51 protein-coding genes and 1 tRNA gene (2 of these 52 cut by a window edge) are annotated in these 56,894 nt (G+C 66.1%); 29 read left to right on the top strand and 23 right to left on the bottom strand.

The window, feature by feature from the left end:
• From B0920_RS18725 to B0920_RS18710, 4 genes are all read right to left on the bottom strand, one after another.
• A protein-coding gene (locus B0920_RS18725; protein ID WP_078034157.1) for a S49 family peptidase crosses the window boundary here: on the bottom strand, window positions 1-654 show its 5' portion. The gene continues 345 nt to the left of window position 1, outside the view; only the first 654 of its 999 coding nucleotides appear in the window; its start codon is at window positions 652-654; its stop codon lies off the left edge, out of view.
• A gap of 36 nt (window positions 655-690) precedes the next feature.
• Window positions 691-1,062 (bottom strand): Rieske 2Fe-2S domain-containing protein, encoded by a 372-nt coding sequence (locus tag B0920_RS18720; protein ID WP_078034156.1) that lies wholly within the window; start codon window positions 1,060-1,062, stop codon window positions 691-693.
• Between the two features lie 2 nt (window positions 1,063-1,064).
• Entirely contained in the window at window positions 1,065-1,724 is a 660-nt protein-coding gene (locus tag B0920_RS18715; protein ID WP_078034155.1) for an HAD-IIIA family hydrolase, read from the bottom strand.
• Between the two features lie 63 nt (window positions 1,725-1,787).
• A complete protein-coding gene (locus tag B0920_RS18710; protein WP_143745833.1) occupies window positions 1,788-2,771 on the bottom strand; it encodes an RluA family pseudouridine synthase in 984 nt (327 codons plus the stop codon).
• A 795-nt stretch (window positions 2,772-3,566) separates the two neighbouring features.
• Here B0920_RS18710 and B0920_RS18705 point away from each other — a divergent pair.
• From B0920_RS18705 to glp, 4 genes are all read left to right on the top strand, one after another.
• On the top strand, window positions 3,567-6,641 hold the full coding sequence (locus B0920_RS18705; protein WP_078034153.1) for an Rne/Rng family ribonuclease: 3,075 nt from the start codon (window positions 3,567-3,569) through the stop codon (window positions 6,639-6,641).
• Window positions 6,642-6,747: 106 nt separating this feature from the next.
• Window positions 6,748-8,073 (top strand): chromate efflux transporter, encoded by a 1,326-nt coding sequence (gene chrA / locus B0920_RS18700; protein ID WP_078034152.1) that lies wholly within the window; start codon window positions 6,748-6,750, stop codon window positions 8,071-8,073.
• Window positions 8,066-9,175: a GTP 3',8-cyclase MoaA gene (moaA, locus tag B0920_RS18695; protein WP_078034151.1), complete on the top strand. Its 1,110-nt coding sequence runs from the start codon at window positions 8,066-8,068 to the stop codon at window positions 9,173-9,175. Before chrA ends, moaA begins: the two co-directional genes overlap by 8 nt.
• A 2-nt stretch (window positions 9,176-9,177) precedes the next feature.
• Complete coding sequence (gene glp, locus B0920_RS18690) at window positions 9,178-11,052, top strand: gephyrin-like molybdotransferase Glp (RefSeq protein WP_078034150.1); 1,875 nt, start codon at window positions 9,178-9,180, stop codon at window positions 11,050-11,052.
• Window positions 11,053-11,094: 42 nt separating this feature from the next.
• Here glp and B0920_RS18685 read toward each other — a convergent pair whose 3' ends face one another.
• The 5 genes from B0920_RS18685 to B0920_RS18665 all read right to left on the bottom strand — a co-directional run bounded on the left by B0920_RS18685 (window position 11,095) and on the right by B0920_RS18665 (window position 17,309).
• Window positions 11,095-11,754: a PEP-CTERM sorting domain-containing protein gene (locus B0920_RS18685; RefSeq protein ID WP_078034149.1), complete on the bottom strand. Its 660-nt coding sequence runs from the start codon at window positions 11,752-11,754 to the stop codon at window positions 11,095-11,097.
• 224 nt (window positions 11,755-11,978) lie between these two features.
• Window positions 11,979-13,295 (bottom strand): DNA recombination protein RmuC, encoded by a 1,317-nt coding sequence (locus tag B0920_RS18680; protein ID WP_078034148.1) that lies wholly within the window; start codon window positions 13,293-13,295, stop codon window positions 11,979-11,981.
• A 4-nt stretch (window positions 13,296-13,299) separates the two neighbouring features.
• Window positions 13,300-13,689 (bottom strand): group II truncated hemoglobin, encoded by a 390-nt coding sequence (locus B0920_RS18675; RefSeq protein ID WP_078034472.1) that lies wholly within the window; start codon window positions 13,687-13,689, stop codon window positions 13,300-13,302.
• A 66-nt stretch (window positions 13,690-13,755) separates the two neighbouring features.
• Window positions 13,756-16,287: an ABC transporter permease gene (locus B0920_RS18670; RefSeq protein ID WP_078034147.1), complete on the bottom strand. Its 2,532-nt coding sequence runs from the start codon at window positions 16,285-16,287 to the stop codon at window positions 13,756-13,758.
• 14 nt (window positions 16,288-16,301) lie between these two features.
• On the bottom strand, window positions 16,302-17,309 hold the full coding sequence (locus B0920_RS18665) for an adenosine deaminase (RefSeq protein WP_078034146.1): 1,008 nt from the start codon (window positions 17,307-17,309) through the stop codon (window positions 16,302-16,304).
• Window positions 17,310-17,922: 613 nt separating this feature from the next.
• Between B0920_RS18665 and B0920_RS18660 the strand changes: the two genes are divergently transcribed.
• The 17 genes from B0920_RS18660 to B0920_RS18575 all read left to right on the top strand — a co-directional run bounded on the left by B0920_RS18660 (window position 17,923) and on the right by B0920_RS18575 (window position 38,931).
• Window positions 17,923-19,845, top strand: coding sequence for a PrkA family serine protein kinase (locus tag B0920_RS18660; protein ID WP_078034145.1), 1,923 nt, complete (start codon window positions 17,923-17,925; stop codon window positions 19,843-19,845).
• 223 nt (window positions 19,846-20,068) lie between these two features.
• A complete protein-coding gene (locus B0920_RS18655) occupies window positions 20,069-21,340 on the top strand; it encodes a YeaH/YhbH family protein (protein WP_078034144.1) in 1,272 nt (423 codons plus the stop codon).
• A 12-nt stretch (window positions 21,341-21,352) separates the two neighbouring features.
• Window positions 21,353-22,876, top strand: coding sequence for a SpoVR family protein (locus tag B0920_RS18650; RefSeq protein WP_078034143.1), 1,524 nt, complete (start codon window positions 21,353-21,355; stop codon window positions 22,874-22,876).
• A gap of 1,208 nt (window positions 22,877-24,084) precedes the next feature.
• On the top strand, window positions 24,085-24,744 hold the full coding sequence (locus B0920_RS18645; RefSeq protein WP_078034142.1) for an energy transducer TonB: 660 nt from the start codon (window positions 24,085-24,087) through the stop codon (window positions 24,742-24,744).
• Between the two features lie 84 nt (window positions 24,745-24,828).
• On the top strand, window positions 24,829-25,764 hold the full coding sequence (locus B0920_RS18635) for a MotA/TolQ/ExbB proton channel family protein (protein ID WP_218669392.1): 936 nt from the start codon (window positions 24,829-24,831) through the stop codon (window positions 25,762-25,764).
• Between the two features lie 2 nt (window positions 25,765-25,766).
• Window positions 25,767-26,195 carry a biopolymer transporter ExbD gene (locus tag B0920_RS18630; RefSeq protein ID WP_078034140.1) on the top strand — a complete coding sequence of 143 codons (429 nt, stop codon included), beginning with the start codon at window positions 25,767-25,769 and terminating at the stop codon, window positions 26,193-26,195.
• A gap of 77 nt (window positions 26,196-26,272) precedes the next feature.
• A complete protein-coding gene (locus B0920_RS18625) occupies window positions 26,273-26,707 on the top strand; it encodes a biopolymer transporter ExbD (protein WP_179119223.1) in 435 nt (144 codons plus the stop codon).
• Window positions 26,708-26,775: 68 nt separating this feature from the next.
• Complete coding sequence (locus tag B0920_RS18620; protein ID WP_078034138.1) at window positions 26,776-28,002, top strand: lipopolysaccharide assembly protein LapB; 1,227 nt, start codon at window positions 26,776-26,778, stop codon at window positions 28,000-28,002.
• Between the two features lie 392 nt (window positions 28,003-28,394).
• Window positions 28,395-29,366: a bifunctional riboflavin kinase/FAD synthetase gene (locus B0920_RS18615; RefSeq protein ID WP_078034137.1), complete on the top strand. Its 972-nt coding sequence runs from the start codon at window positions 28,395-28,397 to the stop codon at window positions 29,364-29,366.
• Window positions 29,367-29,438: 72 nt separating this feature from the next.
• A complete protein-coding gene (gene ileS / locus B0920_RS18610) occupies window positions 29,439-32,330 on the top strand; it encodes an isoleucine--tRNA ligase (RefSeq protein ID WP_078034136.1) in 2,892 nt (963 codons plus the stop codon).
• A gap of 87 nt (window positions 32,331-32,417) precedes the next feature.
• Window positions 32,418-32,948 (top strand): signal peptidase II, encoded by a 531-nt coding sequence (lspA, locus tag B0920_RS18605; protein ID WP_078034135.1) that lies wholly within the window; start codon window positions 32,418-32,420, stop codon window positions 32,946-32,948.
• A 16-nt stretch (window positions 32,949-32,964) separates the two neighbouring features.
• Window positions 32,965-34,185, top strand: a complete 1,221-nt coding sequence (gene coaBC, locus B0920_RS18600) for a bifunctional phosphopantothenoylcysteine decarboxylase/phosphopantothenate--cysteine ligase CoaBC (RefSeq protein ID WP_078034134.1) — start codon at window positions 32,965-32,967, stop codon at window positions 34,183-34,185.
• Window positions 34,186-34,196: 11 nt separating this feature from the next.
• A complete protein-coding gene (dut, locus tag B0920_RS18595) occupies window positions 34,197-34,646 on the top strand; it encodes a dUTP diphosphatase (protein WP_078034133.1) in 450 nt (149 codons plus the stop codon).
• A gap of 18 nt (window positions 34,647-34,664) precedes the next feature.
• Window positions 34,665-35,759 carry a M48 family metallopeptidase gene (locus tag B0920_RS18590; protein ID WP_078034132.1) on the top strand — a complete coding sequence of 365 codons (1,095 nt, stop codon included), beginning with the start codon at window positions 34,665-34,667 and terminating at the stop codon, window positions 35,757-35,759.
• A 275-nt stretch (window positions 35,760-36,034) separates the two neighbouring features.
• Window positions 36,035-37,048, top strand: a complete 1,014-nt coding sequence (locus tag B0920_RS18585; protein ID WP_078034131.1) for an XdhC family protein — start codon at window positions 36,035-36,037, stop codon at window positions 37,046-37,048.
• 84 nt (window positions 37,049-37,132) lie between these two features.
• Window positions 37,133-38,044 carry a DMT family transporter gene (locus tag B0920_RS18580; protein WP_229455747.1) on the top strand — a complete coding sequence of 304 codons (912 nt, stop codon included), beginning with the start codon at window positions 37,133-37,135 and terminating at the stop codon, window positions 38,042-38,044.
• Window positions 38,044-38,931 carry a DNA-3-methyladenine glycosylase gene (locus B0920_RS18575; protein WP_078034130.1) on the top strand — a complete coding sequence of 296 codons (888 nt, stop codon included), beginning with the start codon at window positions 38,044-38,046 and terminating at the stop codon, window positions 38,929-38,931. The genes B0920_RS18580 and B0920_RS18575 overlap by 1 nt, the downstream gene beginning before the upstream one ends.
• Before the next feature lies 1 nt (window position 38,932).
• Here B0920_RS18575 and B0920_RS25695 read toward each other — a convergent pair whose 3' ends face one another.
• The 3 genes from B0920_RS25695 to B0920_RS18565 all read right to left on the bottom strand — a co-directional run bounded on the left by B0920_RS25695 (window position 38,933) and on the right by B0920_RS18565 (window position 39,800).
• A complete protein-coding gene (locus tag B0920_RS25695; RefSeq protein WP_143745832.1) occupies window positions 38,933-39,151 on the bottom strand; it encodes a hypothetical protein in 219 nt (72 codons plus the stop codon).
• Window positions 39,142-39,555 carry a T6SS immunity protein Tdi1 domain-containing protein gene (locus B0920_RS18570; RefSeq protein ID WP_078034129.1) on the bottom strand — a complete coding sequence of 138 codons (414 nt, stop codon included), beginning with the start codon at window positions 39,553-39,555 and terminating at the stop codon, window positions 39,142-39,144. Before B0920_RS18570 ends, B0920_RS25695 begins: the two co-directional genes overlap by 10 nt.
• 168 nt (window positions 39,556-39,723) lie before the next feature.
• Window positions 39,724-39,800 (bottom strand) — tRNA-Met (locus tag B0920_RS18565).
• A gap of 183 nt (window positions 39,801-39,983) precedes the next feature.
• Between B0920_RS18565 and B0920_RS18560 the strand changes: the two genes are divergently transcribed.
• From B0920_RS18560 to B0920_RS18540, 5 genes are all read left to right on the top strand, one after another.
• Entirely contained in the window at window positions 39,984-40,565 is a 582-nt protein-coding gene (locus B0920_RS18560) for an NUDIX hydrolase (RefSeq protein ID WP_078034128.1), read from the top strand.
• 15 nt (window positions 40,566-40,580) lie between these two features.
• On the top strand, window positions 40,581-41,303 hold the full coding sequence (gene aat, locus B0920_RS18555) for a leucyl/phenylalanyl-tRNA--protein transferase (protein WP_078034127.1): 723 nt from the start codon (window positions 40,581-40,583) through the stop codon (window positions 41,301-41,303).
• Window positions 41,304-41,364: 61 nt separating this feature from the next.
• Window positions 41,365-42,093, top strand: a complete 729-nt coding sequence (locus B0920_RS18550; protein WP_078034126.1) for an arginyltransferase — start codon at window positions 41,365-41,367, stop codon at window positions 42,091-42,093.
• Between the two features lie 75 nt (window positions 42,094-42,168).
• Window positions 42,169-43,209, top strand: coding sequence for a quinone-dependent dihydroorotate dehydrogenase (locus B0920_RS18545; protein ID WP_078034125.1), 1,041 nt, complete (start codon window positions 42,169-42,171; stop codon window positions 43,207-43,209).
• A 10-nt stretch (window positions 43,210-43,219) separates the two neighbouring features.
• A complete protein-coding gene (locus B0920_RS18540; RefSeq protein WP_078034124.1) occupies window positions 43,220-44,266 on the top strand; it encodes an aldo/keto reductase in 1,047 nt (348 codons plus the stop codon).
• 191 nt (window positions 44,267-44,457) lie between these two features.
• Here the strand turns inward: B0920_RS18540 and B0920_RS18535 are convergent, their stop codons facing one another.
• The 7 genes from B0920_RS18535 to B0920_RS18505 form a co-directional block, all read right to left on the bottom strand.
• Window positions 44,458-45,387: a CysB family HTH-type transcriptional regulator gene (locus B0920_RS18535; RefSeq protein WP_078034123.1), complete on the bottom strand. Its 930-nt coding sequence runs from the start codon at window positions 45,385-45,387 to the stop codon at window positions 44,458-44,460.
• A complete protein-coding gene (locus B0920_RS18530) occupies window positions 45,384-46,457 on the bottom strand; it encodes a sulfate/molybdate ABC transporter ATP-binding protein (protein ID WP_078034122.1) in 1,074 nt (357 codons plus the stop codon). Before B0920_RS18530 ends, B0920_RS18535 begins: the two co-directional genes overlap by 4 nt.
• Complete coding sequence (gene cysW / locus B0920_RS18525; protein WP_078034121.1) at window positions 46,454-47,374, bottom strand: sulfate ABC transporter permease subunit CysW; 921 nt, start codon at window positions 47,372-47,374, stop codon at window positions 46,454-46,456. The genes B0920_RS18530 and cysW overlap by 4 nt, the downstream gene beginning before the upstream one ends.
• Window positions 47,371-48,240: a sulfate ABC transporter permease subunit CysT gene (gene cysT, locus B0920_RS18520; protein ID WP_179119222.1), complete on the bottom strand. Its 870-nt coding sequence runs from the start codon at window positions 48,238-48,240 to the stop codon at window positions 47,371-47,373. The genes cysW and cysT overlap by 4 nt, the downstream gene beginning before the upstream one ends.
• Before the next feature lie 111 nt (window positions 48,241-48,351).
• Window positions 48,352-49,125, bottom strand: coding sequence for a sulfite exporter TauE/SafE family protein (locus tag B0920_RS18515; RefSeq protein WP_078034119.1), 774 nt, complete (start codon window positions 49,123-49,125; stop codon window positions 48,352-48,354).
• A gap of 362 nt (window positions 49,126-49,487) precedes the next feature.
• The gene (locus B0920_RS18510) at window positions 49,488-50,126 is read right to left on the bottom strand and encodes a peroxiredoxin (RefSeq protein WP_078034118.1); all 639 of its coding nucleotides are present in this window, start codon (window positions 50,124-50,126) and stop codon (window positions 49,488-49,490) included.
• 53 nt (window positions 50,127-50,179) lie between these two features.
• Window positions 50,180-50,566 carry a diacylglycerol kinase gene (locus B0920_RS18505; protein ID WP_078034117.1) on the bottom strand — a complete coding sequence of 129 codons (387 nt, stop codon included), beginning with the start codon at window positions 50,564-50,566 and terminating at the stop codon, window positions 50,180-50,182.
• 155 nt (window positions 50,567-50,721) lie between these two features.
• Between B0920_RS18505 and B0920_RS18500 the strand changes: the two genes are divergently transcribed.
• Entirely contained in the window at window positions 50,722-51,507 is a 786-nt protein-coding gene (locus tag B0920_RS18500; protein ID WP_078034116.1) for an IclR family transcriptional regulator, read from the top strand.
• A gap of 45 nt (window positions 51,508-51,552) precedes the next feature.
• Here B0920_RS18500 and pbpG read toward each other — a convergent pair whose 3' ends face one another.
• The 3 genes from pbpG to B0920_RS18485 form a co-directional block, all read right to left on the bottom strand.
• A complete protein-coding gene (gene pbpG / locus B0920_RS18495; RefSeq protein WP_078034115.1) occupies window positions 51,553-52,695 on the bottom strand; it encodes a D-alanyl-D-alanine endopeptidase in 1,143 nt (380 codons plus the stop codon).
• A 166-nt stretch (window positions 52,696-52,861) separates the two neighbouring features.
• Entirely contained in the window at window positions 52,862-53,557 is a 696-nt protein-coding gene (locus tag B0920_RS18490) for a nitroreductase (protein ID WP_078034114.1), read from the bottom strand.
• 10 nt (window positions 53,558-53,567) lie between these two features.
• Window positions 53,568-54,461 carry a DMT family transporter gene (locus B0920_RS18485; RefSeq protein WP_078034113.1) on the bottom strand — a complete coding sequence of 298 codons (894 nt, stop codon included), beginning with the start codon at window positions 54,459-54,461 and terminating at the stop codon, window positions 53,568-53,570.
• Between the two features lie 324 nt (window positions 54,462-54,785).
• Between B0920_RS18485 and phaP the strand changes: the two genes are divergently transcribed.
• Window positions 54,786-55,370, top strand: coding sequence for a TIGR01841 family phasin (gene phaP, locus B0920_RS18480; RefSeq protein WP_078034112.1), 585 nt, complete (start codon window positions 54,786-54,788; stop codon window positions 55,368-55,370).
• A 107-nt stretch (window positions 55,371-55,477) separates the two neighbouring features.
• Window positions 55,478-56,335, top strand: a complete 858-nt coding sequence (locus B0920_RS18475) for an oxygenase MpaB family protein (protein WP_078034111.1) — start codon at window positions 55,478-55,480, stop codon at window positions 56,333-56,335.
• A gap of 226 nt (window positions 56,336-56,561) precedes the next feature.
• Here the strand turns inward: B0920_RS18475 and B0920_RS18470 are convergent, their stop codons facing one another.
• Window positions 56,562-56,894, bottom strand: the final stretch of a protein-coding gene (locus tag B0920_RS18470) for an ABC transporter ATP-binding protein (RefSeq protein WP_078034110.1). It continues 390 nt past the right edge of the window; only the last 333 of its 723 coding nucleotides appear in the window; its start codon lies off the right edge, out of view; the stop codon is at window positions 56,562-56,564.

Genomic DNA, 56,894 nt, shown 5'->3' with positions numbered 1-56,894 from the left:
GAAGGGATCGAGGAAACCCTTGTTCGCGCCGGCCGTCAGCAGGCGGCGCTCGACCCCCAGCTTGTCCATGGTGCCGGTGAAACCGAAGCTGTCCATCAGCACCCCGACCGAACCGACGATCGAGGCCTTGTTCACGTAGATGCGGTCGGCCGCCGAGGCGATGTAGTAGCCGCCCGAGGCGCAGATCTCGTCCACCACCACGTACAGGGGCTTGTCCGGATAGCCGCGCTTGAGGCGCTGGATCTCGTCCACGATGATGCCGGCCTGGACCGGGCTGCCGCCGGGGCTGTCGATGCGCATCACCACCGCCGCCGAACCCGGGTCGGAGAAGGCCTTGTTCAGCGAAGGAATGACGGTATCGGCCGCCCCGCTGCCTTCCGCTTCGATCTCGCCGTTGATTTCGATCAGCGCGGTATGGCGGCCCAGGTTCTCGTCGGTGGTCCCGAAGTTGAAGTCGTAATAGGCCCACAGCGCCAGCAGGGCCACGATGAGGAAGCTGAGCTTGAAGAAAATGCCCCAGCGCCGCGCCGCGCGCCGCTCCTGCACGGTGGCGAACACGAGTTTCTCGAGTGTCTCGCGTTCCCAGTTGCCGACCGTCGGATTGGCGGCGAACCGGCTCTCGCCCGGGAGGTCTTTGCTGGTCTGATCGGTCATAAAGTCTGTCGTTGTCTGAAATTGCAGCGTTTTATTCTACGCCGGCGCCTGGATGTGCTGATCCGGCTGCCAGAATATCTTACCTTCCCGCTCGACAATAGTGATAGGAAGCAAACGCCCACCACGGCAAGGGCCGCCGGCGCAACTGCCGCTCTCGGGTTCGTACAAGGCGCCATGCGTGGAACACATCAGATACAGGCCGCTCGACTCGAAGAACGCCCCCTCTCTCCAGTCGAGTTCGATCGGCACGTGGGCGCAGCGGTTCAGGTAGCCATAGGCCTTGCCGCCGAAGCGCACCACGAAGCCGGTGGCGGGCTGGCCATAGGCCAGCACGGGGAAGCGCATGCCCATGCCGCCGTCGAGCAAATCGCCGGCTTCGCCCACGAACACGACGTCTTCCGCGTCCATCGTCACGCGTTCTCGAGCAGCCAGGCGTGCAGTTCGGGCACCGAACGGGCCGAGAACAGGGGCTTGCAGGCTTGCAGCTGGGTCACGGGATGGGCGCCGAATTCGACCGCGACGCCGGCCGCGCCGGCGTTGTTGGCCATCATCAGGTCGTGGGTGGTGTCGCCGATCATCACGGTGCGCTTCAGGTCCTGGCCCAGCTCGCGGGTGAGTTCCTGCAGCATGGCCGGATGGGGCTTGGAGAATGTCTCATCCGCGCAACGGGTAGCGTCGAAGGTCGACAGCAGGCCGGCCGCGTTCAGGGCGCGGTTCAGGCCCACCCGGCTTTTCCCGGTCGCCACGGCCAGGAAATAGCCCTCGTTGGCAAGATCGCTCAACATCTCGCGTACGCCCTTGAACAGCACCAGTTCGTGGTCCTTGGTCAAGAAATGGTAGCGGTAGCGCTCGACCATCCGCGGATACAGGGCCGGCTCGATGTCGGGCATGACGGCCTGCATCGCCTCGGACAAGCCGAGGCCGATGACATGGGCGGCCGAGGCATCGCTGGGCACCGGCAGGCCGAGGTCGCGCGCGGCCGACTGGATGCACTTGACGATGGTCGCGGTGCTGTCCATCAGCGTGCCGTCCCAGTCGAACACGATCAGATCAAATTGTTTTCTTGGCATGTTGTTTGGCGGCGGCGGCCGCCTGTCCCCTAAGGTAATTGTATGAATGACGGGTCGGCCGTGCTAGGCGACGGGTTGCCCCAAGCTTAGCAAGAATCGGTCGCACTCCGCCGGGAGCGGCGCCTTCAGGGTCATCTGCTTGCCGCTGTCCGGGTGGGTGAAGGTGATCTGCCAGGCGTGCAGGAACATGCGGCGCAGGGGGCCGCGGTCTTCGCCGCCCTTCTGCAGACGCTTGTTGAGGGCGAAGTCGCCGTATTTCTCGTCGCCCAGGATGGGGAAGCCCGAGGAGGCCAGGTGCACGCGGATCTGGTGCGTGCGTCCGGTCTTGAGCTCGGCTTCAAGCAGGGCCACGTCCTGCCATTTGCGCAGCAGGTTGAACACCGTGTGGGCTTCCTGGCCGCCCGCCTGCACCACCACGCGGCGTTCGCCATCGGGCGTGGTGAACTTGTGCAGCGGCAGCTTGACGTGCTGGCGCTTGTTGGTCCAGTCGCCATGGACCGCGGTGAGATAGCGCTTGTCGGTATGGCCGTCGCGCATCTGCGCGTGCAGATTGGTCAGCGCCGTGCGCTTCTTGGCGATCAGCAACAAGCCCGAGGTCTCGCGGTCGAGGCGGTGCACCAGTTCCAGGAACTTGGCCTGGGGCCGCGCCGCGCGCAACTGCTCGATCACGCCATAGGACACGCCCGAGCCGCCATGCACGGCGACGCCGGCCGGCTTGTCGATCACGAGCAGGTGCGTGTCTTCGAACACCACGGCGAACTCGGCGCCGGGTGCGGTCTGGCTGCTGGCCTTCTCGGCCAGGCGGATCGGGGGAATGCGCACGATATCGCCTTCGGCCAGGCGGTAGACCTGGTCGATGCGGCCCTTGTTCACCCTCACCTCGCCCGAGCGCAGGATGCGGTAAATATGGCTCTTGGGTACGCCTTTGCAGACACGCAACAGGTAATTATCGATACGCTGACCGGCTTCTTCTTCGGTGATCGTGACGAACTGCGCTCCGAGTGCGGCCTGTGATGAAGGGGGAACAACATCGTTTTGCACTGCCATTCTCTCTGTCTTCCCAGAAATTCTCTCTAAGTCCTTCATTTTGAATATATAATCGACAGGCGGCGGTCAAACCTCTGCTGGTGTAAGAATTAAAACGATATTTTACACAGGGGCGCGCTCCATCGGCCCCGCCAATGTGCAAATTCGATGGAAAAAGGAATCGCGGACGAGCGTCGCGAGCGGCGGCAAGGCTGGCCGGCAAGCCCGGGCGTACTTCGGTACGGCGGGCAACGCAAGCCGGCAGTGCGGCGCGCAGCAGGCTTGGCGTGATTCCGATACGTGTACGCACACTCAGCGGCGGACCAGGGTTGCACCTGCAGTTGTAATCGGGTCGCGCGACTGAGTGCAGGATTGGATTGTTTGGATCGTTAAGGATAAATACCGGCAAGCCGCCCGATTGGCGGCTCGTCGGATGATGGCGCCGATAACGCTTGTCGTTTTCGCCCGACCCGATGTAAGCCTCATCCGAAGGCTTGAGAGTAAAGGCTGAGTTTGATCGCCTACGTATCGAAGTCTTGGTTTGTTCGCTGGCTACGGTTTGGCTGGTTGTTGCGCACCGCCCCTCCCGCCGTCGTGCCTGTTCCGAAGGAAAGGCAGACGGCCAGGTCGAGGTTGCGGCGTGCGAAGGCAATCACGTTCGGCTCCACCGCGCCCCGTTGCGCGCAGCAATGCCTGGCATTGCCGCCCGCACGCCCCGGGCATTCCCTCCAACGCTCCCTTCCCCGCGTATTCCCTGTACTTCGCCGTCCGCAAGGACGGCAATGACACGGCCTACGGGTCGCGGAGTTTATAAAAATGAAACGTATGTTGTTCAACGCTACGCAGCAAGAGGAGTTGCGCGTAGCGATCGTCGATGGCCAAAAACTGATTGACATCGACATCGAAACAGCCGGACGCGAACAGCGCAAGTCCAATATCTACAAGGGTGTCATCACCCGCATCGAACCCTCCCTCGAAGCTTGCTTCGTCAGCTACGGCGAAGACCGCCACGGTTTCCTCCCCTTCAAAGAAGTTGCCCGCTCTTATTTCCGCGATGGCGTCGACGTGCGTAACTGCACCATCAAGGAAGCGCTGCGCGAAGGCCAGGAAATCATGGTCCAGGTCGAGAAGGAAGAGCGCGGCAACAAGGGCGCCGCGCTGACCTCCTTCATCTCGCTGGCCGGCCGCTACCTGGTCCTGATGCCGAACAACCCGCGCGGCGGCGGCGTTTCGCGCCGCGTCGAGGGCGAGGAGCGCCAGGAACTGCGCGAAACCATGGACAAGCTCGACCTGCCGCAAGGCATGTCGGTCATCGCCCGGACCGCCGGCATCGGCCGCACCGTCGAAGAACTCCAGTGGGACCTGAACTACCTGATGCAGTTGTGGCGCGCGATCGAAGGCGCCGGCAAATCGGCGCCCGGCCCCTTCCTGATCTACCAGGAATCCTCGCTCGTCATCCGCGCCATCCGCGACTACTTCCAGCCCGACATCGGCGAAGTCCTGATCGACACCGACGAGATCTACGAACAGGCCCAGCAGTTCATGAGCCACGTGATGCCCGACATGGCGCACCGCGTGAAGCGCTACAGCGACGACGTGCCGCTGTTCTCGCGTTTCCAGATCGAACACCAGATCGAGACCGCCTACGCACGCACCGTGCCCCTGCCCTCGGGCGGCGCGATCGTGATCGACCACACCGAAGCCCTGGTCTCCATCGACGTCAACTCGGCCCGCGCCACCCGCGGCTCGGACATCGAGACCACCGCCTTCAACACCAACTGCGAAGCGGCCGACGAAGTGGCCCGCCAGCTGCGCCTGCGCGACCTGGGCGGCCTGATCGTGATCGACTTCATCGACATGGAAGTGGCCAAGAACCAGCGCGAAGTCGAGCAGCGCCTCAAGGACGCCCTGCACCATGACCGCGCCCGCGTGCAGATGGGCAAGATCTCGCGCTTCGGCCTGATGGAACTGTCGCGCCAGCGCCTGCGTCCTTCGCTGTCGGAAGGCTCGCACGTGACCTGCCCGCGCTGCTCGGGCACCGGCCACATCCGCGACACCGAATCATCGGCCCTGCAAGTCCTGCGCATCATCCAGGAAGAGGCGATGAAGGAAAACTCGGCCGCGATCCACGTGCAGGTGCCGGTCGACGTCGCCGCCTTCCTGCTGAACGAAAAGCGTGGCGAAGTGCTCAAGATCGAGAACCGCCACCGCATCACCGTGATCCTGATCCCGAACAAGCATCTGGACACCCCGCACTACAAGCTCGAGCGCATCAAGCACGACGATCCGCGTCTGGAAGACAGCGCCGCCAGCTACACCATGGCGGAGTCGGCCGACACCGACATGGCCTACGCCAAGCGCCAGAAGGAAGAGCAGAAGCCGCGCCAGGAAGCCGTGGTCAAGACCATCACCCCGGCCCAGCCGGCCCCGATGGTGGACCGCAGCGAAGCCGCCAAGCCGGCCAAGCCGGTCGAGGCCGCTGCCGCCCCGGCGCCGGCCCCGGCCGCCGCCGCACCGGCCGAGCAAGGCTTCTTCGCCCGCCTGCGCAACTTCTTCCTCGGCGCGCCCGCCGCGCCGACCCCGGCCCCGTCGCCGGTGGTGGCCGAGAAGCCGGCCGCACCCGCTGCGGGCGAGCGCAACGGCGAACGCAATGGCCGTGGCCAGCGTGCGCGCAACGGCGGCCGCAATGGCGGCAAGGGTGGCCGTGAGCGCGAGGAGCGCGAGACCGTCGCCAAGGGTGCCGTGAGCGAAGAGAACAAGGCGCCGGAGGCCGAAGGCCGTCCGCCACGCCAGCCGCGTCCGCCGCGCCAGCCGCGTGAAGCGCGCGAGCAGGTCGAGACCGCTGCTGCAGCGCCGCGCGCCGAAGGCGCGGAGCGCCCGGAACGCGCCGAACGCCCGGAACGCGGGGAGCGCAAGCCGCGCCAGCCGCGTGAGCGTGGCGAGCGCGCCCAGCAGCCGGTGGAAGCCAAGGCCGAGGAACTGAAGCAGGTCGCCGCCGTGGCGGCGCCGGCCCAGGAAGCCGAGCTGGCTACCACCACCCCGCATGGCGACGTGCTGGAACACGCCGTGAAGGTCGCCGCCAGCGGCCCGGCCGGCGAGGAACTCGATGGCGAAGGCGGCGACGAGCCGCGCCGCCGCCGCCGTCGTGGTGGCCGCAACCGTAACCGCCGCGACCGCGACCAGGTCGAGGGCGTCGAGGGCGCGGAAGGCGCCGAGGAAGCGCCGGCCTTCGCGCCGGTCGCGGACGAAGCCGCCGCCAAGTTCAAGGCGCAGGCCAGGTCCACCAAGGCCGAGCTCGGTCCGTGGCCCTTCCCGACCGCCGCCTCGGTAGCCGCCGCCCAGGCGAAGGCCGAGGCTGCCGCCAAGCCGGCTCCGGCTCCAATCGCGGCTCCGGCTGCGGTGCAGGCTGAGGCTCAGGCGCCGCAGCACATGTTCCCGACCTCGGCGTCGATCGCCGCGGCGCGCGCCGCTGCTGCCGCTGCCGAGCAGGCGGCCGCTGCGCCGGTGCAAGCCCTTGCGCCGGTCGAAGCTACCCTGGCCCTGGCCCCCGCTCCGGCTCCGGCCCCCGCGCCGGCCCCGGTGGCCGTGGAAAGCGCTCCGGTCGTCGCGCCGGTGGCTGAACCGGTCGCCGCGGTCGCCGTGGAACCGGCTCCGGCCGCCGCCCCGGCCGTCAGCACCGCGCCGGCCCCGGCTGCTCCTGAAGCACCGATGGACCTGAACGCGCTGCTGGAACGTGCCGGCCTGCAACTGGCCGCGACCGATCCGGAAAAGGTGCGCGCCGCGCAGGAAGCGGCCGCCCAGGCTGCGCCCGCGCCGCGTCCGCGCCGCACCCGCAAGCCGGCCCCGCCGCCGGTGGACGAGCCCCTGATCCAGGTGGACACCCGCCGTTGATGTGAAGGCGTGACAAGGAAAGGGAGCTTCGGCTCCCTTTTCTTTTGCGTACCCGCCGCCCTGCGCCGGTCACCGCTCGGACACACCCAGCGTTTACAATCATCGGATGTCCACGCCCGCGCCCGTCCCCTTCCGCACCGCCCTGCTCTTCTGGCTCAAGCTCGGCTTCATCAGCTTCGGCGGCCCGGCCGGCCAGATCGCCCTGATGCACGCCGAACTGGTCGAACGGCGGCGCTGGATCTCGGAGCGGCGTTTCCTGCACGCCCTCAACTACTGCATGCTGCTGCCCGGCCCCGAAGCCACCCAGCTCGCGGTCTACATCGGCTGGCTGCTGCACCGCGCGCCCGGCGGCATCGCGGCCGGCCTGCTGTTCATCCTGCCCTCGCTGCTGCTCCTGATGCTGCTGTCCTGGGTCTACCTCGCCTATGGCCACCTGGCCCTCATCGCGGGCCTGATGGCCGGCATCAAGCCCGCCGTGGTCGCCCTGGTGATCGCCGCCGCCTGGCGTATCGGCACGCGCACCCTGCGCAATGGCGCGCTGGCCGCGATCGCCCTCGCCGCCTTCCTCGCCATCGCCGTGGCCGACCTGCCCTTCCCCCTGATCGTGCTCGGCGCCGCCCTGGCCGGCGTGGTGGGCGCGCGCCTGTGGCCCGAGCGCTTCCAGCCCGGCGGCGCCCACCCGGCCGGGCCCGGGCGCCCTGCCCCGGCCCCGGCGCTGATCGACGACGACACCCCCACGCCCGAGCACGCTCGCTTCAGCTGGCCGCGCCTGCTGCGCGCCTGCCTGCTCGGCTGCGCCCTGGCCGGCGCCGCCTGGCTGCTGCTGGCCCTGGCCTTCGGGCGCGAGCACGCCCTGGCGCAGATGGGCTGGTTCTTCACCAAGGCCGCCGTGATGAGCTTCGGCGGGGCCTACGCGGTGCTGCCCTACGTGGTCCAGGGCGCGGTCGAGCACTACGGCTGGCTCGATGCGCACCAGATGATCGACGGCCTGGCGCTGGGCGAGACCACGCCCGGCCCCCTGATCATGATCGTCGCCTTCGTCGGCTTCGTCGGCGGCTGGACCCATGCCCTGTTCGGCCCCGGGCACCTGGCCATCGCCGGCGTGGCCGGCGCGCTGGTGGCGGCGCTGTTCACCTTCCTGCCCTCCTTCGTCTTCATCCTGGCCGGCGGCCCGCTGGTCGAGTCGGGACGCGGCCAGTTGCGCTGGAGCGCGCCCTTGAGCGCCATCTCGGCCGCCGTGGTGGGCGTGATCGCCAGCCTCGCGCTGTTCTTCGGCCAGCACGTGTTCTTCGCCGGCGGCGTGCTCCAGCCGGCCGCGCTCGCGATCGGCGCGGCGGCCGCCGTCGCCCTGCTGGCTTTTCGCGTCGGCCCCATCAAACTGATCGCCGCCTGTGGAATGGCGGGGCTCGTGCTATCGTATTGGCATGGCTGAAAAAATCATCCTGATCAACGACCTGCGCGCACCCTCGCTGACGGTGCCCGCAAGACCCGAAGCGCCTACCGGCCTCCTGATGGACGCGCTCGGGCGGCCCCTGCACGACCTGCGCATTTCCGTCACCGACCGCTGCAATTTCCGCTGCGTCTACTGCATGCCGAAGGAGGTGTTCGACAAGGACTACGCCTACCTCCCGCACAGCGCCCTGCTCTCCTTCGAGGAAATCGAGCGGGTGGCGCGCATCTTCGTGGCCCACGGGGTCGAGAAGCTGCGCCTGACCGGCGGCGAACCCCTGCTGCGCAAGGACCTCGAGCGCCTGATCGCGATGCTGCGCGCCATCCCGACGCCCTCCGGCCGCCCGCTCGACCTGACCCTGACCACCAACGGCTCGCTGCTGGCGCGCAAGGCGCGCGCGCTCAAGGACGCGGGCCTGGACCGCGTCACGGTCTCGCTCGACGCGCTCGACGACGCCATGTTCAAGCGCATGAACGACGTGGACTTCTCGGTGTCCGACGTACTGGACGGCATCGACGCCGCCCACGCCGCCGGCCTGGGACCGATCAAGATCAACATGGTGGTCAAGGGCGGCACCAACGACGGCGAGATCCTGCCGATGGCGCGCCACTTCAAGGACTCGCCCTACATCCTGCGCTTCATCGAATACATGGACGTGGGCGCCTCCAACGGCTGGAACATGGACGAGGTGCTGCCCTCCGCCGAGGTGGTGCGCCGCATCTCGGCCGAGATGCCCCTGGTCCCGATCGATCCCAACTACACGGGCGAGACCGCGGCGCGCTGGCGCTATGCGGACGGCGCCGGCGAGATCGGCGTGATCTCCAGCGTCACCCAGGCCTTCTGCCGCGACTGCACGCGCCTGCGCCTGTCGACCGAGGGCAAGCTCTACACCTGCCTGTTCGCCACCCGCGGCCATGACCTGCGCGCCCTGCTGCGCGAAGGCCGCTCCGACCTGGAGCTGTCCGGCGCCATCGCCCAGCTGTGGCGGGTGCGCGCCGACCGCTATTCCGAAACCCGCACCGCCGCGACCGCGCGCCCGGACGCGGGCGAGCGCAAGGTCGAGATGTCCTACATCGGCGGGTGAATATGGACAGGAATGCGATCAGCGGATTGATCCTAGCGGGTGGACGCGGCACGCGCATGGGCCACGTCGACAAGGGCCTGCAGCCCTTCCGCGGCAAGACCATGGCGGCCGAGGTGCTGGCGCGCCTGGCGCCCCAGGTCGGCAGCCTGGCCATCAACGCCAACCGCAACCGCGAGGCCTACGCCGCGCTCGGCGTGCCGGTATGGGCCGACGAGACCCCGGACTTCGCCGGCCCGCTGGCCGGCCTGGAAGCAGGCCTGCGCCACTGCGCCACGCCCTTCCTGCTGGCCGTGCCCTGCGATTCGCCCTTCCTGCCCGAGGACCTGGCCGCGCGCCTGGCCGCCGCACTCGAAGCGAACGACGCCGACGTCGCCTACGCCGCCACCCGCGAGCCCGGCATGCGCGCCCAGCCGCACCCGGTGTTCTGCCTGGTGCGCGCCAGCCGCCTGCCGGAACTGTCGCGCTACCTGGCCGAAGGCGGACGCCGGGTCGACGGCTGGTACAAGGACCTGGTGGCGGTCGAGGTGCTGTTCGAGGACGCCGACGCCTTCCGTAATATCAACACCCTGGACGAGCTGCGCGCGCTGGACGACTCCCAGCCGCCCACCCTGGCCCGGATCGCCAGCTGCGTCGACGGCTACGACCCGGACGCGCTGCCGGTGCGCAGCGCCCAGCGCATCATCCGCGAGTTCGTGGAGCCGGTGCGCGCGGTCGAGCAGGTGGCGCTGCGCGCCGCCCTCGGGCGCGTGCTGGCGCGCGACATCGTCTCGCCGATCAACGTGCCGGCCCACGACAACTCGGCCATGGACGGCTACGCCCTGCGCGGGGCCGACCTGCCGCGCGAAGGCGCGGCCACCCTGCGCGTGATCGGCGTGGCCTATGCGGGCAAGCCCTCCGGCCTGGTCCCGGCGCCCGGCGAGTGCGTGCGCATCATGACCGGCGGCGTCATGCCGGCCGGCTGCGACAGCGTGCTGCCCCAGGAATTCGTGGCCCAGGACCTGGGCGAGGCCATCGTGGTGCGGGCGGGAAGCATCCAGCCGGGCGACAACCGCCGCTTCGCCGGCGAAGACCTGAAGGCCGGCAGCGCCGCCCTGCCGGCCGGCAGGATCGTGCGCCCGGCAGACCTGGGCCTGATCGCCTCCCTCGGCATCGCCGAGGTGCCGGTGCGGCGCCGCCTGCGGGTGGCCTTCTTCTCCACCGGCGACGAGCTGCGCTCGATCGGCGAGGCGCTGGGCGAGGGCTGCGTCTACGACAGCAACCGCTACACCATCTATGGCATGCTGCAGCGCCTGGGCTGCGACATCGTCGACATGGGCGTGGTGCGCGACAGCCCCGAGGCGCTGGAAGAAGCGCTGCGCAGCGCCTGCGAGAACGCGGACGCCATCATCACCTCGGGCGGGGTGTCGGTGGGCGCGGCCGACTACACCAAACAGGTGATGGCGCGCCTGGGTGACGTGAGCTTCTGGAAGATCGGCATGCGCCCGGGCCGGCCGCTGGCCTTCGGGCGGGTGAATTCGAACGGCCGCTCGGCCTTCCTGTTCGGGCTGCCCGGCAATCCGGTGGCGGTGATGGTCTCGTTCTACTTCTTCGCCCGCGAAGCCCTGCTGCGCATGATGGGCGCCGAGGCCCCGCTGCCCCTGCTGCAGGCGCGCTCCGCGGGCGCGATCCGCAAGAAGCCGGGGCGCACCGAGTACCAGCGCGGCATCGTGACGCGCGGCGCCGACGGCCTGCCCGAAGTGCGGATCACCGGCTCCCAGGGCTCGGGCATCCTGCGCTCGATGTCGGAAGCGAACTGCATGGTGGTGCTGCACGACGAACAGGGCGATGTCGCGGCCGGCGACAGCGTCGACATCCTGCCCTTCGAGGGCCTGCTCTGAACGGGGGGCCGGCGCCGGCCACCCCGTCCTTCCCGCGCCGCGTCAGCGGCTGCCGCTCACCGCGATCGACACGTTGTCGACCGCCAGCTCGTAGTTCGTGAAGCCGTAGAACCAGCCCGGCACATAGGTCGTGAACGCGATCTCGTCGACGCCCGCCAGCACGTCGGCGAAGGTCCGGCCCGGCGGCAGCGAGAGCCCGCCCGAACCGGTGCCGCCCCAGCCGGCCGGCATGGTGGTGGCGCGGGTGTCGGGGATGGTCACCTGCAGGCGCTGCCAGCTGCCCTTGTGGCTGATGGTCCCGAGCTTGGCCCAGACCGCGGTGTAGGGCATGCCGTTGTAGGGATTGTCGTAGTCGCGCAGCTCGACCACCAGTTCGCGCTCGACCTCGCGGCCACGGAAGGTGATCGATTTCACGTTGATGTCGAGGCCGATCGTGACCGACTTTACCGCGCCGAAGTTGCCGATGAAGGCGGGGTTCTCGCGGTTCGACCATTCGAGGCCGAAGGTATCCGGGTTGGCCGTGTAGAGGGCCTCGCCGTGTTTGCTGCCGGGGGTGGAGCTGATGTAGGAACCGCCGGCGGTGCCGGTCGGCGGCACCCAGCCTTCATAGCCCTTCGAGAAAGTCACCGTGGTGCTTGAGGGACCGGCCAGGGCCATGCCGGACACGAGCGAGAACACTGCTGCCGCACATACTTTGTTCATGAAATCTCCTTGCTGTTAAGGGTCACATGTACATACATTTGCCTTGAAGGCAAGCTATGGTGCGAGTCCAGTCGAGCAAGTGTCAAACGTGCGGTGAAACAATTTTGTAATGATATGTATTTCGCAACGATTACAAAATTTAGAAAGAATGTTCTGGCGTTTAGCAGTATCGGGAAATAAACAAGGCGCCAGCCCTCCTCTGCGGGAGCGCCGGCGGCAGGTGCTCAGTCGTCCAGCGGCGCGCCGTCGCCCAACATCAGCTGCGCCGCCTCGCTCGGCAGCGCCTCCACCGACTTCAGCTTGCGCGCCATCTGGCGGCTGCGCACCTCCGCGCTCTCGATGTTGCGGGCGGCCTTCTCCAGGGTCGCCTTGGTGGTGGCCAGCACCTCGCCGAACTTGGTGAATTCGGTCTTCACCGCGCCCAGCACCTGCCATACCTCGGACGAGCGCTTTTCCAGCGCCAGGGTGCGGAAGCCCATCTGCAGGCTGTTGAGCAGGGCGCTCAGGGTCGAAGGGCCGGCGATGCTCACGCGCAGGCTGCGCTGCAGCTCGTCCGCCAGGCCCGGACGGCGCATCACCTCGGCGTACAGGCCCTCGGTCGGCAGGAACAGGATGGCGAAGTCGGTCGTGTGCGGCGGCGCCACGTATTTCTCGCAGATGGTTTTGGCCTCGCCGCGCACCGCGCGTTCGAGCTCGGCGCCGGCGCGCGCCACGCCCTCGGCGTCGGCCGCCTCGGCCGCATCCAGCAGGCGTTCGTACTGCTCCTTGGGGAACTTGGCGTCGACCGGCAGCCAGAGCGGCGGCCCGCCTTCGACCGTGCCCGGCAGCTTGATCGCGAACTCGACCCGCGCGCCCGAGCCGGCCACGGTTTCGACGTTCTTGGCGTACTGGTCGACCGTCAGCACCTGCTCCAGCAGCATCTCGAGCTGGACTTCGCCCCAGGTGCCGCGGGTCTTGACGTTGGTGAGCACGCGCTTCAGGTCGCCGACGCCGATGGCCAGCTGCTGCATCTCGCCCAGGCCCTGGTGCACCTTTTCCAGCCGCTCGGACACCTGGCGGAAGGATTCGGACAGGCGGGTCTCGAGGGTGGCGTGGAGCTTCTCGTCCACGGTCTGGCGCATCTCTTCCAGGCGCCTGGCGTTGTCCTGCTGCAGGTCGCGGATCTTGGTTTCGAGGGTGCCGCGCACTTCGAGCATGCGCTGGGCGTTCGATTCCGTCAGGTTCGCCAAGGTCTGCTGCATGGTGTCGGCGAAGCGCTTGAGCGCCCTTGCCTGCTCCTCGCGCCCGCTCGAGGAATGCAGCTGCATCTGCTGGCGCATGCTGTCGAGCTGCTGGACGGTGGCGCCGTGGTACTGGCCGAGATGGGCCGCCAGTTCCTGGCGCGTGCCCTGGGCGCTGGCCTGCATTTCCAGGCGCAGTTCGCGCTCCAGGCGTTCGAGATGGCGCTGGTCACCGTTGTTGCGGGCGCGCAGCAGGAGCAGCACCTGCAGGCCCGCCACGAGGGCGAGGCCCAGCAGGACCAGGAGATCGGCGGTGCTCATGGCGTCAGTCGGCCTTGTTCCGCATCCAGTCGGCGGTGTGGTAGAAGGATTGCATCAGGCGCAGGCGCAGCTCGTCGTCCCAGCCCAGGTCCTCCATTGCCCAGGCCATGGCGCGCAGCCACTGGTCGCGTTCCTTGGTGCCGATCGCGAACGGAAGGTGGCGCGCGCGCAGGCGCGGATGGCCGTAGCGTTCGATGAAGAGATCCGGTCCACCCATCCAGCCGGACAGGAACATGAAGAGTTTCTCGCGCGAGCTGTCGTTGGGAACGGGATGCATGGCGTGGATCTCGGCGAATTCCGGTTCCAGCTGCATCAGGTCGTAGAAGCGGTCCACCAGTTCGCGCAGGCGCTCGGCGCCGCCGATGATGTCGTACAGGGTTTGGGTTTCAGGCATTCCGCCATGATAGCGCACCGGCCGCGGCCCGTGGCCGCGGCGATGGTTTCATGTTGCTTACGGCCTTCAGGCTTCGCGCAGGGTCTGCAACGGCGGATGGCGCAGCACCCCGCGCAGGCCCAGCCAGCCGCCCACGATGGCGCACAGCGCGCCCACCACCAGGCCGGCCGCCCACACGCCGGGCGCGAACACCCAGGGGAACTTGAACTGGTAGGTGGCCAGGGCCCAGCCCAGGGCGGCGGCGCCGCTGGCCGCCAGCAGGCCGGCCAGGCCGCCCACCAGCAGGAACTCGATGCGCTGGGCCTGGGCCAGCTGCTGCCTGGTCGCGCCCAGCGCGCGCAGCAGGCCGGCCTCGCGGGTGCGCTCGGCCTGCGATCCCATCAGGGCCGCGTACAGCACCAGCACGCCCGAGGCGAGGGTGAACAGGAACAGGAACTCGACCGCCGTCACCACCTGGTCCAGCACTTCCTGCAGCTGGCGGATGATGCCGGAGACGTCGATCACCGTCAGGTTCGGATAGGCGCGCGTCAGGCTGTTGGCCAGCGCGGCGCCCTCCTGCGGCAGGTGGAAGGCGGTCATGTAGGTGGTGGGCGCGTTGGCCATCGCCGCCGGATTGATGATGACGAAGAAGTTGGCGCGCATCGAGCCCCATTCGAGCTTGCGCAGGCTGGTGATCTTCGCGTCCACGATCAGGCCCGCCATGTCGAAGCGCATGGTGTCGCCCAGCTTCAGGCCCAGGGTCTTGGCCAGGCCCTCCTCCACCGAGGCTTCCGAGACGCCGGGCGCGTCGCGGTACCAGCTGCCGGCCACGATCTCGTTGGCGGTCGGCACGTCCTTCGTGGTGGACAGGTTGAACTCGCGGTTGGCCAGGCCGCGCGCGCGGTCTTCCTGGTAGGTCTCGCGCGTGATCGGCTTGCCGTTCACCGCCGTCAGGCGGCCGCGGATCATCGGATAGAGCACGGGCTCGCGCACGCCCGCGCCGGCCAGCTGGCGCTCCACGCCCTGCTTCTGATCGGGCAGGATGTTGATGATGAAGCGGTTCGGCGCGTCCGGCGGCGTGGACAGGCGCCAGGCCGCCATCAGGTCGCCGCGCACCACGGTCAGCAGCAGCAGCGCCATCAGGCCCAGGGCGAGCGACACCACCTGCACCACGGTGGCGCCGGGGCGGCGCTGGAGCGAGGTGACGGCGAAGCGCCAGCCCTGGTGCCTGAAGCTGTTGCGCAGGCGGCGCAGCAGCAGCAGGCCGAGCCAGGCGACCAGGGCGAACAGGCCGAAGCCGGCCAGGAAACCGCCGGCGGTGGTGAGGGCCAGCTTGGCATCGCCCGCCTGCCACAGCAGCAGGCCGAGGAATACGCCGACGCCCAGGCCATAGGTGGCCAGCGCCGCCGGCTGGGGCGCGGACTGCTCGCGCCGGATCACGCGGTTGTGCGGCACGTTGCGCAACTGGAGCACCGGCGGCAGCGCGAAGCCGACCAGCAGCAGCAGGCCGGTGGCGATGCCCTGCAGGGCCGGCAGCAGCGAGACCGGCGGCAGCTCGGTCGGAATCAGGCTGCCGATCAGCTGCAGCAGCACGAAGTGGGCGCCGAAGCCGACCGCCACGCCGATCGCGCTCCCGGCCAGGCCGACCAGGGCGAATTCGGTGAGGTACATGGCGCCGACCTGGTTCTGGGTCATGCCCAGGCAGCGCAGCATGGCGCAGGCGTCCAGGTGGCGCTGCATGAAGCGGCGCGCCGCCATCGCCACCGCGACCGCCGCCAGCATCGCCGACAGCAGGCCCACCAAGGACAGGAAGCGGTCGGCGCGGTCGAGCGTGGCGTTCATCTCGGGCCGGCCGTTCTCCAGGGTCTCGATGCGCACGCCCTTGACGTTGCCCTCCTTGATTTGGGCGCGCAGCCAGGCCGCGTAGTCGCGCACCGGCGCCATGTCGTTGGCCGAAGGCGCGGCCACCTGCAGGCGGAAGGTCACGCGCGCGAAATCGTCCACCAGGCCGGTCGCCTTCAGGTCCTCGAGCGCCAGCATGACGCGCGGCGCGAAGTTGACGAAGGAGGCGCCCCTGTCCGGCTCGGCCGCGATCAGCTGGGCGATGCGGAACGTGCTGTCGCCGAGCTGGATGCGGTCGCCCACCTTGGCCTGCAGCGCAGGCAGCAGGTTGGCGTCCACCCACACCGTGCCCGGCTCGGGCGTGGCGCGGGTCTTCTCGCCCAGCGCGCTGCCGGCCTTGTCGGGGTCTTGCGTGATGCTGAGCTGGCCGCGCAGCGGGTAACCCGGCGATACCGCCTTCACCGAGGACAGCTGGGCGCGCGAGTCCTCGCCCTCGCCCGCCTGGGCCATGCTCGGGAAGGTCACGGTCTCGGCCAGCAGCAGGCCGCGCCGGCGCGCTTCCTGGCGCCACTCCTCGCGCACCGGATCGTCGGCGTTGATCAGGAGGTCGGCGCCGAGCAGCTGGTGGGCGTCGCGGTTCAGGCCCGCGCGCATGCGGTCGATGAAGAAGCCCACCGAGGACAGCGCGGACACGGCCACGATCAGGGCCACCAGCAGGAAGCGCAGCTCCCCGGCGCGCCAGTCGCGCGCGGTCATGCGAAGTGCCTGTTTGAACATGGATTGCTTTCCTTTCAGGCGGCGGCGAAGAAGGCGTCGACTTCCGCCAGCCAGGCGCGCTTGCGCTCCGGCTCGACGAAGGCGGCGGCGAAGCTGTTGCGCGCCAGCTGGCGCGCGTGGCCCTCGTCGAGCGGCAGGGCCTCGAAGGCGGCCAGGTAATTGGCGTTGAGGTAGCCGCCGAAATAGGCCGGGTCGTCCGAGTTAACGGTGGCGGCCAGGCCGGCGTCGAGCAGGCGGCGCAGGTTGTGGCTGCCCATCACGTCGAACACGCGCAGCTTGACGTTCGAGAGCGGGCACACGGTCAGCGCCATCTGCTCGCGCGCCAGGCGCTCGACCAGGTCCGGGCTCTCCAGGCAGCGCACGCCGTGGTCGATGCGCTCGACGTTGAGCACGTCCAGCGCGCTCTCGATGTAGGCCGGCGGCCCCTCCTCGCCCGCATGGGCCACCAGGTGCAGGCCGAGCTGGCGGGCGCGCTCGAACACGCGCGCGAATTTCTCGGGCGGGTGGCCGACTTCCGAGGAATCCAGGCCCACGCCGATGAACTTGTCGCGATGGGGCAGCGACTCCTCGAGCGTGGCGATGGCCTCGTCCTCGGACAGGTGGCGCAGGAAGCACATGATCAGGCTGGCGCTGATCGGGCCGTCCTGGCAGGCGCGCCAGATGCCCTGGATCACGGTCTCGAAGGGGACGCCGCGCGCGGTATGGGTCTGGGGGTCGAAGAAGATCTCGGCATGGCGGACCCCGTCGGCATGGGCGCGCGCCAGGTAGGCGGCGGTCATGTCATAGAAGTCCTGCTCGGTCAGCAGCACGCTGGCGCCCGCGTAATAAATGTCGAGGAAGGACTGCAGATCGCTGAAATCGTAGGCCTGGCGCAACGCCTCCACCGAGGGATAGGCTAGCTGCACGCCGTTTCTTTGCGCGAGCGCAAAGATCAGTTCGGGTTCCAGCGAGCCTTCGATATGGATGTGAAGCTCAGCCTTGGGCATTCCGGTCAGGAGGCGGCGCAGGCGATCGTCGAGCATGGTTTTCTCCGGCAATCTTTCAAGTGAACAAGGGTTTGGTAGGACCCGACTGACAAGTGTACCGCATGCCCGACTACCCTCCGCGACAGAGTGAAAAAGCGTCCGCGCCGGGGTGCGCACGATTGGAAAACGCGTGCGCCACAGGTTGAGCAGATCGTGCAATATCGACTCACACTAGCGAAAGAGAAAGCAGCTAGACGCGGTGGATTGTCCACCGTTTCGGACCACCCTCGCGCAGCGTTCCGGCACCCCTTCAGGCGCCGCCAAAGCGTCGTTCAAATTCTTCATTTTCTTAATTGTTTCAAGTACTTGGGTAGTAGCAAACTCAGCCACACCAGCACACGCGACACTGCTTTGACTTCGGGAACTAATAGGCACATAATAAATTTCATAAACGCAAAAAAGACGCTCTCCAACTGCGGGAGACTGCTCGGACCGACCAGGACCGGGCGGTACAACAACAATAATCGTGACCCATGACGGCGCGGCCAACCCGGCACCGCCTGCGGCACGACAGAACAAGGAGTACGCCACAAAAACCGGGGCCTGGGGCAGTCCTTGATGACGGGCTGCCATGACAGTGATCGTTGTTAGCACATTAGAGGACACACAAATGAGCATCTTTGACAACTACGCAGCCCGCTATGAGCGTACCCGGGAAGAGGAATACTCCATGTCGGAGTTCCTGCAACTGTGCAAGAAAGACCCGCTGAGCTATGCCAGCGCGCCGGAACGCATGCTCGCGGCGATCGGCGAGCCCACCCTGGTCGACACCCGCCTTGACCCGCGTCTGTCGCGCATTTTCGCCAACAAAGTCATCAAGATCTATCCGGCCTTCCGCGAGTTCTACGGCATGGAGGAAGTGATCGAGCAGGTCGTGTCCTACTTCCGCCACGCGGCCCAGGGCCTGGAAGAGCGCAAGCAGATCCTCTACCTGCTGGGGCCGGTCGGCGGCGGCAAGTCCTCGATCGCCGAAAAGCTCAAGAGCCTCATGGAACTGGTGCCCTTCTACGCGATCAAGGGTTCGCCCGTGAACGAATCGCCGCTGGGCCTGTTCAACGAAGAGGAAGACGGCACCATCCTCGAAGAGGACTACGGCATCCCGCGCCGCTACCTGCGCACCATTCCCAGCCCGTGGGCGGTCAAGCGCCTGCACGAATTCGGCGGCGACATCAACAAGTTCCGCGTGGTCAAGCGCTATCCGTCCATCCTCAAGCAGGTGGCGATCGCCAAGACCGAGCCGGGCGACGAGAACAACCAGGACATCTCCTCCCTGGTCGGCAAGGTCGACATCCGCAAGCTCGAGGACTTCGCCCAGGACGATCCGGACGCCTACAGCTATTCCGGCGGCCTGTGCCTGGCCAACCAGGGCCTGATGGAATTCGTCGAGATGTTCAAGGCCCCGATCAAGGTCCTGCACCCGCTGCTGACGGCCACCCAGGAAGGCAACTACAAGGGCACCGAGGGCTTCGGCGCCATCCCCTTCGAGGGCATCGTGCTGGCCCACTCCAACGAATCGGAGTGGAAGACCTTCCGCAACAACCGCAACAACGAGGCTTTCCTCGACCGTATCTACATCGTCAAGGTGCCCTACTGCCTGCGGGTGTCGGACGAGGTCAAGATCTACGAGAAGCTGCTGCGCACCTCCTCGCTCGACAAGGCGCCCTGCGCCCCGGGCACCCTGCGCATGATGGCCCAGTTCGCGGTGCTCTCGCGCCTGAAGGATCCCGAGAACTCGAGCATCTTCTCCAAGATGCTGGTGTACGACGGCGAGAACCTCAAGGACACCGATCCCAAGGCCAAGTCGCTGCACGAATACGTCGACTATGCCGGCGTGGACGAAGGCATGAACGGCCTGTCGACCCGCTTCGCCTTCAAGATCCTGTCCAAGGTCTTCAACTTCGACAACACCGAAGTGGCGGCCAACCCGGTCCACCTGCTCTACGTGCTCGAGCAGCAGATCGAACGCGAGCAGTTCCCGCCGGAGACCGAGCAGCGCTACCTCTCCTACATCAAGGAACACCTGGCCCAGCGCTACGTCGACTTCATCGGCAAGGAGATCCAGACCGCCTACCTGGAAAGCTATTCCGAGTACGGCCAGAACATCTTCGACCGCTACGTGACCTTCGCCGACTTCTGGATCCAGGACCAGGAGTTCCGCGATCCGGACACCGGCGAGAGCTTCGACCGCGAATCGCTCAACGCCGAGCTGGAGAAGATCGAGAAGCCGGCCGGCATCTCGAACCCGAAGGATTTCCGCAACGAAATCGTCAACTTCAGCCTGCGCGCCCGCGCCACCAATGCCGGCAAGAATCCGGCATGGACCAGCTACGAGAAATTCCGTAGCGTGATCGAGAAGAAGATGTTCTCGAATACCGAGGAACTGCTGCCGGTGATCTCGTTCAACGCCAAGGCCAGCGCCGAGGATGCCAACAAGCACGCCGACTTCGTGGCGCGCATGGTCGAGAAAGGCTATACGCCCAAGCAGGTGCGCCTGCTGTGCGAATGGTACCTGCGCGTGCGTAAATCCTCGTAATCCGACGCGGCCCCGCGGGGCGCCGGCCGCAGGCCGCCGGCGTCCGCAGCGGCGGCGGTCACGGCGTCCGCTACGGCGCCCCGCTGCGGCCGTGACGGCGCCCATCCGGGAAGTTTGGCGTGGCGTGCACCCTCGAACCCACAACGTATTAAGATAAGGTTGTCGGGTGCCACAGCGCCGGGACGCGCCGCGTCCCCCCGCTATTTTCAGCAGGAGGCCTGTTTTGACTTACCTCATCGACCGTCGCTTGCAAGGCAAGAACAAGTCTGCGGTCAACCGCGAACGCTTCCTGCGCCGCTACAAGGCGCAGATCAAGGACGCGGTCGGCCGCGCGATCAAGGGCCGCTCGATCACTGACATCGAGAACGGCGAAAAGGTCTCCATTCCCGTCAAGGACGTGAACGAACCTCATTTCGGCCATGCCCACGGAGGCGTCTGGGAAACGGTCAACCCGGGCAATACCGAGTACCAGAAAGGCGACCAGTTCAACCGCCCGCGCGGCGGAGGCGGCGGCGCCGGACGCGGCCGGGCCGGCAACAGCGACCAGACCACCGAGGACGATTTCATCTTCGAGCTCTCGCGCGAAGAATTCATGAATTACTTCTTCGAGGACCTGGAGCTGCCGAACATGGTCAAGACGCAGCTGACCCAGACCGTCGAATTCAAGAACCAGCGCGCCGGCTACAACGTGTCCGGCACGCCATCCAACATCCACGTGCTGCGCTCGCTGCGCGGCGCCCTGGGCCGGCGCATCGCGGTCGGCGGGCCGGCCAAGCGCGAGCTGGCCGAGGTCGAGGACGAGCTCAAGGCCCTGCTGGACGCGGGCGCGCCGCCCGACGATCCCGAAGTGCTGCGCCTGAAGGACCGGGTGCACCACCTGCACATCCGGCTCAACGCCATCCCCTTCATCGACCCCTTCGACCTGCGCTACTCCAACCGCATCAAGGTGCCCAAGCCGAGCACCTCGGCCGTGATGTTCTGCATCATGGACGTGTCCGGCTCGATGGACGAGACCCGCAAGGACACCGCCAAGCGCTTCTTCATCCTGCTCTACCTCTTCCTCAAGCGGGTCTACGAGAAGATCGAGGTGGTCTTCATCCGCCACCACACGGCTGCGGCCGAGGTCGACGAGAACGAGTTCTTCCATTCGCGCGAGTCGGGCGGCACCGTCGTGTCCTCGGCCCTGCACCTGCTGCAGAAGGTGCTTGCCGAGCGCTACGGCAGCGCCGACTGGAACGCCTACGTGGCCCAGGCTTCGGACGGCGACAACTGGGACAACGACTCGGTGCTGTGCAAGCAGATCCTGACCAGCGCGATCATGCCGCGGGTCCAGTACTACACCTATGTCGAGATCACCGACGGCCCGCCGCAGAACCTGTGGGAGCAGTACTGCGAAGTGGCCGCCAGCCACCGCAACTTCGCGATGCAGAAGATCGTGACCCCGGCCGACATCTACCCGGTGTTCCGGGAGCTGTTCAAGAAGCAGGCCAAGTAATACGGAGGCAGCATGCCAGACGACCGTACCAATCCCCGCGCCCTGCCCGATCAGTCGGAATGGACCTTCGACCTGATCGAGCAGGCGCACGACGAAATCAAGCGGGTGGCCAAGCGCTACGGCCTGGACACCTACCCGAACCAGCTCGAGATCATCACCGCCGAACAGATGATGGATGCCTACACCTCCGTGGGCATGCCGGTCTCATATAACCACTGGTCCTTCGGCAAGCACTTTCTCTCGACCGAGAAGAGCTACCGCCGCGGCCAGATGGGCCTGGCCTACGAGATCGTCATCAACTCGAATCCCTGCATCGCCTACCTGATGGAGGAAAACAGCCTGACCATGCAGGCCCTGGTGATCGCGCACGCTGCCTACGGGCACAATTCGTTCTTCAAGGGCAACTACCTGTTCCGCACCTGGACCGACGCCGAAGCCATCGTCGACTATATGGTGTTCGCCAAGAACTACATCGCCGAATGCGAGCAGCGCTATGGCATCGACGCGGTCGAGGAATTGCTCGACTCCTGCCACGCGCTGCAGAACTATGGCGTGGACCGCTACAAGCGGCCGGCCAAGCTCTCGGTGGCCCAGGAAATGGCGCGCCAGAAGGAACGCGAGGAATACGCCCAATCCCAGGTCAACGAGCTGTGGCGCACCCTGCCGCGGCGCGAAGAGCAGATCCAGGATGCCGCGCCCCAGCGCTTCCCGCTCGAGCCCGAGGAAAACCTGCTCTACTTCATCGAGAAATACGCCCCGCTGCTGGAGCCCTGGCAGCGCGAGATCGTCCGCATCACACGCAAGATCTCCCAGTATTTCTACCCGCAGCGCCAGACCCAGGTGATGAACGAGGGCTGGGCCACTTTCTGGCACTACACGATCCTGCAAGACCTGTACAAGGAGGGGATCGTGGGCGACGGCTTCATGCTGGAATTCCTCCAGAGCCACACGAACGTGGTCTACCAGCCGCCGGCCACCAGCCCGTATTACAGCGGGATCAATCCCTATGCCCTCGGTTTCGCGATGATGACCGACATACGCCGCATCTGCGAAAACCCGACGGACGAGGACAAGGCCTGGTTCCCGGACATCGCCGGCAGCGACTGGCTCAAGACCCTGGACTTCGCGATGCGCAATTTCAAGGACGAGAGTTTCATCGCGCAATACCTTTCGCCCAAGCTGATCCGCGATTTCCACTTCTTCGCCGTGCTGGACGACGACCGCAGCGACAAGCTGACGATCTCGGCGATCCACGACGAATGGGGCTACCGCTACGTGCGCTCCAAGCTGGCCGAGCAGTACAACCTGGGCAGCCGCGAGCCCAACATCCAGGTCTGGCAGGTCAATACGCGCGACGACCGGGCCCTGACCCTGCGCCATACGCAGTTCAACCGCCGCCCGCTGAACCAGCAGGCCCAGGAGGTGCTCAAGCACGTGGCCAGGCTGTGGGGCTTCGACGTGCGCCTGGAGACCGTGGACCCGAGCGGGCACGTGGTCAGCTTCCTCGAATGTCGGCGTGAAAAGCGCGGGCGCTGAGTCCAGGCCAGCCCCCAGCTTTTATATATAGACCTGCACCCGCCCCCGCCGGCCGGCCCGGCCGGCGGCCGGGCACATGCCCGCATTGCCGTTTTTCGCGCCGCCGGGCACATGCCTGCACCGCCACCTCTCACGCCGCCGGGTGCATGCCCGCATCGCCACCGTTCGCTGCGCCGGGCACATGCCTGGGTTGCCTCCTTTCGCGCCACTGGGCGCATGCCCGCATCGCCGCCTTTCGCGCCACCGGGCGCATGCCCGCATCGCCGCCTTTCGCGCCACCGGGCGCATGCCCGCATCGCCGCCTTTCGCGCCGCCGGGCGCATGCCTGCATCGCCGCCTTTCGCCCCGCAGGGCGCTTGCCCGCCCACCGCCTTTCGCTCCGCCGGCCGGATGCCCGCATCGCCGCTTTTCGCGCTGCCGGGGCTTCCGGCTCTGGCGTTTCCCCCTTCTCTCTAGTATGCTTGGCGCCGGGTTTTGGTGCCCGTCGCGTTCGATATCGAAACAACTAGCCATCACCAAAGTTTAGCGCTATCATTTGTTCGCCCGACAAGTTTCTTCCCCCGGGTCCCGCCTCGCCTCTTTACTATCCCCAAGTATTTTTCACTTCGCTCGTCGCGCAATCGTCACGCCGAGGCCTTGGCACGCACAACTCTTGTGCAGCGCAAGGTTGACTTCTCCCCGTTTTAGCGCGTACCTTTCATATTCATCAAGGCCGAGTGCCGTTTTGATATCAGACTGGACGGCGTAATCTCGCGATCCGCCATCATTTTTTCCTATAACCACCAGGAAAACATGCAATACGCACATCAGTTCAAGCGTACGCACGAGTTCCGTAAAGTTGGCTATAGTTTGCAAAAACACCAGTGATCCATCATACGATATTCGCCAGCTTGTCATTTTAACGTCTTAAATTTGGCAAACTATGCAATCTGGCCTGATGTTCTACAGCATGAGGAGAATTGCTACACTAAATTACATATATCTACTGTTTCCTTCACCACCCGACAGCCTGCTCCAAGCTTGTATAGATGAGCCGCTTTGCCTGCATTTACAGGCAGTTAGGCACCCTTTTGGTGCTGTAAAAATGTATGTGCAAAAAAGAATTCGTAGGTATAATTCCTCGATGTCCCGGATGCGGCTCCTAGCTTTCCGTCGTGTTTAGTGGGTTTAGTAGCAACAAAAAAGAGTTGGTATTGGAGAAATATGGCATGAATTTTACGCATGAGAAGAGCGCTGGGAAGAACATGACCGGCTTCATTATCGTCCTCGTGCTGCACGTGCTGGTAGCCTGGGCCATCGTGAATGGACTCGGTACCCGGATCGTCAGCAAGGTGACGGAAGCGGTCGAAACCAAACTGATCGAGGAAGTGAAGCCGCCGCCGCCGCCGGAAACCCCGCCGCCGCCGCCGCCGCCGGAAATGAAGGCCCCGCCGCCTCCGTTCATCCCGCCGGTCGAGGTGCAGGTGAACCAGCCGCCGCCGCCGCAGAACACGATCGCCGCAGCCACCAATACCCCGCCGCCGACCACTTCGCTGGCTCCGCCGGCACCGCCTGCTCCTCCGGCACCGCCGGCGCCGGCACGTGCTCCGAGCCGCTCCGAAGCCGTGGCCGACTTTAACACTTGCGCACGTCCGGAATATCCGCGTTCGTCGCAGCGTAACGAAGAAACGGGTACCACGACCCTTCAGTTCCTGATCGGCGTCGATGGTCGCGTGTTGGAATCCAAGCTGGCGAAGTCGAGTGGCTTCCGTGACTTGGACCGAGCCGCACAGTCGGCTCTGACGAAATGCCGATTCAAGCCAGCCATGGTTGATGGCAAGCCGGAACAGGCGTGGACAGCGGTGCAGTACGTCTGGACGCTGGAATAAAACCGAGACAGAACATCGTCTCACTCTGTGATTTTCGTTGTCATTAGTTCAGCGAACTGTCTATTTAATATTTTTGGAGGAAGCATGTTTAAGAATACCCGTTTGTCCGCTATCCTGGCGGCCGTCCTGTTCTCGGTAACGGCAGCATCGGCCCTGGTGTCCGCACCGGCCTTCGCTGACGCACCGGCAGCTCCGGCAGCCGACGCGGCAGCCGCTCCGGCCGCTGACGCCGCAGCCGCACCGGCAGCTGACGCTGCTGCTGCCCCGGCTGCCGACGCAGCCGCTGCTCCGGCCGCTGCCGCCGGTGACGAGCAGACCGAAGAAGTCCACAACCCGTACGGCATCCAGGCCATGTGGGAAGAAGGCGACTTCGTCAACAAAGGCACCATCATCATCCTGTCGCTGATGTCGATCGGTTCGTGGTACATCATCATCACCAAGCTGATCGACCAGCAGAAGATCATGCGCCAGTCGAAGGAAGTCTCGGCCAAGTTCTGGAAAGCTCCGTCGATCGCCGCTGGCTCGGCTCAGCTGAAAGAAGGCTCGCCGTTCCGCTTCATCGCTGAAACCGGCACCAAGGCAACCCAGCACCACGACGGCGCCCTGCTCGAGCAGATCGACCTGTCGACCTGGGTGACCATGCAGATCCAGCGCGCCGTGGACCGCGTCCAGTCGCGTCTGCAGGATGGCCTGTCCTTCCTGGCAACCGTGGGTTCGACCTCGCCGTTCATCGGTCTGTTCGGTACCGTCTGGGGCATCTACAACGCACTGACCGCTATCGGTATGTCGGGTAACGCCTCGATCGACAAGGTCGCAGGTCCGGTGGGTGAAGCACTGATCATGACCGCATTCGGTCTGTTCGTCGCAGTTCCGGCCGTTCTGGGCTACAACTGGCTGGTGCGTCGTAACAAGTCGGTCATGGAAGACGTCCGTTCGTTCAGCGCCGACGTGCACTCGGTCCTGATCTCGGGCGCCATGTCGACCTCGAACGCCGCAGCAGGCGCTAAGAAGGCTGGCTAATCATGTCGATGAGTGTCGGCTCCGAAAGCGGAGATGATGATGCAGTGATGTCAGAAATCAACACGACGCCGCTTGTCGACATCATGTTGGTTCTTCTGATCATCTTCCTGATCACCAGCCCGGTGGTGCTGAACCTGCAGAAAGTGAACCTGCCTGCAGAGACGAACCAGGTCACCAAGACCAAGCCGGAAGACGTCAACATCACCATCAACCGTGATGGCGAGATGTACTACAACCAGACCCGCATCGCGAATACGGACGAGCTGTTCAAGTTCCTCGCGGAGCAGGCGGTGAAAGTGCCGCAACCTGCCGTGAAAGTTCGTGGCGACCAGGAATCCCGCTACGAATCGATCGGCCGGGTGATCTACACGGCACAGCGTGCTGGGATTCAGAAGGTCGGTTTCGTGATCGAACCGCCTGACAGGGGCTAAGCACCTCTGTCCGCGGCGCCAGTTCCCCCAGGGGACGGCGCTGCGTCCCTGACCCCAACATTTGAAAAGGAAACATCATGGGTATGAACGTAGGTTCGGGCTCCGCCAAGGGAGCCGATCCGGAACCGATGATGGAAATGAACATGACGCCGCTGATCGACGTCCTGCTCGTTCTCATCATCATGATGATTATCACGATTCCGAAACAGAACCACTCGGTCAATCTGAACATGCCGGTTGGCAACCCGCCGCCGCTGACGAATGAGAAGCCGCAAGTGATCACCATCGACGTCGACTTCGACGGCACCATCCTCTGGGATGGCCAGGCGATCCCCGATCGCAACACCCTGGAAGCCAAGATGAACGGCGTTGCTGCGATGCCTAACCAGCCTGAAGTGCACCTGCGCCCGAACAAGCTGGTAGAGTACAAGGTAGTTGCAGGCGTGATGGCGACCGCACAGCGTCTCGGCGTCACCAAGATCGGCATGGTCGGTAACGAGCAGTTCCAGTAATCGTTCCATGTTTGACCAACACGGCAGGGTTTCCCTGCCGTGTCCATTTTGAAGAAGGATGTTTTCAGATGACTAAATTCCGTCTCGCACACCTTGGCCTCGCGCTGGCCGCGCTTGGTTTCACTGCGGCCGTTCCGGTCGTCGGTCTGGCCCCCGTGCACGCCGCAGTCTCGCTGCGTCCGGAAGTCGGTAAACCCCTGCAGCAAGCGCAAGCACAGCTCAAGTCAGGCAATGCCAAAGGTGCACTGGCAACCCTGCGCGACGCGGATAAGGCAGCGAAGACCGATGACGAGCGCTTCCTGATCGAGCGCGTGCGCGCATCGGCCGCATCCTCGGCCGGCGATTGGGATACCGCCGCCTCCTCGTTTGAAAAGCTGCTCGATTCGGGCAAGCTGAGCGCCGGCGAGCGCTCGCAGTTCTCGGAAGGCCTGGTCGGCATCTACATGCGCGCCGGCGACCTGAACAAGGCGAACACCACCATCCAGAACCTGCTGAAGAAAGGCGACGACCCCAAGCTGCGCGCCTACCTGCTGCAGAACTACTACAAGCAAGGCAACATCGCCGCCCTCGAAGCCGAACTGCGCAAGGCTGAAGCCAGCGGCCGCCTGAGCGAAGACCAGCTCGGCATGCTGGCCAACATCCAGCTCAAGAAGAACGACAAGGCAGGCTACGTCAACACCATCGAGAAACTGGCCGCCAGCTATCCGAAGGCCCAGTACTGGAACGACCTGCTGAACCGCGTGCAGGGCAAGCCGGGCTTCTCGGGCCGCCTGGCGGTGGACGTCTACCGCCTGAAGCTGGCCAACAACCTGATGAAGAAGCCGAGCGAGTTCATGGAAATGGCCCAGCTGGTGCTGCAAGCCAAGGCTCCGGCGGAAGCGCTGAAGGTCATCGACAAGGGCTACAAGGCCGGCGCCCTGGGCACCGGTCCGGACGCCGAGCGCCACAAGCGCCTGAAGGATCTGGCCGAGAAGAACCTGGCCGACCAGAACAAGGGCGTCGCCGCCCTCGAAGCCGAGTACACCGCCGCCAAGGACAACGACGCGCTGGTGGGCCTGGGCTACGCGCTGGTGCAGGCAGGCCAGGCCGACAAGGGCCTGAAGATGATGGAAGCGGCGATCAAGGCCGGCGGCCTGCGCTACCCGGACGAAGCCAAGCTGCGCCTGGGCGAAGCCTATGCCGCAGCCGGCAAGAAGTCGCAAGCGATCAGCACGCTCAAGGGCGTGGGCGGCAAGGAAGGCACTGCCGAACTGGCCCGCTACTGGATCATGGCAATCAACCGCCCGATCGCCTGATCGAGCGGCTGACTTAGCTGTCCCGTCGTCCCCGCGCAGGCGGGGACCCAAGTTTTCCGGCGTTTTCGTAACGCATGCGAACTTGGGTCCCCGCCTCCGCGGGGACGACGTTTTTGAGGGCGTGGTCAGGAACGGCCTGATCGGCATACCCGCGCGCCCGATGGGTATCAAGGCGCTGACGGGCGTAGCGGCGCGCCCGATGGGTGTCAATGCGCCGACGGCATAACGGCGCGCCTGATGGGTACAACGGCGCTTTGTCGCTTTTGCTTTTCCACGAATCAACGACCTGCCTCATATCGTCCAGCCACTCTCGCTGCTGTGCAACATCCGTCTTACCGTATAATCAGGTATTTCGTGCCGGCTCTTCCCGGCCCGTGCAACTGGACCAATTGATGAAGGTATTCCGCGGACTTCCCAACGACGAGGCGCGCGCGCCCTGCGCGCTGACGATCGGCAACTTTGACGGTGTACACCGGGGCCACCAGGCCCTGCTGGCGCACGTCCGCAATGCTGCCGCCTCGCTCGGCCTGGAAGCCGCCGTGATGACCTTCGAACCCCACCCGCGCGAATACTTCGCCCAGCGTGCGAACGACCTGTCCAAGGCCCCTGCCCGCATCGCCAACCTGCGCGACAAGCTGGGCGACCTCGGCAATGCCTGCATCGACCGCGTCATCGTCGAGCACTTCGGCGAGCACTTCGCCTCGATGTCCCCGGAAGCCTTCATCGAACGCGTGCTGGTCGAGGGCCTGCACGTGAAATGGCTGATGGTCGGCGACGATTTCCGTTTCGGCGCCAAACGCGCCGGCGACATCGCCATGCTGGCCGAGGCCGGCAAGCGCCACGGCTTCCAGGTCGAGACCCTGCCCGCCGTGATGCACGGCCAGCAGCGCATCTCCTCCTCGGCCGTGCGCGCCGCGCTGGCCGAGGGCGACTTCGCCCGGACCAGCGAACTGCTGGGCCACCCCTACACCATGTCCGGGCACGTGATCCACGGCCAGAAGCTGGGCCGCACGCTCGGCTTCCCCACGCTCAACCTGCGGGTCGTGCACCGCCCTGCCCTGTCCGGCATCTTCGTGGTCCAGGTGCACGGCCTGGCCGAGCATCCGCTGCCGGCCGTCGCCAGCCTGGGCGTGCGTCCCACCGTCGAGGACGCCGGCCGCATGCTGCTCGAAGTCCACATCTTCGATTTCCAGCAATCCTGCTACGGCAAGCTGGTGCGGGTCGAATTCCTGGCCAAGCTGCGCGACGAGGAGAAATACGAGGACCTGGCCACCCTCACCGCCGCGATCGACCGCGACGCGGCCCAGGCCCGCGCCTTCTTTGCCCACCGCAACGGCGCCTCCACCGCGACCGACCGAATTTGATGCGCCGCGCGCATCCGCGCCCCGGCCAGGTCCTGGGCGCACCCTGAACAGCATCCTTACCAGAAGAACCTTATGTCCGACTCTAAACAATCGCAGGGCGGCCCGAAAGCGGGCGCCAAGAAGCCTGAGAGCAAGTACCCGGTCAATATGACCGACACCCCCTTCCCGATGCGCGGCGACCTCGCCAAGCGCGAACCGGGCTGGGTCAAGCAGTGGCAGGAAAAGAAGATCTACCAGCGCATCCGTAAGGCGGCCGCCGGCCGTCCGCGCTTCGTGCTGCACGACGGTCCGCCCTACGCCAACGGCGACATCCACCTGGGCCACGCCGTCAACAAGATCCTGAAGGACATGGTGGTGAAGTCGCGCACCATCGCCGGCTTCGACGCGCCCTATGTGCCGGGTTGGGACTGCCACGGCATGCCGATCGAGATCCAGATCGAAAAACAGTACGGCAAGAACCTGCCGACCGCCGAGGTGCTGCAGAAGGCCCGCGCCTACGCGCTCGAGCAGATCGACCGCCAGCGCGCCGGCTTCATCCGCCTGGGCGTGCTGGGCGAGTGGGACAATCCCTACCTGACCATGGCCTACAGTAACGAGGCCGACGAGCTGCGCGCGCTCGGCAAGATGCTGGACAAGGGCTACGTCTACCGTGGCCTCAAGCCGGTCAACTGGTGCTTCGACTGCGGCTCGGCCCTGGCCGAAGCGGAAGTCGAGTACCAGGACAAGCGCGACCCGGCGATCGACGTCGGCTTCCCCTTCGCCGAGCCGGCCAAGGTGGCCGCGGCCTTCGGCCTGGCCCAGCTCCCGACCGACACCGGCTTCATCGTGATCTGGACCACCACCCCGTGGACCATCCCCTCGAACCAGGCCCTGAACGTCAACCCCGAGGTCAGCTACGCCCTGGTCCAGGCCGAGCGCGATGGCCAGCCCCTGCTGCTGATCCTGGCGCAGGACCTGGTCGAATCCTGCCTGCAGCGCTACAAGCTCGACGGCCAGGTGATCGCCACCACCCTCGGCGACAAGCTGGGCGGCCTGCGCTTCAAGCACCCGCTGCACGCCCAGGACGCCTTCTACGACCGCAGCTCGCCGGTCTACCTGGCGGACTACGTCACCACCGAGAGCGGCACTGGCGTGGTGCACTCGGCCCCGGCCTACGGCCTCGAAGACTTCCAGTCCTGCAAGGCCCACGGCATGAAGGACGACGAGATCCTCAAGCCGGTGATGGGCGACGGCCGCTTCGCCTTGACCCTCCCACTGTTCGGCGGCATGAACATCTGGGAAGCCTCCAAGCCGATCTGCGACGCCCTGCGCGGCGCCGGCGCCCTGTTCGAGCTCAAGATGTTCGAGCACAGCTACATGCACTGCTGGCGCCACAAGACCCCGATCGTCTACCGCGCCACCAGCCAGTGGTTCGCCGGCATGGACGTGACGCCCAAGGACGGCGGCCCGACCCTGCGCCAGACCGCGCTGGCCGGCATCGAGCAGACCCGCTTCTTCCCCGAGTGGGGCCAGGCGCGCCTGCACGGCATGATCGCCAACCGTCCGGACTGGACCCTGTCGCGCCAGCGCCAGTGGGGCGTGCCCATGGCCTTCTTCGTCCACAAGGAGACCGGCGAGCTGCATCCGCGTACCGGCGAGCTGCTCGAGCAGGTCGCCCAGCTGATCGAGAAGGAAGGCATCGACGCCTGGCAGAAGCTCGACCCGGCCACCCTGCTGGGCGAGGACGCCGCCCACTACGAGAAGAACAAGGACACCCTGGACGTCTGGTTCGACTCGGGCACCACCCACCAGACCGTGCTGCGCGGCTCGCACAAGGAACAGTCGCACTTCCCGGCCGACCTCTACCTGGAAGGCTCGGACCAGCACCGCGGCTGGTTCCACTCTTCGCTGCTGACCTCCTCGATGCTCAACGGCCGCCCGCCCTACAAGGCGCTGCTGACCCACGGCTTCACGGTCGACGAACAGGGCAAGAAGATGTCCAAGTCGCTCGGCAACACGCTGGCGCCGCAAAAGATCTCCGACACCCTCGGCGCCGACATCCTGCGCCTGTGGGTGGCCTCGACCGACTACACCGGCGAGCTGTCGATCGGCGACGAGATCCTCAAGCGCGTCACCGAGTCCTACCGCCGTATCCGCAACACCCTGCGCTTCCTGCTGGCCAACACTTCGGACTTCGACCCGGCCAAGGACGCGGTGCCGGTGAGCGAGCTGCTCGAGATCGACCGCTACGCGATCGCCGCGATGGCCCAGATGCAGGCCGAGGTGGCCGCCAGCTTCGAGCGCTACGAGTTCCACCCGGTGGTCGCGCGCCTGCAAAACTACTGCTCGGAAGACCTGGGCGGCTTCTACCTCGACATCCTGAAGGACCGCCTGTACACCACCGGCGTCACCTCGCACGCGCGCCGCTCGGCCCAGACCGCGCTGTGGCACATCGCCCATGCTCTGCTGCGCGTGATGGCCCCGATCCTGTCCTTCACCGCCGAGGAAGCCTGGGCCGTGTTCGCGGGCGAGCAGGCCTACCGCGAGTCCGACGAGACCATCTTCACCCAGACCCTGTGGACCTTCCCGGCTCTGCCGGACGGCGAAGCCCTGCTGGCCAAGTACGCCGCCCTGCGCGAAGTGCGCACCGAGGTCACCAAGCAGCTGGAAGAAGTGCGCGCCTCGGGCGCGATCGGCTCCTCGCTGCAGGCCGAACTCACCATCAAGGCCGCAGGCGAGAAGTACCGCCTGCTCTCCAGCCTGGACGACGACCTGAAGTTCGTCTTCATCACCTCCCAGGCCAGGGTCGAGCAGGTGGCGGGCGAAGCCGAGGAAGCCGTGCTGGTGAGCCCGTCGGAGGCGCAGAAGTGCGAGCGCTGCTGGCACTACCGCCGCGACGTCGGCCACGACCACGCGCATCCGGGCCTGTGCGGCCGCTGCACCAGCAACCTGTTCGGCGGCGGCGAAGCGCGCCGCTACGCCTAAGCCCCGGGCGCGGCCTGTATCGGCGCGCCCGGCACCACCGCCGCTACCCGCCACCAGCGGGCGGCGGCGGGCTTCCTGACCTTTACCATGGCAACCAAAAAGAAACCTGCAATTTCCGGCGTCACCAAGGCGGCTTCCAAGTCGGGCGGCGGCATGCTGCCCTGGCTCGGCCTGGCCCTGATCCTGGTCCTGCTCGACCAGGTCACCAAGATCACGGTCGAGCGCACCTTCTCCTACGGCGAGACGCTGCCGATCACCAGCTTCTTCAACCTGATCCTGGTCTACAACCCGGGCGCGGCCTTCAGCTTCCTGGGCGACGCCGGCGGCTGGCAGCGCTACCTGTTCACCGGCATCGCGGTGGCCGCCGTGGCCTACATCCTCTACCTGCTCAAGCGCCATCCGGGCCAGCGCCTGTTCTGCTTCTCGCTGGCGCTCATCATGGGCGGCGCCATCGGCAACGTGATCGACCGCCTGGCCTATGGCCACGTGATCGACTTCCTCGATTTCTACTGGAAGGGCGTGGGACACTTCCCCGCCTTTAACATCGCCGACATCGGCATCTCGGTGGGCGCCTTCCTGTTCATCGTCGATGAGCTGCGGCGCGTGAACAAGTCCTGATTTCGGAGGCACGAACATGGACCTCAAGGGCAAGAAGATCGTCCTCGGCCTGACCGGCGGCGTGGCCTGCTACAAGTCGGCGGAACTGTGCCGCGCCCTGGTCAAGCAGGGCGCCAGCGTGCAGGTCGTGATGACCGAGGCCGCGACCCATTTCATCGGCGCGGTCACGATGCAGGCCCTGTCCGGCAACACCGTCTACACCGACCAGTGGGACCCGCGGGTGGCCAACAACATGGCCCACATCGACCTGACCCGGGGCGCCGACGCGGTGCTGGTCTCGCCCTGCTCGGCCGACTTCATCCGCAAGCTGGCCCACGGCGCCTGCGACGACCTGCTCTCGACCCTGTGCGTGGCGCGTCCGAGCCGGGTGCCCCTGCTGGTGGCCCCGGCCATGAACGTCGAGATGTGGGACAACCCGGCCACCCAGCGCAACGTGGCCCAGCTGCGCGCCGACGGCGTGCACCTGCTCGGCCCCGCCGTCGGCTCCCAGGCCTGCGGCGAGACCGGCTACGGCCGCATGCTGGAGCCGGCGGAACTGGTCGAGGAACTGATCGCCTCCTTCCAGCACAAGGTGCTGGCCGGGCGCCGCGTCCTGATCACGGCCGGCCCGACCTTCGAGCCGATCGACCCGGTGCGCGGGATCACCAATCTGTCCTCGGGCAAGATGGGCTATGCGGTGGCGCGCGCCGCGCGCGAGGCCGGCGCCGAGGTCACCCTGGTGTCCGGTCCGACCTCGCTGGCCACGCCGCATGGCGTGCGCCGCATCGACGTGCTCACCGCCCAGCAGATGCACGACGCGGTGATGGCCAACGTCTCCGGCCAGCACGTCTTCGTCGGCGTGGCGGCGGTGGCCGACTGGCGCGTGGCCAATGCCAGCGACCACAAGCTCAAGAAGGCCGCCGACGGCGCCCCGCCCCAGCTCGAATTTGTCCAGAACGCCGACATCCTGGCCTCGGTGGCCTCCACCACCTCGCTCTCGGGCTGGCCGTATTGCGTGGGCTTCGCGGCGGAATCGGAAAATCTGATGGAATACGGCGCGGCCAAGCGCGAGCGCAAAGGCATTCCTTTATTGGTGGGTAATATAGGCCCACAGACCTTCGGACAGGACGAGAACACCATCATCCTGTTCGACGAGAGCGGCCACACGGTGCTTGAACGCGCGGACAAGCTCACGCTCGCGCGCCAGCTCGTGTCCGAGATCGCCAAGCGGCTCGAACGGCGCTCCCTCCTGACCTGAACCTTAGCAAGATGAAGACCATCGACCTCAAGATCCTCGATTCGCGCATGCGCGAACTCCTGCCGGCCTACGGCACCCCCGGCAGCGCCGGCCTCGACCTGCGCGCCTGCATCGACGCGCCCCTGGTCATCGAGCCCGGGCAGACCGTGCTGGTGCCGACCGGCCTGGCGATCCACATCGGCGACCCGGGCTACGCCGCCATGATCCTGCCGCGCAGCGGGCTCGGCCATAAGAACGGCATCGTTCTCGGCAATCTGGTAGGCTTAATCGACTCCGACTACCAGGGCCAGCTGATGGTCTCGACCTGGAACCGCAGCCACAGCGTCTTTACGCTGCAGCCGATGGACCGCCTCGCGCAGCTCGTGGTGGTGCCCGTGCTGCAGGTGGGTTTCAACGTGGTGGAGGAGTTCGCATCGAGCGACCGGGGCGCCAACGGGTTTGGGAGCACCGGCAAACAATAACAAGACACGAGGAGTACCATGATCCGCATCCATCGCCTGCCTGCGCTCACGCGCCCGGTCGCGCTGGCCCTTGCTACCGCCGCTTTCCTGTCCGCCTGCTCCACGCCGGGCCCCACCCAGTATCCTTCCCAGCCGGGCGTCCTGGCGCCCGAGCCCGGCAAGCCCGAGCTGACCCCGCAGATGGCGGCGGCGGCCGACACCCTCACCAAGATGGCCACCCTGCAGGATCGCCTGTACCGGGTCGCGGCTCCCCTCCTGATCGACAACGCGGAGCTGTGCACCAGGCACGCCCGCAACCTGCTCGGTTTCACCGCCAAGAACCGCTATGCCTATCCGGGCACCTACAACGAAGCCGCGCACGTGGTGTTCGGCATGGGCGAGCGCCTGCAGGTGACCAATGTGCTGGCCGGCAGCGGCGCCGCCAAGGCCGGCCTGCGCCAGGGCGACGGCCTGGTGGCGGCGGGCGGCAAGCCCCTGCCCGAAGGCCCGAGCGCGCTGTCCCAGGCGGGCGCGGTGTTCGGTCCGATCATGGCCAAGCAGGCCACCCTGCCCCTCACCATCGAGCGCAACGGCAGCAACCGCGACCTGAACATCCCGGTGACCCGCGCCTGCGCCTTCGCCATCGAGCTGGGCAACGCGGACAACGTCAACGCCTACGCCGACGGCCAGCGCGTGATGGTCACGCGCGGCATGATGAACTTCACCCAGAACGACGACGAGCTGGCCTACGTGCTGGCGCGCACCATGGCGCACAACATGCTGGGCCACGCGGCCTCGCAACGCAACGCGGCGACCATCGCCAGCATCGTCGACAACCTGATGCGCATCACGCCGGACACCTCGATGCTGATCGGCAGCGGCGGGATCAAGGCGATGCCGGGCGAGGCCGATGCGGCGGCGGACCGGCTGGCCATGTACCTGCTGGCGCGCGCGGATTACCGCATCGAGGGCGTGAACGGGTTCTGGAAGCGGCTGGCTTCGACCTATCCGGCCACTGTGCTCAATGGCTACACGGCGAACCATCCGGGTCTGGCGGCGCGCAGCGCGGCGGTGGACAAGGCGCTGGCCGAGATTCGGACGAAGCGGTCGGGGAATAAGCCCTTGGTGCCTTGAGGTGGGTGGCGCTAGCTTGCGCTAACGTTTAGCGCGCAAACTTGGGTCCCCGCCTCCGCGGGGACGACGTTTTAGGGCTAGTGGCAAGAATCAATCTATACCACTACCTTCAGCACGTCGTCCCCGGCCTCGGCGGCCCCCTTGGCGGGGACCCAAGTTTCTACGCATACCGCATCGCCACTTCCCCCCACATCGCCCATCCCCAACACTCCCCCTTCTTTTTTTGTATCATTGTCCATCGCAACCTTTGACGCTGCTCAAGCAGCCTCCCGCCCATGGACAGTATCGACCTCGAAGTACTGAAGACTTCCGCCGCCTGGCTGGCCTCAGGGCGCCGCTGCCAGCTGGTCACGGTGATCAAGACCTGGGGTTCGAGCCCGCGCCCCATCGGCGCCACCCTCGCCGTCTGCGAGGACGGCCAGGTGGTCGGTTCGGTCTCCGGCGGCTGCATCGAGGACGACCTGATCGACAAGGTGCGCCGCAACGGCATCGAACTGTCCCGCCCCGAGATCGTCAGCTACGGCATCAGCGCCGACGAGGCCCACCGCTTCGGCCTGCCCTGCGGCGGCACCATCGAGCTGGCCATCGAGCCGCTCTCCCCCGCCAGCCGCATCGATGAACTGCTGGCGCGCCTGGCCGCCGGTGAACTGGTCGAGCGCGGCGTCGACCTGGACAGCGGCGCCGTATCCTTGGAACGCGCCGCCGCCAGCGCCGTGCAGCGGGTCGAGGGCCGCGTGCTGCGCACCATCCACGGCCCGCGCTGGCGCCTCTACATCATCGGCGCCGGCCCGTTGTCGCGCTTCCTGGCCCAGGTAGCGGCCGGCATGGACTACCGCGTCACCGTGTGCGACCCGCGCGAGGAATACCGCAGCGGCTGGAATATCCCCGGGGTCGAGCTGGTCCACGCCATGCCCGACGACCTGGTGATCGAAGCCAGGCTGGACGCGCGCAGCGCCGTCGTGGCCCTCACCCACGATCCCAAGCTCGACGACCTGGCCCTGATGGAAGCGCTCAAGTCGGAGGCCTTCTACGTCGGTGCGATCGGCTCGCGCCTGAACAACCAGAAGCGCCGCGAACGCCTCAAGCTGTTCGACCTGAATGAGGAACAGCTGGCGCGCCTGCACGGTCCGATCGGCCTCTACATCGGCAGCAAGACGCCTTCCGAGATCGCGATCTCGATCATGGCCGAGATGACGGCGGTGAAGAACGGCGTCCCGACGGCGATGCTGGTGCCGCATGCGGCCGCCATCGAGGCCGCCTCCACCGAGGTCTGCGCCCGCGCCGCCTGAATTCGAGAGCAAGAACCGGGTGGCGCGCGGCTTGCCGCGCAGCCACCATGACGGGACTCCGAGCGGGTCCGACCTGATACCACGATGAATACCGTCAACATGCTGCGCCTGGTGGCGCTCGCCGCCATCTGGGGCGGTTCCTTCCTCTTCATGCGCATCGCCGCGCCGGTGCTGGGCCCGGCCGTGCTGATCGAGTACCGGGTGCTGTTCGCCGCCCTGTTCCTGGCCGCCGTGGCCTGGTTCCTGCGGGGCCGCGCCTCCACCGCGCCGCTCGACCTGCGCACGCATTGGAAGCATTACCTGATCCTCGGCCTGATGAACTCGGCCCTGCCCTTCCTGCTGTTCGCCTTCGCCGCGCGCACCCTGTCGGCCTCGGTGCTGTCGGTGCTGAACGCCACCGCGCCCATGTTCGGCGCCCTGGTCGCCTTCGTCTGGGCGCGCCAGCCGGTGAGTGGCCGCAGCGCCCTCGGCCTGCTGCTGGGCACGCTGGGCGTGGCCTTGCTGGTCGGCTTCGACCATACCTCGGATCTCCCGGGCGCCGGCGTGGCGGTGGCCGCAGCCCTGGCCGCCGCCTTGTGCTACAGCGTGGCCAGCCAGTACGCCAAGTCGGCCAAGGCGGTGCCGCCCTTCGCCAACGCCCACGGCTCGATGTGGGCGGCGGCGCTCTGGGTGCTGCCCGCCCTGCCCTTCTTCCCGCAACCGGGCCAGGCCACGCCGGGAATCATGGCCGCCGTGCTGGCCCTGGGCATCCTGTGCAGCGGCATCGCCTACATCCTCTACTTCAAACTGATCGAGGAAGTCGGCACCACCTCGGCCCTCACCGTCACCTTCCTGAACCCGGTGTTCGGCATCCTCTGGGGTGCGATCTTCCTGCACGAGGTGGTGGGCTGGCACACCCTGCTCGGCTCGGCCATCGTGCTGCTGGGCACGGCCCTGGTGACCGGCTTCACGCCCTCCTTCCTGCGCGCGCCCGCCGCCGCCGCGCGCGGCAAGTGATGGCCGTCAGCCTGACGATCCCGCTGCCGGCCGGCTACCGCCTGCGCGACGTGCTTGCCTTCCACGGGCGCGACGCCGAAGGCCTGGCCGAACAGGTGGGCGCGGACGGCCTGCGCAAGGGCATCCTGCTGGAGGGGACGCCGGTGCTGCTGGAGATCGGCTTCGCCCAGGACGCCGCCCGCTGCCGCATCGCCGCCGACGGCAAGCTGACGGCCAGGCTGCGCGCCGCCGCCGAAGAGGCCCTGCTCAATATGCTGGGGCTGCGCATCGACCCCGCCGCCTTCGCCGATGCGGCGCGCGAGGACCCGATGCTCGGCCCGCTGCTGGCGCGCCAGCCCGGCCTGCGCATCGTGCAGTCGGCCACCGTATTCGAGGCCCTGACCTGGGCCATCATCGGCCAGCAGATCAACCTGAGTTTCGCCATCTCCCTGCGCCGCACCCTCATCCAGCTGGCCGGCCACCCCCATTCGAGCGGCCTGTGGTGCTACCCGGAAGCGGCCGACGTGGCGCGGCTGGAGCTCGAGGAGCTAACCAGCCGTAAATTCTCCGGCGCAAAGGCGGAAACCCTGCTGCGCCTGGCCCGGCTCGTGCACGAGGGCGAACTCTCGCTCGACCGCGAGCGGGATCCGCAGGAGGTCAGCCGCGAATTGCTGGCCATCAAGGGCATCGGCCCCTGGACCGTCAACTACGCCCTGCTGCGCGGCTATGCCTATGCGGACTGTTCGCTGCACGGCGACGTGGCGGTGCGCAGCGCCCTGCACAAGCTGGCCGGCGGCGAGACGCGTCCCGACATCGCCCAGGCCGAGCGGATGCTGGAACGCTACAAGCCGCACCGCACCATGGCCGCAGCCTATCTCTGGGCCAGCCTGTCGGAGCAAGCCGGCTGAATCAGTTCCGGCATAACAGCTCCGGCTGAACCAGTTCAGGCTTAACCAGTTCAGGCTTAACCAGTTCCGGATCAACCAGGTCCGGCTTAGCCAGTTCCGGCTTAACCAGTTCCGGCTGAACCATTTGCGCCTGAACCGGGTCCGGCTTAACCGGGCCCGGCTGAACCGGCCACGCGGCATGATGACGCTCGACTCGCCCTCCCGGCTCATTCAATTCCATCGCGGCAAGCCGTCGAATTGCTGGGCGCCCTCTCCCGAGAAACGAATCAGTTCGGCCAGCGGCACCGTCGCCAGGTTGTCGCGCCCGTAGTGCCCGCCGAGGGCGCTGGGAATCTTGAGGCAGTACTTGCGCCCGTCGGGCAGCGGACCGAGCGCGGCCTCGGCCAGGCGCACGGCTTCCGGCATGTACCAGTCGTTGAGGAAATCCTGGTTGTAGGCCAGCGCGTCCAGCGCGGCCCGGCTGCTGGCCACGGGTTCGCAGCACAGGTCTTGTGGCCGCAGGCGCCAGTAATGGTCGTCTTCGTCGCGGATGATGAGGTTGCCGAAGGCGTTGGCGCCGAGAACCTCGACCGCCGTCAGGCCCACCCAGCCCCAGGCCTCGTTGATATCGTCGACATCGATCATGGATTGCCCCTTGCGTACACGCCGGCGCGGGACCGGCCTTTGCACGGTTTGACAGGGCGCGCGGGAGGGAATTTCAGCCGAACGCAGCAGGTTTGCGCTGGATCGAGCCGCGAGGGGCGCAAAACGGAAAAGGCCGCTGATTCTTGCGAATCAACGGCCTTCGAATTCTGGTTGCGGGGACAGGATTTGAACCTGTGACCTTCGGGTTATGAGCCCGACGAGCTGCCAGACTGCTCCACCCCGCGTCTGATGCTTTGCATTATACGGGCTTTCCCACTTTTAGGCAAACTCAATCCAGCCACGATGTGCGATTGCAGCACGTAATGGCTCAAGCATGATGCCCGAGGAGCGCTTTCAGCCCCTTTCCGGGATCACATCGGCAACACAATCAGTGTAAAGTAAGGGCAATCTCAATTTGTCGATGACCTATGAAATTCTGCTCCGAGTGCGCCCACCCTGTCGCGCTGGCCATTCCTGAAGGCGACAACCGGCCGCGCTACGTGTGCACGCACTGCCACACGATTCATTACCAAAATCCCAAGCTGGTCATCGGTTCCATTCCCGTCTGGGAACAAGACGGCAAGCTGCAGGTGCTGCTGTGCCGCCGCGCGATCGAGCCGCGCTACGGCTACTGGACCCTGCCGGCCGGTTTCATGGAAAACGAGGAAACCACCGAACAGGCCGCCGTGCGCGAAACCGAGGAGGAAGCCGGCGCCAACGTCGAGCTCGGCAACCTCTTCACCCTGCTGAACGTGGCCCACGTGCACCAGGTGCACCTGTTTTACCTGGCGCGCCTGCGCGACCTCGACTTCGCGCCGGGCATCGAAAGCCTGGAAGTCCAGCTCTTCGCCGAGGACGAGATTCCCTGGGACGAACTGGCCTTCCCCACCATCAGCACCACCCTGGAACTCTTCTTTGCCGACCGGATCAAACTGCGCGAAGGCGGCAGCTACGGGTTCCACAGCCGGGACATCGTTCGCCCCATGCTAGCTCCGCGAGAGCCCGACTGAGCCGCGCGAGGCCCCATGATTCCCTGGCTCGAGCCTGAAACGCCGTTTCCCGACGTGTCCGAGGCCCTGACCGTGGACGCGCCCGGCCTGCTTGCGGCCGGCGCCGACCTTTCTCCCCAGCGCCTCCTTCTTGCCTACCAGAACGGTATCTTTCCCTGGTTCTCCGAGGGCCAGCCCATCCTGTGGTGGAGCACCGACCCGCGCATGGTGCTCTACACCGAGCACTTCAAGATCAGCGACAGCCTCAAAAAAACCCTGCGCAAGGTCGAGCGCAGCCGCCAGGCGGGCGGCCCCTGGGAAGTGCGCTTCGACAGCGCCTTCGAGGATGTGATGCGCGCCTGCGCCGCCCCGCGCAAGGACGGGCCCGGCACCTGGATTTCCGACGACATCATCGCCGGCTACACCGGCCTGCACGCGATGGGCTACGCCCATTCCGCCGAAGTCTGGCTGGATGGCGAGCTGGTCGGCGGCGCCTACGGGGTGTGCATCGGCCGCATGTTCTATGGCGAGTCGATGTTCGCGCGCGTCTCGGACGCTTCCAAGGTGGCGCTCGCCTACCTGGTGGCCTTCCTGCGCGCCCAGGGTGTTCGCATGATCGACTGCCAGCAGGAGACCGGCCACCTGGCCTCGCTGGGCGCGGCGCCGATCCCGCGCAGCCGCTTCCTGGAGCACCTGCGCCTGGCCATCCGCGAGCCGGCCATCCGTGCCTGGGAGGTGACGGCACCGTTGACTGGCTAACAGTGCGGTGCCCGCGATTTCGCTAGAATAGGTGGACACCACGTCGTCTCGAGAGCTTTGCATGACGCACCTTAATGACCTGCCCTTCGCCACGCTGCAGTTCTATACCACGGCGCCCTATCCGTGCAGCTACCTCGACGCACGCCAGGCCAGGTCCCAGGTGGCGACGCCCTCGCACCTCATCAATGCCGACGTGTATTCCGAGCTGGTCAAGAACGGATTCCGCCGCAGCGGCATCTTCACCTACCGTCCCTATTGCGACGGCTGCCAGGCCTGCATCCCGGTGCGGGTCAAGTGCGAGGACTTCCACCCCAACCGCACCCAGCGCCGCGCCTGGAAGCGCCACGGCAACCTGGTCGCCATGGTCGCCAACCTGGCCTTCTCGGACGAGCACTACGCCCTCTACCTGCGCTACCAGACCACCCGCCACGTGGGCGGCGGCATGGACCAGGACAGCCGCGACCAGTACGCCCAGTTCCTGCTGCAAAGCCGCGTCAACACCCGCCTGGTCGAATTCCGCGAGCCGGACGGCACCCTGCGCATGGTCTCGATCATCGACGTCCTGTCGGACGGCCTGTCCTCGGTCTACACCTTCTTCGACCCCGAGGTCGAGGGCGCGTCCTACGGCACCTACAACGTGATGTGGCAGGTGAACCAGGCGCGCGAGCTCGGCCTGGGCTACGTCTACCTCGGCTACTGGATAGAGCAGAGCCCCAAGATGGCCTACAAGATCAACTTCCGGCCGCTGGAAGCGCGCATCAACGGCGCCTGGTCCGTGCTCGAACGCTGAAGCGGCCGGGCCCGCTTCTGGAAGGCGGGCGCGGCGACACTGTAGAATGACGGGGATTATCCACTCGAGTACCCCATGTCCGACAAACTCCTGTACGCCCTCGCCCGTCCCCTGCTGTTCTCGCTCGATCCTGAGAAAGCCCACAATGTCGCCCTGCCCGCCCTGCGCCGCGCCGCCTCCCTCGGGCTGACCGGCCTGGTCTCCAAGCCGCGTCCCGACCCGCGCACCGTCATGGGCATCACCTTCCCGAACCCGGTCGGCCTGGCGGCCGGCCTGGACAAGGACGGCGCCTACATCGACGGCCTGGCCGCGCTCGGCTTCGGTTCGATCGAGGTCGGCACCGTGACCCCGCGCCCCCAGGGCGGCAATCCGAAGCCGCGCATCTTCCGCCTGCCGCGCGCGCGCGGCATCATCAACCGCATGGGCTTCAACAATGGCGGCGTGGACGCCTTCGTCGCCAACGTCCAGGCTTCGCGCTTCTACCAGGAGCGCCAGGGCGTGCTGGGCCTGAACATCGGCAAGAATGCCGACACCCCGATCGAGAGCGCGGCCGAGGACTACCTGCACTGCCTGCGCAAGGTCTACCCCTACGCCAGCTACGTGACGGTGAACATCTCCTCGCCCAACACCAAGAACCTGCGCCAGTTGCAGGGCGCGTCCGAGCTGGACGCCCTGCTGTCGCAGCTGAAGGATGAGCAGAAGCGCCTGGCCGACCAGCACGGCCGCTACGTGCCGGTGGCGCTCAAGATCGCGCCGGACGTGGACGGCGACCAGATCCGCGACATCGCCGGCGCCCTGCTGCGCCACAAGATGGATGGCGTGATCGCCACCAACACCACCCTCAACCGCCGCGACGTCGAAGGCATGAAGCATGCGGGCGAAGCGGGCGGCCTGTCGGGCGCGCCGGTGTTCGAGCAGTCGACCATCGTGATCCGCGCGCTCAAGAAGGAGCTGGGCGACGAGGTGCCCATCATCGGCGTGGGCGGCATCATGCGCGGCCAGGACGCGCGCGAGAAATTCGCGGCCGGGGCCAAGCTGGTGCAGCTCTACAGTGGCTTGATCTACGCGGGGCCAGGCCTGGTGCGCGAATGCGCCGAGGCCCTGCGCGACATGTAAAGGGAAACCCATGCAACGCACCCAGCTCGGCCGCACCGGCCTGTCGGTATCGAAGGTCTGCCTCGGCACCATGACCTTCGGCGAGCAGAACAGCGAAGCCGATGCCCACGCCCAGCTCGATGTCGCGCTGGAGCGCGGCATCAACTTCATCGACACCGCCGAGATGTATCCGGTGATGCCGCGCGCCGAGACCCAGGGGGCGACCGAGCGCTTCATCGGGAGCTGGCTCAAGAAGACCGGACGGCGCGCCGAGGTGGTGCTGGCGACCAAGGCGGCGGGGCCGAACCCGAACGTGCACTGGGTGCGCGGCCCGCAGCGCAATTTCGACCGCGCCAACCTGCGCCAGGCGGTCGAGGACAGCCTGCGCCGCCTGCAGACCGACTACATCGACCTCTACCAGCTGCACTGGCCGAGCCGCAACCTGCCGATCTTCGGCGCCAACCAGTTCAACCCTCGGGCCGAGCGGGATGCGGTGCCGATCGAGGAGACGCTGGCGGCGCTGGGCGAGCTGGTCGAGGAAGGCAAGATCCGCCACATCGGCGTGTCGAACGAGAGCGCCTGGGGCGTGTGCGAGTTCGTGAAGCTGTCCGAGACCAAGGGCTTGCCGCGCATCGCGAGCATCCAGAACCTGTACAACCTGACGGCGCGCGCGTTCGAGACCAGTTTGCTGGACGAGGCCTGCTTTCGGGAGGACGTGAGCCTGCTGGCCTATAGCCCGCTGGCCTTCGGGCAGCTGACGGCCAAGTACCTGGACGATCCGAAGGCGCATGGCAGGCTGACGATCTTCCCGGCGGCGTGGAGCCCGCGTTACCTGCGGCCGGCGGTGCTGGCGGCCTGCGCGGAGTACGCGGCGCTGGCGCGGGCGCATGGCATGACGCCCGCGCAAATGGCGCTGGCCTGGGTGTATTCGCGCTGGTTCGTGGGGTCGACCATCATCGGGGCGACTACGCTTACGCAGCTGAATGAGAACATCGATGCGCTGGAGGTGAAGCTGCCGGACGAGGTGGTGGCGCGCATTGATGAGATTCATGCGCGGTTTACCAATCCGGGGCAGTGATCACTGGTTTCGTCTGCTCATGCAAACTTGGATCCCCGCCTGCGCGGGGATGACGTGCTTGGGCTAACGCCCGAATGAACGGGGCGATGTGCTTGCGCTGCCTGCTGCGCATGTTACGGCCCGCGCCCTCAAAACGTCATCCCCGCGCAGGCGGGGATCCAAGTTCGCAGCCCAGCCAAGAACCTAATGAATCACTCCGCCGCCAGCAAAGCCTTCTCGATATCCGCCCGCGTATACCCCTGAGCAAACCGCTCGATGAAGTGATACGCATACGCCCGCAGATACGACCCACGCCGCACCGCCAGCCGCGTCACGTTCGGCGCAAACAGGTGCGATGCCTCCATCGCCCGCAAGCCCTTGTCGCGCCCGTGGTCGAAGGCCATCGAGGCCACGATCCCCACGCCCAGCCCCAGCGTCACGTACTGCTTGATCACGTCCGAATCCATGGCCGTGAGCACGATGTCCGGCGCCAGCCCCGCCTCCACGAAGGCCGCGTCGATATGGCTGCGCCCGGTGAACCCGACGTCGTAGGTGATCAGCGGATGCTCGGCCAGGTCCTCCAGCTTGAGCGGCTGCGGGCTGGTGAACAAGGGGTGCCCCTCCGGCGCCACCACCAGGTGGCTCCAGCGATAGCAGGGGAAGGACACCAGGTCGGGAAACGCCGACAGGCCCTCGGTCGCGATGCCGATGTCGGCCTTGCCCGACAAGACCCACTCCGCGATGTGCTCCGGCGCGCTCTGCTGCAGGGCGATGCGCACGTTCGGGAACGCTGCGCGGAAGGACTGCACCACCTGCGGCAGCGCATAACGCGCCTGGGTGTGGGTGACGGCCACGGTGAGCGTGCCGCTGTCCTGGGCCGCGTACTCGCGGCTCGCCTGCTGCAGGTTCTCGGCCTCCACCAGCAGGCGCTCGACGATGCGCAGGATGCCCTTGCCGGGCGGCGTGAGGCCGGTCAGGCGCTTGCCGTTGCGCTCGAAGATCTCGACGCCCAGCTCGTCCTCCAGCTCGCGGATCTGGCGCGACACGCCCGGCTGCGAGGTGAACAAGGCGTTCGCCACCTCGGTCAGGTTGAAATCGCGGCGCGCGGCTTCGCGCACGGAACGCAGCTGCTGGAAATTCATATGCCTTCCCCTTGGTCCACGAAGACTTCCATGCGGCGCGGACGCACCACCAGGGTCTCGCCTTCCTTCAGGCCCAGGCTGGCGAAGCGCTCGTTCGGCAGCACCGCTTCGATCAGCTGGGCGTTGTCGGCGCGCTCCAGGTCGAGCTGGGCCAGCGGCCCGATCGCATGGGCGCGGCGCAGCTTGGCCACCACGCCTTCGGCGCCCGGGGTGTAGCGCTCGACGTCGAGATCGTGCGGACGCACGTAGCCGATGCCTTCGCCGTTGCGCACGCCGGCATACTGCGGCGCGTTGAAGGTGAGGTCGCCCGAGGCCAGCACGCCTTCGTGCACGCGGCCATGGAAGAGGTTGACGTTGCCCAGGAAGCCGTAGACGAAGGGCGAGGCCGGATGATTGTAGACCTCGCTGGGCGCGCCCTGCTGCTCCACCCGGCCCTTGTTCATCAGGACCACCTGGTCGGCCACTTCCAGCGCTTCTTCCTGGTCGTGGGTCACGAAGATCGAGGTCACGTGCAGGTCGTCGTGCAGGCGGCGCAGCCAGCGGCGCAGTTCCTTGCGCACCTTGGCGTCGAGGGCGCCGAAGGGCTCGTCCAGCAGCAGCACGCGAGGCTCCACCGCCAGCGCCCGGGCCAGCGCGATGCGCTGGCGCTGGCCGCCCGAGAGCTGGGGCGGATAGCGGTCGGCGATCCAGTCGAGCTGCACCAGCTCCAGCAGCTGCTTGACCTTGTCGCGGATCTGCTGCTCGCTGGGGCGCTCGCGGCGCGGCTTCACGCGCAAGCCGAAGGCCACGTTCTCGAACACGGTCATGTGCTTGAACAGCGCGTAGTGCTGGAACACGAAGCCGACCTGGCGCTCGCGCACGTGGCGCTCGGAGGCGTCCTGGCCGTCCAGCAGCACGCTGCCGGCGTCCGGATGCTCGAGGCCGGCGATGATGCGCAGCAGGGTGGTCTTGCCGCAGCCGGAAGGCCCCAGGAGCGCGGTCAGTTCGCCGTCGGGGAACTTGAGCGAAACATCGTCCAGCGCGGTGAACTGGCCGAACTGCTTGTGGATATGTTGGACTTCGATGCTCATGCTGCGTGCTCCATAATGCGTTCGTCGGCGGCGGCCTTCTTTGCCTGGTGCAGGCGCCATTCGATAAAGGTCTTCAGGACCAGCGTCACCAGCGCCAGCAGCGCCAGCAGCGAAGCGATCGCGAACGCGGCCGTGAAGTTGTATTCGTTGTAGAGGATCTCGACCTGCAGCGGCATGGTGTTGGTCTCGCCGCGGATGTGGCCCGAGACCACGGACACCGCGCCGAATTCACCCATGGCGCGCGCGTTACACAGGATCACGCCGTACAGCAGGCCCCACTTGATGTTGGGCAGGGTGACCCGGAAGAAGGTCTGCCAGCCCGAGGCGCCCAGCACCAGCGAGGCTTCTTCTTCCTCGGTGCCCTGCTGCTGCATCAGCGGGATCAGCTCGCGCGCCACGAAGGGGAAGGTGATGAACACGGTCGCCAGCACGATGCCAGGCACCGCGAACAGGATCTTGATGTCGTGCTCCGCCAGCCAGGGGCCGAACCAGCCCTGGGCGCCGAACAGCAGCACGTAGATCAGGCCGGCGATCACGGGCGAGACCGAGAACGGCAGGTCGATCAGGGTCAGCAGCACGCTCTTGCCCCGGAACTCGAACTTGGCGATTGCCCAGGCGGCGGCCACGCCGAACACCAGGTTGAGCGGCACCGAAATGCCGGCCGCGATCAGGGTCAGCTTGATGGCCGAGACGGCGTCCGGGTCCTTGATCGATTCGAGGTAGACGTCCCAGCCGCGCTTGAGCGCTTCGGTGAAGACCGCCACCAGCGGCACGAACAGGAATAGGGTCAGGAAGGCCAGCACGACGGCGATCAGGGTGTAGCGCACCCAGTTCGGCTCGAACACGTTGGTGGACTGGCGACGGCGCGGGGCCGGCTTGGCGCCGACTTGCGCCACGTTCTGGAGGACTGCGCTCATGACTTGCCCGCCCGTTTGCGAGTCCAGGCCTGCAGCAGGTTAATCGTCAGCAGCAGGATGAAGGAGATGATCAGCATGACCACGGCGATGGCGGTTGCGCCGGCGTAGTCGTACTGTTCGAGCTTGGTGATGATGAAGAGCGGCGTGATCTCCGAGACCAGCGGCAGGTTGCCCGCGATGAAGATCACCGAGCCGTATTCGCCGGTGGCGCGCGCGAAGGCCAGCGCGAAGCCGGTCAGGAGGGCCGGCACGATCGCCGGCAGCACCACGCGCCAGAAGGTCTGCAGGGGCGAGGCGCCCAGGCTGGCGGCGGCTTCTTCCAGTTCGCGCTCGGCCTCTTCCAGCACCGGCTGCACCGTGCGCACCACGAAGGGCAGCCCGATGAAGGTGAGCGCGATCAGCACGCCCAGCGGGGTGAAGGCGACCTTGATGCCGAACTTCGCCAGGTACTCGCCGATCCAGCCATTGTGCGAATACAGGGCGGTGAGGGTGATGCCGGCCACCGCGGTGGGCAAGGCGAAAGGCAGGTCGACCAGGGCGTCGACGATGCGCTTGCCGGGGAAGTTGTAGCGCACCAGCACCCACGCCACGATGCCGCCGAAGATCACGTTGATGAAGGCGGCCAGCAGCGAGGCACCGAAGCTCAGGCGGTAGGAGGCCATCACGCGCTCGGAGGTGACGGCGGACCAGAAGGCCTCCCAAGTCATGGTGAAGGTCTTGAGGAAGACCGCCGACAGCGGGATCAGGACGATCAGCGCCAAATAAAAGATCGTGAAGCCGAGCGAGATGCCGAAGCCGGGGATCACCCGGCCCGGCGAACGCCGGGTCGGGGCCGGCGCGAGTCTCGGCTGTGCGAGCGAAGTCATGGAAGCCCTTATTACAAATTCTTCTAACGGGCTACCATATTCTCACCTGAGCTTCATAAAGCAAACGAAACTTTATTCATTTGCATAGATCGTTACGCTATTTGGTTTTACTCAAAAGACGAGTTTGGCGGCGACGGCGGTGAGGGTCGTGGCCAGCACGGCGCGCAGGATGCGTTCGGGCACGGCGCGCGCCATCATGGAACCGAGGGTGATGCCGGGCAGCGAACCGACCAGCAGGGTCAGCAGCAGCATCCAGTCGATCGAACCCAGCCACCAGTGGCCGACGGCGGCGATGGCGGTGAGCGGCACGGCGTAGGCGATGTCGGTGCCGGCGATTTCGGCCGGCTTGAGCTTGGGGTAGAGGAATACCAGCAGGGTCGCGCCAATGGCGCCGGCGCCGATCGAGGAAACGGTGACCAGCACGCCCAGCACGGCGCCGGAGACGATGGTGGCGGCGGCTAGCGCCCTGCCCTGCAGCTGGCGCTCGGGATGGGCGTTGATCCAGGCCAGCAGCTTGCCGCGGAACAGCAGGGCGATCACGGTGAGCAGGACCGAGCCGGCGATCGAATAGCGGATGATCTGGCCGATCTCCTTGTCCAGCGCGCCGAATTCGCGCAGGGCGAGCGTGGCCAGCAGGGCGGCCGGCAGCGCGCCCAGGCACAGGCGGCCGACGATGGGCCACTGGACAGTGCGGTTGAAGCGGTGGGTGATGGTGCCAGCGCTCTTGGTGATCGAGGCGAAGGCCAGGTCAGTGCCGACCGCGACCGAGGGCGAGACGCCGAACATCAGGGTCAGCAGCGGGGTCATGAGCGAACCTCCCCCTACCCCGGTCATCCCGACCAGCAGGCCAACTGCGAATCCTGCGAAGATATATGTGATCGACATGCTCTGCTCCCAATGTGCCGCACAGGGTAAGGGGGCTCGGCGGTTTGACCAACAACAGCTTCCTTATTTGCTTATGCGGAGATATTCGATGGGAGAGGGTTTGAAACGTTGCAAAAATGCATTGCCAGCAGCGTGTCAGCTCAAAAACCGTCATCCCCGCGCAGGCGGGGATCCAAGTTCTGCCTGCGTGATCGAGGCGAAAACAAACTTGGATCCCCGCCTTCGCGGGGAGTCACTCCCGGCAGCGCCGGGAGTGACGGGTATGAGCTGCGGATGCTGCGTCTAATGAGAGCTCTAAGCGCTCTAAGAGCTCTAACAGCTCTAAGAGCTATAAGAGCCGCGCCCGCAGCATATAGGCTCGATTACTTGTTCGGCTGCGGCGTGATACGCAGGTAAGGACGCGGCGACTCGTAGCCCTTCGGATACTTCTGCTTGATCACTTCCGGATCCTGCACCGTCAGCGGAATGATGACCGGATCGCCATCCTTCCAGTTGCCCGGCGTCGCCACGGTGTAGCCGTCAGTCAGTTGCAGCGCGTCGATCACGCGCAGCACTTCGTCGAAGTTGCGGCCGGTGCTCATCGGGTAGGTGATGGTCAGGCGGATCTTCTTGCTCGGATCGATCACAAACAGCGAACGCACGGTGGCGGTCACCGACTGGTTCGGGTGGATCATGTCGTACAGCTCCGAGACCTTCTTGTCCTGGTCGGCGATGATCGGGAAGCCGACCACGGTCTTCTGGGTCTCTTCGATGTCCTTGATCCACTCGTTGTGCTTGTCCGCCGGGTCGACCGACAGCGCGATCGCCTTGACGTTGCGCTTGTCGAATTCCGGTTTCAGCTTGGCGGTCAGGCCCAGCTCGGTGGTGCAGACCGGGGTGAAGTCGGCCGGGTGGGAGAACAGCACCACCCAGGAGTCGCCCGCCCACTCGTGGAAGCGGATCTTGCCGATGCTGGAGTCCTGCTCGAAATCGGGGGCGGTGTCGCCAAGGCGTAAGGTCATTGCTCAATCTCCTATTGAAAACACACAAGTGCCGGCCGCAACAAGCGGTGGCGTCAGAAAAAACGGTTGTACAGCACAACGGCCCAGGTCGCCACCGCGAGCAGCAAGCTCAGTGCGACGGCGGCGCTGCCCATGTCCTTGGCCACCTTGGACAGCGGGTGGCGCTCCAGGGAAATGCGGTCCACCACGGCCTCGATGGCGGAATTCACCAGCTCCACAATCAGCACCACGATCAACACCGCGATCAACACCAGCTTCTGGAAGCCGGACAGGGGCAGCGCCAGCGCCACCACGGCGGCGATGGCCATCAGCACCAGCTCCTGGCGGAAGGCCGCTTCGCTGCGCCATGCCCAGGCCAGGCCGTCCCAGGTGTTGCGGCAGGCCGAAAGGATGCGCGCGATGCCGCGCTTGGTCTTGAATTCGCTGATCGGTTGGGTCATTTGTTCTTGAAAGTAAAACATGCAGGATTGCCATTATGCCCCCGCGACGCGCCGAGGTGTGAGGGGCCTTTGCACAGCTCAACCCTTGCGTTTGCATGTGCGTTTCACATCATGGTATAAAGAAGGAACAAATACTGCACTGCACCAACCACATCATGAAAATGGAAACCCCAGAACCGGCCAAGACCTCGATCCAGGTGATCGAGCGCATGATGGCCCTGCTCGATGCGTTGGCCAGCTATTCCGACCCGGTCAGCCTCAAGGAATTGTCGAAAGTCTCGGGCCTGCATCCCTCGACCGCCCACCGTATCCTCAACGACATGGTCGTGACGCGCTTCGTGGACAGGGTCGAGCCCGGCACCTACCGCCTCGGCATGCGCCTGCTGGAACTGGGGAACGTGGTGAAAAGCCGCCTGTCGGTGCGCGAGGCGGCGCTGGACGCGATGCGCGCCCTGCACCGCAAGACCCAGCAGACGGTGAACCTGTCGGTGCGCCAGGGCGACGAGATCGTCTACATCGACCGCGCCTTCTCGGAACGCTCCGGCATGCAGGTGGTGCGCGCGATCGGCGGACGCGGTCCGCTGCACCTGACCTCGACCGGCAAGCTGTTCCTGTCGGTGGACGACGTCAAGGCGATCCGCGCCTACGCCACCCGCACCGGGCTGGCGGGACATACCAAGAACTCGATCACCGAACTGGCGCGCCTGGAGCGCGAGCTCAGCCTGGTGCGTTCGCGCGGCTATGCGCGCGACAACGAGGAGCTGGAACTGGGGGTGCGCTGCATGGCGGCCGGCATCCACGACGACAGCGGCAAGCTGGTGGCCGGGCTGTCGATCTCGGCGCCGGCCGACCGGCTGCAGGAGGAATGGCTGGAAGATCTGGTGCAGACGGCTGCCGGCATCTCGTCCACCCTGGGTTACCGGCCTGCGCCGGCGGTGTGAAAACGGGCGTGGACGGCGCAGCCGTCGACCTTGCTTAGTGCGCCTTCAGTGCGCCAGTTCCGGCGCAGCGGCCGTGGTGATCGCCGGCGCGGCGGCGCCACCCGTGCCCAGGCTGCCCGGAGTCAGCGCCTCCAGCCAGCGCCGCATGCGTCCCGCGTCCGCGGTGCGCGACATCTTCCCTTTCGAATCCAGGAACACCATCACCACGTTGCGGCCTTGGATCACGGCCTGCATCACCAGGCAGCGCCCGGCTTCGTTGATGAAACCGGTCTTCTGCAAACCGATATTCCAGTCCGGCATCGCCACCAGGTAGTTGGTGTTCGCATAGCGCATCGGCCGGCCGCTCGCCTTGACGATGGAATCCTTGGTGGTCGAGTACTCGCGCAGCAGCGGTTCGTTGTGCCCCGCCACCACCAGCTTGGCCAGGTCGCGCGCGCTCGAGACGTTGCGGCTCGACAGGCCGCTGGAGTCGACGAAATGGGTGTCGTTCATGCCCAGTGCGCGCGCCTTGGCGTTCATGGCGTCGACGAAGGCGCCGATCCCGCCCGGATAGTTGCGGCCCAGGGCCGACGCGGCGCGGTTCTCGGAACTCATCAGCGCGATGTGCAGCAGTTCGCGCCGCGTCATGCGCGCGCCCACCGGCAGGCGCGAGCTGCTGTATTTGTGGCGGTCGACGTCGGCGTCGGTGATGCGCAGCACTTCGTCCAGGTCCTGTCCGGCTTCGACCACGACCAGGCCGGTCATCAGCTTGGTGATCGAGGCGATCGGCAGCGCGACGTTGGCGTTCTTCTCGAACAGGACTTCGGAACTGTTCTGGTCGACCACGAAAGCGACGTTGGAACGCAGGGCCAGCGGATCTTGCGTGCCGCGCAGGCCGGCGATGTCGCCCAGGCTGCGCGGATCGACCGCCGGCGCGGCGCGCCGCACCGGTTGGTAGGTCACGACGCGCTTGCCGCGCACCATGGCCACGCGGCGCACCATGCGCTGGCGGTTGTCGTCGGCGATGACTTTCGCCAGGTCCTGGCGCTTGGCGCGCTTGGCCTTGCGCACGGCTTTTTTCTTTTGTTTTTTCTTGACGACCTGGGACTTGTCCGCCCCGGCCCCCGCACCCGCCCCTGCGCCCGCAGCCTGGGCCGGCTGGACGGAAAACAGCAGGGAAACGATGGCAGCCAAAGCAATCTTGTACATCTGGAAGCCCCTAAAGCAAAAACGGATGAGGTATGGAATGAAGTGTAGCCGAACGGCCAGTCACCGCAAGCGGATTTCACATTCCGTGCGGCATTAGTTCACTCATACAACAAAATCCCCCCCGAAAGAGACGTTTGATATCAATGAGATACCGCACGTCCCTTCCTCACTCCATGAACTTCGCGAAGCCCGCTACAGGCTCGCGCTCGGTCACCAGGCTGTTCTCGATCTTGTCGGTGTCGGCCCAGCCCAGGGCCATGCCGCACACGAGCATTTCATTGTCCGGAATCCCCAACTGGGCTTCGATGATCCGATGGTACTGCGTAAAAGCGGCCTGCGGGCAGGTATCGAGACCGCGTGCGCGGGCCGCCACCATGATGTTCTGAAGGAACATGCCGTAGTCGAGCCAGGAGCCCTGCTCCATGATGCGGTCGATGGTGAAGATCAGGCCCACCGGCGCGTCGAAGAACGCATAGTTGCGCGCGTGCTGGGCCGCCATGCCGGCCTTGTTGTCGCGTGTCAGGCCCAGCAGGCTGTAGAGATCCCAGCCCACCTTGCGGCGCCGGTCGATGAAGGGCGAGACCCATTCGCGCGGGTAGTAGGCATATTCCTCGGTATGCGCGCGCGCCTGTTCCGGATCGGCGTTCACCGCCAGGATCGCCTCGGAGAGCTTGCTGCGCGCCTGGCCGGTCAGCACGTAGACCTTCCAGGGCTGGGTGTTGGTGCCGGACGGCGCACGCGCCGCCACCTCGAGGATGCGCTCGATGTCCTCGCGCGCGACCGGCTTGTCGAGGAAGGCGCGGATCGAACGGCGCGAGGTGATGGCGGCATCGACCGCTTCCTGGCTGTGGCTGGTGATCACATTCTGCTCCTTATTTCTTGACGACGAAGGCCACCCCCGTGACGGCAACCACCATGCCGGCCAGGCCGAGCAGGTTGAAGGATTCGCCGAACAGGAGCCAGGCCATGATGGCGGTGGTGGGTGGGGTCAGGTACAGCAGGCTGGTCACTTCGGTGGCCTGGCTGCGGCTGATGAGCTTAAACAGCAGGAAGATCGCGCCGATCGAGAGCGCGAACACCGACCACAGCCAGGCGAGCACGAAGTCGCGCGTCCAGCTGATGCTCGACAGCGCCGGGTCGAGGTCTTCCAGCCAGATGGCGAACGGCAGCAGCACGGCCACGGTCGCCGCGAACTGGATCACGGTGCCGGTGCGCAGGTCGAACTTCGGGCACCAGCGGCGTTGGTACATGGTGCCGGCGGTGATCGAGAACAGGGCGAACACGCACAGCAGGATGGCGGTGGCCGACAGGCCGACCAGGTTGATCTTGGCGTAGACGACCAGGGCCACGCCGGACAGGCCGAGAAGCAGTCCCAGCCACTGGCGTGGCAGCACCCGCTCGCCGATCAGCGGCGCGGCGGCCGCGGTGAGGATGGGCTGCATGCCCACGATTAGGGCGGTGAGCCCGGCCGGCATGCCCAGCTTGATCGCGGCCCACACCCCGCCCAGGTAACCCGCCTGCAACAGGATGCCGGCCACGGCGACGTGCAGGAGCTGGTCGCGCGGCCAGGGCGCGCGCCACAGCAGGACGATGGGCAGCAGCACCGCCAGCACGCCCAGGCAGCGCACGATCAGGAAAGTCAGCGGCGGCGCGTACGGCAAGCCGAGCTTGGCGACGATGAAGCCCGTGCTCCACAGGAACACGAAGAACAGGGGGACGGGGGAGAGCCAGGAACTGGCAGGAACGGAAGTCGCTCGGGTTTGCATGGCCTGGCGTGCTCTGCCGTAACGGCAGCTTGAGGTAAACACAAGGGGCCAAGTCTAGCACGACGGCCGAGGACACGTTTCCGGGCCACAAAATCTGCGTTTTCCTTGCGCTAAATCAATCGAAATTTCTTGCATTAAATGCATTCTAGAAATTCATGAACGCCGGATGGTGCAATGCATCAAAAATGCTTGACTCCCCCAAAAAACTGGACCACAATTCACTTTATTGCGGTGCACAAAAAAGAGTTTCGTCGAGTTTCACCAAGAAGCCAGCTTTACTTTGCAATAGTTCATTCACGAAACGTATTTATTTTGGAGAGCCACATGTTTGCAATCCCTGAGCAGTTCTCGCATGCCACCAAAGCCAGCCTGGAATCGCAATTCGCCCTGCTGTCGTCGCTGACGTCGAAGACTTTCGAAGGCATGGAGAAGCTGGTCGACCTGAACATCAACGCAGCCCGCGCCACCCTGGAAGACACCTCGGCCGTGACCCGCCAGCTGCTGGGCGCCAAAGATCCGCAAGAATTCTTCTCGGTGACCGCCGCCCAGGCCCAGCCGACCGCTGAAAAGGCGCTGTCCTACAGCCGCCAGCTGGCCTCGATCGCCGCCGGCACCGGCGCCGAGTTCTCGAAGGCCGCCGAAAGCCAGATCGTCGAAGCCAACCGCAAGGTGATCTCGCTGGTCGACGAAGTGAGCAAGAACGCCCCGGCTGGTTCGGAAAGCTTCGTTGCCGCCGTCAAGACCGCGATCAGCAACGCCAACGCCGGCTACGAGCAGTTCAGCAAGACCACCAAGCAGGCTGTCGAAGCCGTCGAAGCCAACCTGAACGCAGCGGTGGCGCAGTTTTCGCAAACTGCTCGCAAGGCTGCCAACGCGACCACCGCCGCCACCTCGGCAGCAGCGGCCTAAGCTCGTCAGAGTCAAGTAATACCGGAAGCCGGCACGCTAGCGCGTGCCGGCTTTTTTTTCGTCTGGCCTCTACAATCTCCGCAGGTGAACGGATCGACGGAGGCGCCGTGCTCAAGAGCCTGACGGAGCTGTTGCAGCCGCCCGCCGGCATGGCCTTCGACTTCGGCCAGCCCGCGGGCGAGCCGGCCCTGGCCCCTGCGCAGGGTGTGACCTGGCGTATTTTCGCCAACCCGGTGACCCTGTTCGTGGGCGGGGGGGCGGCGGTGCTGCTGGAACTGGCCGAGCCCTCGGTGTGCGCGGGGGTGTGGGACCGGGGCGGCTTTAAGCGCGATCCCGCCCTGCGCCTGCGGCGCACCGGCTTCGCGGCGATGGTGACCGTGTACGGCGCGCGCTCGGCGGCCGAGCGCATGATCGCGCGGGTGGTGAGGGTGCATGAGGGGGTGCAAGGCCTCACCGCGGCGGGCCTGCCCTATCGCGCCAACGATCCGCGCCTGCTGGACTGGGTGCATTCGACCGCCAGCTTCGGGTTCGCCCAGGCGTATGACCGCTATGCGTGGCCGTTGACGGCGGCCGAGAAGGATCGCGTGTTCGCGGAAGGGCTGGCCTCGGCGGCGCTGTATGGGGCGAGCGGTGCGCCGGGCTCGTGGGGCGAATGGGAAGCGATGCTGGCGGCGGCCGCGCCCAGGCTGGAGGGTTCCGACGTCCTGACCGAATTCCTGGACATCATGGCGCGGGCGCCGATCCTGCCGGGGACAGCGCGCGGGCTGCAGGCGCTGTTGGTGCGCGCCGGGGTCGAGATCGTGCCGGAGCCGGTGCGGTCCTTGCCGCAGTTGCGTGGGCGGGGATTGCGGCGGGGGGAGGCCTTGCTGGCGCGCAGTCTGGCGCTCGCGTCGACAAGGCTTCCTTTGGGCGACACGCCGGCCAGGCAAGCCGCACGCCGGGTGGCGGCCGTGCCGAAGTCGTGATCTCCCCTTTTACCCACCATACCTCACCAACGTCATTCCGGCGAAGGCCGGAATCCAAGTTCGTAGCGCACCGACTGCGTTTCAGGTCAGTGGTTACGCGGGCAAACTTGGATTCCGGCCTCCGCCGGAATGACGTTGTTTGATGGTACGACTAGAGTAAATGCACGGCTTCGGGAACGATGCGGCGTTTCGCTCGTTAACAGTGCCGCATCATCCCAGCGTCGCATCATTCGCCCAGATAAGCGGCTTGGACACGAGGATCGTCCAGCATGTCGCCCGCCTTCCCGGTCATGGTGATCACCCCGGAATCCATCACATACCCGCGATGCGCCGCCTGCAGCGCCAGCTTGGCGTTCTGCTCCACCAGCAGGATCGTGATTCCCTGGGCCGACACGTCGCGAATCACCTCGAAGATCTTCTCGACCATGATCGGCGAGAGACCCATCGAAGGCTCGTCCAGCAGCAGCAGGGTCGGATGGCACATCAGCGCGCGCGCCATGGCCAGCATCTGCTGCTCGCCGCCCGACAGGGTCCCGGCCAGCTGCCCCGCCCTCTCCTT

The organism is Massilia sp. KIM, from assembly GCF_002007115.1.
Classification (GTDB): Bacteria; Pseudomonadota; Gammaproteobacteria; order Burkholderiales; family Burkholderiaceae_D; genus Telluria.
This window is presented reverse-complemented; position numbering and strand designations above follow the sequence as displayed.

Bases quoted from the DNA above. Each gene is read 5' to 3' on its own strand.
- B0920_RS18720 (WP_078034156.1), bottom strand. From the start codon at position 1,062: ATGGACGCGGAAGACGTCGTGTTCGTGGGCGAAGCCGGCGATTTGCTC.
- B0920_RS18715 (WP_078034155.1), bottom strand. From the start codon at position 1,724: ATGCCAAGAAAACAATTTGATCTGATCGTGTTCGACTGGGACGGCACG.
- B0920_RS18710 (WP_143745833.1), bottom strand. From the start codon at position 2,771: ATGGCAGTGCAAAACGATGTTGTTCCCCCTTCATCACAGGCCGCACTC.
- B0920_RS18705 (WP_078034153.1), top strand. From the start codon at position 3,567: ATGAAACGTATGTTGTTCAACGCTACGCAGCAAGAGGAGTTGCGCGTA.
- chrA (WP_078034152.1), top strand. From the start codon at position 6,748: ATGTCCACGCCCGCGCCCGTCCCCTTCCGCACCGCCCTGCTCTTCTGG.
- moaA (WP_078034151.1), top strand. From the start codon at position 8,066: ATGGCTGAAAAAATCATCCTGATCAACGACCTGCGCGCACCCTCGCTG.
- glp (WP_078034150.1), top strand. From the start codon at position 9,178: ATGGACAGGAATGCGATCAGCGGATTGATCCTAGCGGGTGGACGCGGC.
- B0920_RS18685 (WP_078034149.1), bottom strand. From the start codon at position 11,754: ATGAACAAAGTATGTGCGGCAGCAGTGTTCTCGCTCGTGTCCGGCATG.
- B0920_RS18680 (WP_078034148.1), bottom strand. From the start codon at position 13,295: ATGAGCACCGCCGATCTCCTGGTCCTGCTGGGCCTCGCCCTCGTGGCG.
- B0920_RS18675 (WP_078034472.1), bottom strand. From the start codon at position 13,689: ATGCCTGAAACCCAAACCCTGTACGACATCATCGGCGGCGCCGAGCGC.
- B0920_RS18670 (WP_078034147.1), bottom strand. From the start codon at position 16,287: ATGTTCAAACAGGCACTTCGCATGACCGCGCGCGACTGGCGCGCCGGG.
- B0920_RS18665 (WP_078034146.1), bottom strand. From the start codon at position 17,309: ATGCTCGACGATCGCCTGCGCCGCCTCCTGACCGGAATGCCCAAGGCT.
- B0920_RS18660 (WP_078034145.1), top strand. From the start codon at position 17,923: ATGAGCATCTTTGACAACTACGCAGCCCGCTATGAGCGTACCCGGGAA.
- B0920_RS18650 (WP_078034143.1), top strand. From the start codon at position 21,353: ATGCCAGACGACCGTACCAATCCCCGCGCCCTGCCCGATCAGTCGGAA.
- B0920_RS18645 (WP_078034142.1), top strand. From the start codon at position 24,085: ATGAATTTTACGCATGAGAAGAGCGCTGGGAAGAACATGACCGGCTTC.
- B0920_RS18635 (WP_218669392.1), top strand. From the start codon at position 24,829: ATGTTTAAGAATACCCGTTTGTCCGCTATCCTGGCGGCCGTCCTGTTC.
- B0920_RS18630 (WP_078034140.1), top strand. From the start codon at position 25,767: ATGTCGATGAGTGTCGGCTCCGAAAGCGGAGATGATGATGCAGTGATG.
- B0920_RS18625 (WP_179119223.1), top strand. From the start codon at position 26,273: ATGGGTATGAACGTAGGTTCGGGCTCCGCCAAGGGAGCCGATCCGGAA.
- B0920_RS18620 (WP_078034138.1), top strand. From the start codon at position 26,776: ATGACTAAATTCCGTCTCGCACACCTTGGCCTCGCGCTGGCCGCGCTT.
- B0920_RS18615 (WP_078034137.1), top strand. From the start codon at position 28,395: ATGAAGGTATTCCGCGGACTTCCCAACGACGAGGCGCGCGCGCCCTGC.
- ileS (WP_078034136.1), top strand. From the start codon at position 29,439: ATGTCCGACTCTAAACAATCGCAGGGCGGCCCGAAAGCGGGCGCCAAG.
- lspA (WP_078034135.1), top strand. From the start codon at position 32,418: ATGGCAACCAAAAAGAAACCTGCAATTTCCGGCGTCACCAAGGCGGCT.
- coaBC (WP_078034134.1), top strand. From the start codon at position 32,965: ATGGACCTCAAGGGCAAGAAGATCGTCCTCGGCCTGACCGGCGGCGTG.
- dut (WP_078034133.1), top strand. From the start codon at position 34,197: ATGAAGACCATCGACCTCAAGATCCTCGATTCGCGCATGCGCGAACTC.
- B0920_RS18590 (WP_078034132.1), top strand. From the start codon at position 34,665: ATGATCCGCATCCATCGCCTGCCTGCGCTCACGCGCCCGGTCGCGCTG.
- B0920_RS18585 (WP_078034131.1), top strand. From the start codon at position 36,035: ATGGACAGTATCGACCTCGAAGTACTGAAGACTTCCGCCGCCTGGCTG.
- B0920_RS18580 (WP_229455747.1), top strand. From the start codon at position 37,133: ATGAATACCGTCAACATGCTGCGCCTGGTGGCGCTCGCCGCCATCTGG.
- B0920_RS18575 (WP_078034130.1), top strand. From the start codon at position 38,044: ATGGCCGTCAGCCTGACGATCCCGCTGCCGGCCGGCTACCGCCTGCGC.
- B0920_RS25695 (WP_143745832.1), bottom strand. From the start codon at position 39,151: ATGGAATTGAATGAGCCGGGAGGGCGAGTCGAGCGTCATCATGCCGCG.
- B0920_RS18570 (WP_078034129.1), bottom strand. From the start codon at position 39,555: ATGATCGATGTCGACGATATCAACGAGGCCTGGGGCTGGGTGGGCCTG.
- B0920_RS18560 (WP_078034128.1), top strand. From the start codon at position 39,984: ATGAAATTCTGCTCCGAGTGCGCCCACCCTGTCGCGCTGGCCATTCCT.
- aat (WP_078034127.1), top strand. From the start codon at position 40,581: ATGATTCCCTGGCTCGAGCCTGAAACGCCGTTTCCCGACGTGTCCGAG.
- B0920_RS18550 (WP_078034126.1), top strand. From the start codon at position 41,365: ATGACGCACCTTAATGACCTGCCCTTCGCCACGCTGCAGTTCTATACC.
- B0920_RS18545 (WP_078034125.1), top strand. From the start codon at position 42,169: ATGTCCGACAAACTCCTGTACGCCCTCGCCCGTCCCCTGCTGTTCTCG.
- B0920_RS18540 (WP_078034124.1), top strand. From the start codon at position 43,220: ATGCAACGCACCCAGCTCGGCCGCACCGGCCTGTCGGTATCGAAGGTC.
- B0920_RS18535 (WP_078034123.1), bottom strand. From the start codon at position 45,387: ATGAATTTCCAGCAGCTGCGTTCCGTGCGCGAAGCCGCGCGCCGCGAT.
- B0920_RS18530 (WP_078034122.1), bottom strand. From the start codon at position 46,457: ATGAGCATCGAAGTCCAACATATCCACAAGCAGTTCGGCCAGTTCACC.
- cysW (WP_078034121.1), bottom strand. From the start codon at position 47,374: ATGAGCGCAGTCCTCCAGAACGTGGCGCAAGTCGGCGCCAAGCCGGCC.
- cysT (WP_179119222.1), bottom strand. From the start codon at position 48,240: ATGACTTCGCTCGCACAGCCGAGACTCGCGCCGGCCCCGACCCGGCGT.
- B0920_RS18515 (WP_078034119.1), bottom strand. From the start codon at position 49,125: ATGTCGATCACATATATCTTCGCAGGATTCGCAGTTGGCCTGCTGGTC.
- B0920_RS18510 (WP_078034118.1), bottom strand. From the start codon at position 50,126: ATGACCTTACGCCTTGGCGACACCGCCCCCGATTTCGAGCAGGACTCC.
- B0920_RS18505 (WP_078034117.1), bottom strand. From the start codon at position 50,566: ATGACCCAACCGATCAGCGAATTCAAGACCAAGCGCGGCATCGCGCGC.
- B0920_RS18500 (WP_078034116.1), top strand. From the start codon at position 50,722: ATGAAAATGGAAACCCCAGAACCGGCCAAGACCTCGATCCAGGTGATC.
- pbpG (WP_078034115.1), bottom strand. From the start codon at position 52,695: ATGTACAAGATTGCTTTGGCTGCCATCGTTTCCCTGCTGTTTTCCGTC.
- B0920_RS18485 (WP_078034113.1), bottom strand. From the start codon at position 54,461: ATGCAAACCCGAGCGACTTCCGTTCCTGCCAGTTCCTGGCTCTCCCCC.
- phaP (WP_078034112.1), top strand. From the start codon at position 54,786: ATGTTTGCAATCCCTGAGCAGTTCTCGCATGCCACCAAAGCCAGCCTG.